This is a genomic window from Pseudomonas sp. RIT411, from assembly GCF_003057735.2.
Lineage (GTDB): Bacteria > Pseudomonadota > Gammaproteobacteria > Pseudomonadales > Pseudomonadaceae > Chryseomonas > Chryseomonas oryzihabitans.
The window spans coordinates 339,058-395,608 of sequence record NZ_QBIZ02000002.1 but is presented as its reverse complement, the minus strand read 5'-3'; the positions used below and the strand labels follow the sequence as shown (position 1 = coordinate 395,608).

Annotated in this window: 50 protein-coding genes and 1 pseudogene (2 of these 51 running past the window's edge); 18 read left to right on the top strand and 33 right to left on the bottom strand. The window is 64.7% G+C overall.

All coding sequences use genetic code 11. From position 1 onward, the window contains the following. Positions 1-1,454 carry the 5' portion of a molecular chaperone HtpG gene (htpG, locus tag DBY63_RS04510; protein WP_108581353.1) on the bottom strand. The gene continues 451 nt to the left of window position 1, outside the view, so only the first 1,454 of its 1,905 coding nucleotides appear in the window; it begins with the start codon at positions 1,452-1,454; its stop codon lies beyond the left edge, outside the window. A gap of 200 nt (positions 1,455-1,654) precedes the next feature. Here htpG and DBY63_RS04505 point away from each other — a divergent pair, with 200 nt between their 5' ends. Beyond that, the gene (locus tag DBY63_RS04505) at positions 1,655-1,936 is read left to right on the top strand and encodes a hypothetical protein (RefSeq protein WP_027596949.1); all 282 of its coding nucleotides are present in this window, start codon (positions 1,655-1,657) and stop codon (positions 1,934-1,936) included. Between the two features lie 55 nt (positions 1,937-1,991). On the opposite strand, the gene brnQ is transcribed toward DBY63_RS04505, so the two are convergent. The 10 genes from brnQ to sdhC all read right to left on the bottom strand — a co-directional run bounded on the left by brnQ (position 1,992) and on the right by sdhC (position 14,816). After that, positions 1,992-3,335 (bottom strand): branched-chain amino acid transport system II carrier protein, encoded by a 1,344-nt coding sequence (gene brnQ / locus DBY63_RS04500; RefSeq protein WP_108581352.1) that lies wholly within the window; start codon positions 3,333-3,335, stop codon positions 1,992-1,994. A 204-nt stretch (positions 3,336-3,539) separates the two neighbouring features. Next, positions 3,540-4,427, bottom strand: a complete 888-nt coding sequence (gene sucD / locus DBY63_RS04495; RefSeq protein WP_027596951.1) for a succinate--CoA ligase subunit alpha — start codon at positions 4,425-4,427, stop codon at positions 3,540-3,542. Beyond that, positions 4,427-5,593 (bottom strand): ADP-forming succinate--CoA ligase subunit beta, encoded by a 1,167-nt coding sequence (gene sucC / locus DBY63_RS04490; protein ID WP_007159249.1) that lies wholly within the window; start codon positions 5,591-5,593, stop codon positions 4,427-4,429. The genes sucD and sucC overlap by 1 nt, the downstream gene beginning before the upstream one ends. Before the next feature lie 185 nt (positions 5,594-5,778). Continuing rightward, a complete protein-coding gene (gene lpdA / locus DBY63_RS04485) occupies positions 5,779-7,215 on the bottom strand; it encodes a dihydrolipoyl dehydrogenase (protein WP_007159250.1) in 1,437 nt (478 codons plus the stop codon). 80 nt (positions 7,216-7,295) lie between these two features. After that, on the bottom strand, positions 7,296-8,516 hold the full coding sequence (gene odhB / locus DBY63_RS04480; protein WP_007159251.1) for a 2-oxoglutarate dehydrogenase complex dihydrolipoyllysine-residue succinyltransferase: 1,221 nt from the start codon (positions 8,514-8,516) through the stop codon (positions 7,296-7,298). 42 nt (positions 8,517-8,558) lie between these two features. Next, positions 8,559-11,390 carry a 2-oxoglutarate dehydrogenase E1 component gene (locus DBY63_RS04475; protein ID WP_027596953.1) on the bottom strand — a complete coding sequence of 944 codons (2,832 nt, stop codon included), beginning with the start codon at positions 11,388-11,390 and terminating at the stop codon, positions 8,559-8,561. A 185-nt stretch (positions 11,391-11,575) separates the two neighbouring features. After that, the gene (locus DBY63_RS04470) at positions 11,576-12,280 is read right to left on the bottom strand and encodes a succinate dehydrogenase iron-sulfur subunit (protein ID WP_007159253.1); all 705 of its coding nucleotides are present in this window, start codon (positions 12,278-12,280) and stop codon (positions 11,576-11,578) included. Positions 12,281-12,291: 11 nt separating this feature from the next. Next, positions 12,292-14,064: a succinate dehydrogenase flavoprotein subunit gene (sdhA, locus tag DBY63_RS04465; RefSeq protein WP_027596954.1), complete on the bottom strand. Its 1,773-nt coding sequence runs from the start codon at positions 14,062-14,064 to the stop codon at positions 12,292-12,294. Positions 14,065-14,067: 3 nt separating this feature from the next. Beyond that, a complete protein-coding gene (sdhD, locus tag DBY63_RS04460) occupies positions 14,068-14,436 on the bottom strand; it encodes a succinate dehydrogenase, hydrophobic membrane anchor protein (protein ID WP_027596955.1) in 369 nt (122 codons plus the stop codon). Next, entirely contained in the window at positions 14,430-14,816 is a 387-nt protein-coding gene (sdhC, locus tag DBY63_RS04455) for a succinate dehydrogenase, cytochrome b556 subunit (RefSeq protein WP_026083585.1), read from the bottom strand. The genes sdhD and sdhC overlap by 7 nt, the downstream gene beginning before the upstream one ends. Before the next feature lie 347 nt (positions 14,817-15,163). Here sdhC and gltA point away from each other — a divergent pair, with 347 nt between their 5' ends. Then, positions 15,164-16,444, top strand: coding sequence for a citrate synthase (gene gltA, locus DBY63_RS04450; RefSeq protein WP_027596956.1), 1,281 nt, complete (start codon positions 15,164-15,166; stop codon positions 16,442-16,444). Between the two features lie 136 nt (positions 16,445-16,580). Here the strand turns inward: gltA and DBY63_RS04445 are convergent, their stop codons facing one another. The 6 genes from DBY63_RS04445 to ppsA form a co-directional block, all read right to left on the bottom strand. Further along, positions 16,581-17,636 (bottom strand): OmpA family protein, encoded by a 1,056-nt coding sequence (locus tag DBY63_RS04445; protein WP_007159258.1) that lies wholly within the window; start codon positions 17,634-17,636, stop codon positions 16,581-16,583. Between the two features lie 100 nt (positions 17,637-17,736). Continuing rightward, the gene (gene sigX, locus DBY63_RS04440; protein WP_007159259.1) at positions 17,737-18,321 is read right to left on the bottom strand and encodes an RNA polymerase sigma factor SigX; all 585 of its coding nucleotides are present in this window, start codon (positions 18,319-18,321) and stop codon (positions 17,737-17,739) included. 55 nt (positions 18,322-18,376) lie between these two features. Further along, positions 18,377-19,201, bottom strand: a complete 825-nt coding sequence (locus DBY63_RS04435) for a mechanosensitive ion channel domain-containing protein (RefSeq protein WP_108581351.1) — start codon at positions 19,199-19,201, stop codon at positions 18,377-18,379. Further along, positions 19,202-19,465: a hypothetical protein gene (locus tag DBY63_RS04430; protein ID WP_007159261.1), complete on the bottom strand. Its 264-nt coding sequence runs from the start codon at positions 19,463-19,465 to the stop codon at positions 19,202-19,204. It lies immediately after the preceding gene. Positions 19,466-19,513: 48 nt separating this feature from the next. Next, on the bottom strand, positions 19,514-20,515 hold the full coding sequence (locus DBY63_RS04425; RefSeq protein ID WP_027602678.1) for a zinc transporter ZntB: 1,002 nt from the start codon (positions 20,513-20,515) through the stop codon (positions 19,514-19,516). A 153-nt stretch (positions 20,516-20,668) separates the two neighbouring features. Then, complete coding sequence (gene ppsA, locus DBY63_RS04420) at positions 20,669-23,038, bottom strand: phosphoenolpyruvate synthase (protein WP_108581350.1); 2,370 nt, start codon at positions 23,036-23,038, stop codon at positions 20,669-20,671. A 126-nt stretch (positions 23,039-23,164) separates the two neighbouring features. On the opposite strand from ppsA, the gene DBY63_RS04415 reads away from it, so the two are divergent. Continuing rightward, positions 23,165-23,983: a pyruvate, water dikinase regulatory protein gene (locus DBY63_RS04415; RefSeq protein WP_108581349.1), complete on the top strand. Its 819-nt coding sequence runs from the start codon at positions 23,165-23,167 to the stop codon at positions 23,981-23,983. 49 nt (positions 23,984-24,032) lie between these two features. Beyond that, complete coding sequence (locus DBY63_RS04410) at positions 24,033-24,662, top strand: LysE family transporter (protein WP_108581348.1); 630 nt, start codon at positions 24,033-24,035, stop codon at positions 24,660-24,662. A gap of 286 nt (positions 24,663-24,948) precedes the next feature. Here DBY63_RS04410 and DBY63_RS25370 read toward each other — a convergent pair. From DBY63_RS25370 to DBY63_RS04380, 6 genes and pseudogenes are all read right to left on the bottom strand, one after another. Further along, positions 24,949-25,443, bottom strand: a pseudogene (locus DBY63_RS25370) (5-methyltetrahydropteroyltriglutamate--homocysteine S-methyltransferase); the annotation flags it as partial. A gap of 387 nt (positions 25,444-25,830) precedes the next feature. Beyond that, positions 25,831-26,331, bottom strand: coding sequence for a GNAT family N-acetyltransferase (locus tag DBY63_RS04400; RefSeq protein ID WP_108581346.1), 501 nt, complete (start codon positions 26,329-26,331; stop codon positions 25,831-25,833). 92 nt (positions 26,332-26,423) lie between these two features. Then, complete coding sequence (locus DBY63_RS04395; RefSeq protein WP_027596962.1) at positions 26,424-28,829, bottom strand: TonB-dependent siderophore receptor; 2,406 nt, start codon at positions 28,827-28,829, stop codon at positions 26,424-26,426. Between the two features lie 389 nt (positions 28,830-29,218). Further along, positions 29,219-31,216, bottom strand: a complete 1,998-nt coding sequence (locus tag DBY63_RS04390) for a CHASE2 domain-containing protein (RefSeq protein ID WP_108581345.1) — start codon at positions 31,214-31,216, stop codon at positions 29,219-29,221. Between the two features lie 10 nt (positions 31,217-31,226). Beyond that, on the bottom strand, positions 31,227-31,859 hold the full coding sequence (locus tag DBY63_RS04385; protein ID WP_027602672.1) for an OmpA family protein: 633 nt from the start codon (positions 31,857-31,859) through the stop codon (positions 31,227-31,229). Beyond that, the gene (locus tag DBY63_RS04380) at positions 31,856-32,305 is read right to left on the bottom strand and encodes a FecR domain-containing protein (protein ID WP_007159271.1); all 450 of its coding nucleotides are present in this window, start codon (positions 32,303-32,305) and stop codon (positions 31,856-31,858) included. Before DBY63_RS04380 ends, DBY63_RS04385 begins: the two co-directional genes overlap by 4 nt. Before the next feature lie 267 nt (positions 32,306-32,572). On the opposite strand from DBY63_RS04380, the gene DBY63_RS04375 reads away from it, so the two are divergent. Next, a complete protein-coding gene (locus DBY63_RS04375; protein WP_042135890.1) occupies positions 32,573-33,139 on the top strand; it encodes a histidine phosphatase family protein in 567 nt (188 codons plus the stop codon). A gap of 6 nt (positions 33,140-33,145) precedes the next feature. Here the strand turns inward: DBY63_RS04375 and DBY63_RS04370 are convergent, their stop codons facing one another. Further along, positions 33,146-33,526 (bottom strand): DUF1090 domain-containing protein, encoded by a 381-nt coding sequence (locus DBY63_RS04370; protein WP_108581344.1) that lies wholly within the window; start codon positions 33,524-33,526, stop codon positions 33,146-33,148. A gap of 48 nt (positions 33,527-33,574) precedes the next feature. Continuing rightward, positions 33,575-34,384, bottom strand: a complete 810-nt coding sequence (locus DBY63_RS04365; RefSeq protein ID WP_027596967.1) for an inositol monophosphatase — start codon at positions 34,382-34,384, stop codon at positions 33,575-33,577. Between the two features lie 302 nt (positions 34,385-34,686). On the opposite strand from DBY63_RS04365, the gene DBY63_RS04360 reads away from it, so the two are divergent. The 9 genes from DBY63_RS04360 (at position 34,687) to xylB (ending at position 43,655) form a co-directional block, all read left to right on the top strand. Then, on the top strand, positions 34,687-35,127 hold the full coding sequence (locus DBY63_RS04360; RefSeq protein ID WP_044342387.1) for a hypothetical protein: 441 nt from the start codon (positions 34,687-34,689) through the stop codon (positions 35,125-35,127). A 152-nt stretch (positions 35,128-35,279) separates the two neighbouring features. Beyond that, complete coding sequence (locus DBY63_RS04355) at positions 35,280-35,525, top strand: hypothetical protein (RefSeq protein WP_027596969.1); 246 nt, start codon at positions 35,280-35,282, stop codon at positions 35,523-35,525. Positions 35,526-35,668: 143 nt separating this feature from the next. Beyond that, complete coding sequence (locus DBY63_RS04350; RefSeq protein WP_027602668.1) at positions 35,669-35,983, top strand: hypothetical protein; 315 nt, start codon at positions 35,669-35,671, stop codon at positions 35,981-35,983. 215 nt (positions 35,984-36,198) lie between these two features. Continuing rightward, positions 36,199-37,524, top strand: coding sequence for a sugar ABC transporter substrate-binding protein (locus DBY63_RS04345; protein ID WP_108581343.1), 1,326 nt, complete (start codon positions 36,199-36,201; stop codon positions 37,522-37,524). Between the two features lie 122 nt (positions 37,525-37,646). Beyond that, positions 37,647-38,579: a sugar ABC transporter permease gene (locus DBY63_RS04340; protein ID WP_007159280.1), complete on the top strand. Its 933-nt coding sequence runs from the start codon at positions 37,647-37,649 to the stop codon at positions 38,577-38,579. A 10-nt stretch (positions 38,580-38,589) separates the two neighbouring features. Further along, on the top strand, positions 38,590-39,423 hold the full coding sequence (locus tag DBY63_RS04335) for a carbohydrate ABC transporter permease (protein ID WP_007159281.1): 834 nt from the start codon (positions 38,590-38,592) through the stop codon (positions 39,421-39,423). A 19-nt stretch (positions 39,424-39,442) separates the two neighbouring features. Further along, positions 39,443-40,540 (top strand): sn-glycerol-3-phosphate ABC transporter ATP-binding protein UgpC, encoded by a 1,098-nt coding sequence (gene ugpC / locus DBY63_RS04330; RefSeq protein ID WP_007159282.1) that lies wholly within the window; start codon positions 39,443-39,445, stop codon positions 40,538-40,540. 70 nt (positions 40,541-40,610) lie between these two features. Beyond that, the gene (locus DBY63_RS04325; RefSeq protein ID WP_108581342.1) at positions 40,611-42,086 is read left to right on the top strand and encodes a mannitol dehydrogenase family protein; all 1,476 of its coding nucleotides are present in this window, start codon (positions 40,611-40,613) and stop codon (positions 42,084-42,086) included. A gap of 72 nt (positions 42,087-42,158) precedes the next feature. After that, the gene (xylB, locus tag DBY63_RS04320; protein ID WP_108581341.1) at positions 42,159-43,655 is read left to right on the top strand and encodes a xylulokinase; all 1,497 of its coding nucleotides are present in this window, start codon (positions 42,159-42,161) and stop codon (positions 43,653-43,655) included. 160 nt (positions 43,656-43,815) lie between these two features. On the opposite strand, the gene ybaK is transcribed toward xylB, so the two are convergent. Further along, positions 43,816-44,286: a Cys-tRNA(Pro) deacylase gene (ybaK, locus tag DBY63_RS04315; protein WP_077172156.1), complete on the bottom strand. Its 471-nt coding sequence runs from the start codon at positions 44,284-44,286 to the stop codon at positions 43,816-43,818. Further along, on the bottom strand, positions 44,283-45,347 hold the full coding sequence (locus tag DBY63_RS04310; RefSeq protein WP_108581340.1) for a diguanylate cyclase: 1,065 nt from the start codon (positions 45,345-45,347) through the stop codon (positions 44,283-44,285). Before DBY63_RS04310 ends, ybaK begins: the two co-directional genes overlap by 4 nt. A gap of 222 nt (positions 45,348-45,569) precedes the next feature. On the opposite strand from DBY63_RS04310, the gene DBY63_RS04305 reads away from it, so the two are divergent. Next, positions 45,570-46,007 (top strand): HPF/RaiA family ribosome-associated protein, encoded by a 438-nt coding sequence (locus tag DBY63_RS04305; protein WP_007159287.1) that lies wholly within the window; start codon positions 45,570-45,572, stop codon positions 46,005-46,007. Between the two features lie 81 nt (positions 46,008-46,088). Then, entirely contained in the window at positions 46,089-47,147 is a 1,059-nt protein-coding gene (locus tag DBY63_RS04300) for an oxidoreductase (RefSeq protein WP_108581339.1), read from the top strand. Here DBY63_RS04300 and DBY63_RS04295 read toward each other — a convergent pair. Together DBY63_RS04295 and rlmKL are read right to left on the bottom strand one after the other, a co-directional pair. Further along, positions 47,141-48,175 (bottom strand): acyltransferase, encoded by a 1,035-nt coding sequence (locus tag DBY63_RS04295; RefSeq protein ID WP_108581338.1) that lies wholly within the window; start codon positions 48,173-48,175, stop codon positions 47,141-47,143. The genes DBY63_RS04300 and DBY63_RS04295 overlap by 7 nt on opposite strands. Positions 48,176-48,342: 167 nt before the next feature. After that, the gene (rlmKL, locus tag DBY63_RS04290; RefSeq protein WP_027602661.1) at positions 48,343-50,514 is read right to left on the bottom strand and encodes a bifunctional 23S rRNA (guanine(2069)-N(7))-methyltransferase RlmK/23S rRNA (guanine(2445)-N(2))-methyltransferase RlmL; all 2,172 of its coding nucleotides are present in this window, start codon (positions 50,512-50,514) and stop codon (positions 48,343-48,345) included. A 317-nt stretch (positions 50,515-50,831) separates the two neighbouring features. On the opposite strand from rlmKL, the gene rmf reads away from it, so the two are divergent. Beyond that, positions 50,832-51,047, top strand: a complete 216-nt coding sequence (rmf, locus tag DBY63_RS04285; RefSeq protein ID WP_007159291.1) for a ribosome modulation factor — start codon at positions 50,832-50,834, stop codon at positions 51,045-51,047. A 119-nt stretch (positions 51,048-51,166) separates the two neighbouring features. Here rmf and DBY63_RS04280 read toward each other — a convergent pair whose 3' ends face one another. Beyond that, positions 51,167-52,186: a quinone-dependent dihydroorotate dehydrogenase gene (locus DBY63_RS04280; RefSeq protein ID WP_007159292.1), complete on the bottom strand. Its 1,020-nt coding sequence runs from the start codon at positions 52,184-52,186 to the stop codon at positions 51,167-51,169. Positions 52,187-52,371: 185 nt separating this feature from the next. Between DBY63_RS04280 and DBY63_RS04275 the strand changes: the two genes are divergently transcribed. After that, entirely contained in the window at positions 52,372-53,247 is an 876-nt protein-coding gene (locus DBY63_RS04275; RefSeq protein ID WP_108581337.1) for a hypothetical protein, read from the top strand. Between the two features lie 7 nt (positions 53,248-53,254). Here the strand turns inward: DBY63_RS04275 and DBY63_RS04270 are convergent, their stop codons facing one another. The 3 genes from DBY63_RS04270 to DBY63_RS04260 all read right to left on the bottom strand — a co-directional run. Further along, on the bottom strand, positions 53,255-53,824 hold the full coding sequence (locus DBY63_RS04270; RefSeq protein WP_169854106.1) for a biliverdin-producing heme oxygenase: 570 nt from the start codon (positions 53,822-53,824) through the stop codon (positions 53,255-53,257). Between the two features lie 27 nt (positions 53,825-53,851). Further along, the gene (locus tag DBY63_RS04265; protein ID WP_108581336.1) at positions 53,852-56,263 is read right to left on the bottom strand and encodes a response regulator; all 2,412 of its coding nucleotides are present in this window, start codon (positions 56,261-56,263) and stop codon (positions 53,852-53,854) included. Positions 56,264-56,362: 99 nt separating this feature from the next. Next, positions 56,363-56,551, bottom strand: the 3' end of a protein-coding gene (locus tag DBY63_RS04260) for a response regulator (protein WP_007159296.1). 273 nt of this gene lie beyond the right edge of the window; the window shows 189 of its 462 coding nt (coding positions 274-462); its start codon lies beyond the right edge, outside the window; the stop codon is at positions 56,363-56,365.

Below are 56,551 nucleotides of genomic sequence, written 5' to 3'. Positions count from 1 at the left end.
TGCTTGCCGTCGAATTCGGTGAGATAGCTCATCAGCCACTCGTCGATGCGATCGGTCAGCAGCAGCACCTCGACACCCTTCTTGCGGAAGACTTCCAGGTGCGGGCTGTTCTTGATCTGCGCGTGGCTCTCGCCGGTCAGGTAGTAGATCTTATCCTGACCGTCCTTCATCCGGCCGATGTAGTCGGCCAGGGACACGTTCTGGGCATCGTCGCCGTTGTGGGTCGAGGCGAAACGCAGCAGACCGGCGATCTTCTCGCGATTGGCGAAGTCTTCCGCCGGACCTTCCTTGAGCACCTGGCCGAAGTGGCCCCAGAACGACTGGTACTTCTCCGGCTCGCTCTTGGCCAGCTTCTCCAGCATGTCCAGCACGCGCTTGGTCAGCGCCGACTTCATGGAGTCGATCACCGGATCCTTCTGCAGGATCTCGCGGGAGACGTTGAGCGACAGGTCGTTGGAATCCACCACACCCTTGATGAATCTCAGGTACAGCGGCAGGAACTGGTCGGCCTGGTCCATGATGAAGACGCGCTGCACATAGAGCTTGAGGCCCTTGGGCGCTTCGCGCTGGTAGAGATCGAAGGGTGCGCGGGCCGGCACGTACAGCAGCGAGGTGTATTCGAGCTTGCCCTCGACCTTGTTGTGGCTCCAGGTCAGGGGATTCTCGAAGTCATGGCCGACGTGCTTGTAGAACTCCTGGTAGTCCTCGTCCTTGAGTTCGGTACGCGGACGAGTCCAGAGCGCGCTGGCGCGGTTGACGGTTTCCCACTCGGCTGCGGCCGGCTGCTCGTCCTCGCCACCCTGCTGCTCCTTGGGCAGCTCGATGGGCAGGCCGATGTGGTCGGAATACTTCTTGACCACGTTGCGCAGGCGCCAGCCATCGGCGAATTCGATTTCCTCGGGCTTGAGGTGCAGCACGATACGGGTACCGCGCTCGGGCTTGTCGATGGTCGCGACCTCGAACTCCCCTTCCCCCTTGGACGACCAATGCACGCCCTCGGCGGCCGGCTGGCCGGCGCGACGGGTGTAGACATCCACCTGGTCGGCGACGATGAAGGCCGAATAGAAGCCCACGCCGAATTGACCGATGAGGTTGGAATCCTTCTTCTGGTCACCGCTGAGATTCTTCAGGAAATCGGCGGTGCCGGACTTGGCGATGGTGCCGAGGTGAGCGATCACCTCTTCGCGGCTCATGCCGATGCCATTGTCTTCGAGGGTGACCGTGCCGGCCTCCTTGTCGAAGCTCAGGCGAATCTTCAGCGTATCCCCGCCTTCGAGCAGGTCGGGCTTGGACAGGGCCTCGAATCTGAGCTTGTCGGCCGCGTCGGAGGCGTTGGAAATCAATTCGCGCAGGAAGATTTCCTTGTTGGAATACAGCGAGTGAATCATCAGGTGAAGCAGCTGCTTCACTTCGGTCTGGAAGCCTAGGGTTTCCTTTTGAGTCTCCACACTCATGCTACGAACTCCGCTATCGATAGGTACGCACCAGATGCCTGGCGATGTCGCGGAGATGGGGGCGCGCGGTGACATTTCAACCTTGGCGCGCTCGGTTCGCGATGCAGGTAGGAATTTGCGCGATGCTGGAGCTAGACGCGGAACTTAACTTTTAACGGTGCGTTCGAACGGCTGTCGTGTAGTTCATAAGGAGAAAACACATGAAAAAGCCCTTTGCCATCGCCCTGCTCTTCACTGCCGCCTTCGGCCTCGCCGCCTGTGACAAGCCTTCCGAAAACAAGGCTCAGGATGCTGCCAAGACCGAACAGAAAGCCCAGGAAAACCTGAACAAAGCCGCTGAGCAGAGCAACAAGGCTGCCGAGCAGCGCAACGAAGCTGCCAACGAAGCTGCCAAGGAGCAATCCAAAGGCGAAGCCACCTCGGTGAGCCCGGCTACCGGGACCACCAACGGCACCGCGCCGGCTACCCAGCCCAAGCCGTAAGCCGATCGGATATGAAAAAAGCCCGCTGCTGCGGGCTTTTTTGTGGGCGACCGATTCAGGAGCGCGAAGGATCCGGCTCGGCTTCACTCTCGGGCGCGCGCCCGCCACGTCTCAGACTTTCCAGGACGAGGGCGGCAAGACCCACCACCACGGCCGGCAACAGCCAGCCCAGGCCTGAGTCGGCCAGCGGCAGCCACTGCACGGCACCACTCAGATAGGGCACCGTCAGGTGCGCGGCCTGCAGGCCATCGAGGATACCGAAGGCCAGGGCCACCAGTAGCACCGGGCCGAGGATGCGCCCGGGCGCCGCCCAGCGGGCGGTAAAGAAGCTCAGCACCACCAGGGCGATGCAGGGCGGATAGATGGCGGTGAGGATCGGCACCGAGATCTGGATCAGCTGCGTCAGCCCCAGGTTGGATACCAGCAGCGAGAAGGCCGCCAGCAGGACCACCAGACTGCGATAGCTGAATGGCAGGAATTCGCTGAAGAACTCCGCGCAGGCGCAGGTCAGGCCCACCGCCGTGACCAGACAGGCTAGGGTGATCAGCACCGCCAGGAAGTCGCTGCCGACGCTGCCGAAGGTATGCTGCACATAGGCATGCAGCACCTCGGCGCCATTGCTGGCATGGGGTACCAGCACCCCGCTGCCGGCGCCGAGCTGGAACAGACTCAGGTAGACCAGCACCAGCCCGACGCCGGCGATCAGACCGGCGATGATGGTGTAGCGCGTCAGCAGCTGCGGCGCGGTCACGCCCCGGGCACGAATGGCGTTGACGATGACGATGCCGAACACCAGGGCGCCCAGGGTATCCATGGTCAGGTAGCCGTTGACGAAGCCCTGGGACAGCGCCCGCGAGGCGTAGTCCGGCGCCGCCGTGACAGGTCCGCCCGCCGGCCAGAACAGCGCCGCACCGCCCAGTACCGCCAGCGCCAGGATCTTCAGCGGACCGAGAAAGCGCCCCACGGTGTCGAGCAGGCGTCCCGGATAGAGCGAGACCACCAGCACCACCAGGAAGTAGGCCAGGCTGTAGAGGAACAGCGGGATCGGACCATTGCCCAGCAGCGGCGCAACGCCGACCTCGAAGGACACCGTGGCGGTGCGCGGCGTGGCGAACAGCGGACCCACCGACAGGTAGCAGACGATTGCCAGGGTGCGGGCGGCGGTCTGGCCGAGCGGCTTGCTCAGGGCGTCCATGCCACCGCCGACTCGCGCCAGGGCGATCAGCGTCAGCACCGGCAGGCCGACCGCGGTCAGCAGAAAGCCCAGGGCGGCGCTCCAGACGTGCTCGCCCGCCTGCAGGCCGACGATCGGGGGAAAGATGATGTTGCCCGCGCCGACGAACAACGCGAACGTCATGAATCCAAGGGCCAGGATATCCCGGCTTTGCAAAGCTTTCATGGAAGGCAGTACCAGCAATGAGGAAAACGAGGCAGCCCGCCCTCATGGGAGCAGGTCTTGGTGGGGCCACGGTGTGGCCGTTGGAGCGGAAGGTTGCCATCCTAACGAATTACCGGCGAAAAGGCAGCCGGCAGCTGATGAGGCGTCATCGCAGCGCCCATGAAAAAGGCCGCCCGAAGGCGGCCTTTTTACAGTCAGTCAGGCTCAGGCCTTCTTGACTTCCCAACCGGTCAGCTCGGCCAGGGCCTTGCCGATGTCGGCCAGGGAACGCACGGTCTTCACACCGGCGTCCTGCAGGGCGGCGAACTTCTCGTCCGCAGTGCCCTTGCCGCCGGAGATGATGGCGCCGGCGTGGCCCATGCGCTTGCCGGGCGGTGCGGTGACACCGGCGATGTAGGACACCACCGGCTTGGTCACGTTGGCCTTGATGAAGGCCGCGGCCTCTTCTTCAGCGCTACCGCCGATCTCGCCGATCATCACGATGGCTTCGGTCTGCGGATCTTCCTGGAACAGCTTCAGGATATCGATGAAGTTCGAGCCCGGGATGGGGTCGCCGCCGATGCCCACGCAGGTGGACTGGCCGAAGCCGGCGTCGGTGGTCTGCTTCACGGCTTCATAGGTCAGGGTGCCGGAACGCGACACGATACCGACCTTGCCCGGCAGGTGGATGTGACCGGGCATGATGCCGATCTTGCACTCGCCGGGGGTGATGACGCCGGGGCAGTTCGGGCCGATCAGGCGTACGCCCAGCTCGTCGCACTTCACCTTGGCATCCAGCATGTCGAGGGTGGGGATACCCTCGGTGATGCAGACGATCAGCTTGATGCCGCCGAAGGCCGCTTCCAGGATGGAGTCCTTGCAGAAGGGAGCCGGAACGTAGATCACCGAAGCATCGGCGCCGGTGGCTTCCACGGCTTCCTTGACGGTGTTGAACACCGGCAGGCCGAGGTGGGTGGAGCCGCCCTTGCCGGGGGTCACGCCGCCGACCATCTGGGTGCCGTAGGCGATGGCCTGTTCGGAGTGGAAGGTACCCTGGCTACCGGTGAAGCCCTGGCAGATGACCTTGGTGTCTTTGTTGATCAGGACGCTCATTACTTACCCTCCGCGGCCTTGACGACCTGCTGGGCAGCGTCGGTCAGGCTGGTTGCCGCGATGATGTTCAGGCCGCTTTCGGCCAGGACCTTGGCACCGAGTTCGGCGTTGTTGCCTTCCAGGCGAACCACGACCGGCACCTTCACGCCGACTTCCTTCACGGCACCGATGATGCCTTCGGCGATCATGTCGCAGCGCACGATGCCGCCGAAGATGTTCACCAGAACGGCCTTCACGTTGCTGTCGGACAGGATGATCTTGAACGCTTCGGTCACGCGCTCTTTGGTCGCGCCGCCGCCAACGTCCAGGAAGTTGGCCGGCTTGCCGCCGTGCAGGTTGACGATGTCCATGGTACCCATGGCCAGACCGGCACCGTTGACCATGCAGCCGATGCTGCCTTCCAGGGCCACGTAGTTCAGTTCCCACTTCTGCGCATGGGCTTCACGGGCGTCGTCCTGCGACGGGTCGTGGAAGGCGCGCAGCTTGGGCTGACGGTAGATGGCGTTGCTGTCGATGTTGATCTTGGCATCCAGGCAGTGCAGGTTGCCGTCCTTCTTGATCACCAGCGGGTTCACTTCCAGCAGGGCCAGATCGTAGTCCTGGAACAGCTTGGCCAGACCGACGAAGATCTGGGTGAACTGCTTGATCTGGTCACCTTTCAGGCCCAGCTGGAAGGCCAGGTCGCGACCCTGGTAGGGCTGAGCGCCCACCAGCGGATCGATGGTGGCCTTGAGAATCTTTTCCGGAGTGTCGTGAGCGACCTTCTCGATGTCCACGCCACCTTCGGTGGACGCCATGAACACGATGCGGCGGCTGGAACGATCGACCACGGCGCCCAGATAGAGCTCCTTGTCGATGTCGGTGCAGGATTCGACCAGGATCTTGCTGACCGGCTGACCGTTGGCGTCGGTCTGGTAGGTCACCAGACGCTGGCCCAGCCACTTGGCGGCGAATTCCTTGGCTTCTTCCTTGCTCTTGACCAGCTTCACGCCACCGGCCTTGCCACGGCCACCGGCATGTACCTGGGCCTTGACGACCCACTCGTCGCCGCCGATACGGCCGCAAGCCTCGTAGGCCTCCTGGGGGGTGTCGACAGCGTAGCCTTTGGAAACGGGCAGGCCGTATTCAGCGAACAGCTGCTTACCCTGATACTCGTGGAGATTCATGCTTGTCTACCGTCTTCGTTGGGTATTGCGCATTAGACGCTGTGCGTTATCCGTGCCGTCCTCCGGACGGTCGCGGGCACCGCGCCACCTGTGACCCCTGCCCTCGCAAGGGTCCGAGGCGCCTTCCTGCGGTGGAGCCCTCAGGGCCCCACGGCGGTCGGCGACCCCGTGGTTCCGTAAATCTCTTACCGCTTCTTGCGATTCACTGCGTGGATCGCATGACCGTTCACCGCCAGGGCCGCTTCGTGCAGCGCCTCGGACAGCGTCGGGTGCGAGAACACCATCATGCCCAGGTCTTCGGCGCTGGTGCCGAACTCCATGGCGATGGCGCCTTGCTGCACCAGCTCTGCCGCGCTCGGGCCGACCACATGGACGCCCAGGACGCGATCGGTCTTGGCATCGGCCACGACCTTGACGAAGCCGGCGGTGTCGTTGGCCGCCAGGGCACGACCGCTGACCGCGAAGGGGAAGGTGCCGACGTTGACTTCGACGCCTTCGGCCTTCAGGGCCTGTTCGGTCTTGCCGACCCACGCGATTTCCGGGTGGGTGTAGATCACCGAGGGGACCAGATCGTAGTTCATCTGGGCCTTGTGACCGGCGATGCGCTCGGCGACCATCACGCCCTCTTCCGAGGCCTTGTGGGCCAGCATCAGACCGCGAACGCAGTCACCGATGGCGAACACGCCCGGCACGCTGGTGGCGCAATGGTCGTCGACGTAGATGTAGCCACGCTCGTCGCTTTCCACGCCGCTGTCGGAGGCCAGCAGGTCGGTGGTGACCGGACGACGGCCCACGGCGACGATCAGACGATCGAAGGTGATCTGCTTTTCTTCACCGGCTTCGGTGTAGTGCACGGTGACTTCTTCGCCGTTGACCTGGGAACCGGTCACGCGCGCACCCATGCGGATGTTCAGACCCTGCTTGGAGAGGATCTTGTAGGCTTCCTTGGACACCTGCTCATCGGCGGCGACCAGGAACTTGTCCAGGGCTTCCAGCACGGTGACTTCGGCGCCCAGGCGGGCCCAGACCGAACCCAGTTCCAGACCGATGACGCCGGCACCGATCACGCCCAGACGCTTGGGCACGCTCTGGAATTCCAAGGCGCCGGTGGAATCGACGATGACCTTCTGGTCCACCGGAGCCGGCGGGATGTCGATGGGACGCGAGCCGGACGCCAGGATGACGTTCTCGGCCTCGACCACCTGGACGTTGCCGTCCAGACCGGTGACTTCGACCTTCTTGCCGGACAGCAGCTTGCCGTTGCCTTCCAGCAGGGTCACGCCGTTCGCCTTGAACAGGGTGGCCACGCCGCCGGTGAGGTTCTTCACGATCTGGTCCTTGCGGCCGATCATGGTGGGCACGTCGATGGTGACGTTCGGCGCGTCGATGCCGTGGACCTTAAAGCCCTCGTGGGCCTCATGGTACTTGTAGGAGCTGTCCAGCAGCGCCTTGGAGGGAATGCAACCCACGTTCAGGCAGGTGCCGCCCAGGGCGACCTTGCCTTCCTTGCCCTTGTAGCGCTCGACACAGGCCGTCTTCAGACCGAGCTGCGCGGCGCGGATGGCGGCCACGTAGCCACCAGGGCCGGCGCCGATCACCACTACGTCGAATTTGTCGCTCATACACTAATCCCCTTGGAGCAGCTTCAGGCAGGAAAACTTGAAGCGGTGCGCGGCCCCTGCCCCGCACCGCGAGAGCCGGATCAGATGTCCAGCAGCAGACGAGCCGGGTCTTCCAGCAGGTCCTTCATGGTGACCAGGAAGGTCACGGCTTCCTTGCCATCGATCAGGCGATGGTCGTAGGACAGCGCAAGATACATCATCGGCAGGATCACTACCTGGCCGTTCACCGCCATGGGGCGTTCCTGGATCTTGTGCATGCCCAGGATCGCAGTCTGCGGCGGGTTGACGATGGGGGTGGACAGCAGCGAACCGAAGACACCACCGTTGGAGATGGTGAAGGTGCCACCCTGCATGTCTTCCATGGTCAGCTTGCCGGCCTTGGCCTTCTTGCCGAAGTCGGCGATGGTGCCTTCCACTTCCGCCAGGCTCATGAACTCGGCGTTGCGCAGCACCGGAACCACCAGGCCACGGTCGCTGGATACGGCCACGCCGATGTCCTGATAGCCGTGGTAGACGATGTCGTTGCCGTCGATGGAGGCGTTGACGCCCGGCTGACGCTTGAGCGCCTCGGTGGCGGCCTTGACGAAGAAGGACATGAAGCCCAGGCGCACGCCGTTGTGCTTCTTCTCGAACATGTCCTTGTACTTGGAGCGCAGGTCCATGATCGGCTTCATGTTGACCTCGTTGAAGGTCGTCAGCATGGCCATGCTGGACTGGGCTTCGACCAGGCGCTCGGCGACCTTGGCCCGCAGGCGGGTCATGGGCACGCGCTTCTCGGTGCGGTCGCCAGCGGCGGTCACCACCGGAGCGGCAGCGGCAGCGGGCTTGGCAGCCGGAGCGGCGGCGCCGGACTTCTTGGCCTCGACGGCAGCGACGGCGTCTTCCTTGGTGATGCGACCGCCCTTGCCGGTGCCGACCAGGGTAGCCGGGTCGATCCCGTTCTCTTCGGCGATCTTGCGCGCGGCGGGGGCCAGGATCGGATCCTCTTCACCACCGGCAGCCGGGGCGGCGGCCGGAGCGCTGGCAGCGGCCGGCTGGGCAGCCGGAGCAGCGGCGGCAGCGGCGCCCTCTTCCACGCGAGCGATGACTTCTTCGCTCAGCACGGTATCGCCTTCGTTCTTCAGGATTTCGGCCAGCACGCCATCGGCAGGTGCCACGACTTCCAGCACGACCTTGTCGGTCTCGATGTCGACCAGCAGTTCGTCACGCTTGACCGCTTCGCCGGGCTTCTTGTGCCAGGTGGCGACGGTGCCGTCAGCGACCGATTCCGGGAAGGTAGGGGCTTTGATCTCGATAGCCATTCTATGAATTTCCTTAGTGATCTCTAGTAGTCGCGTGGCGAATCAAACGGAGAAAGCATCTTGCAGCAGTTTTTCCTGCTGCTCGGCGTGCATGGAGGCATAGCCGCAGGCCGGCGCGGCGGACGCATCGCGACCGGCGTATTCCAGACCCAGGCCCTGCTTGTAACCGGACACGGCGCGGCGCATGTGATGCTGGCTGCAGTACCAGGCGCCCTGGTTCATCGGCTCTTCCTGGCACCAGACCACGCGCTCCAGGTTCGGATAGCCGGCCAGTACCTCGGCCAGGTCGTCCTCCGGGAACGGATAGAGCTGCTCCAGACGCACGATGGCGATGTCCTGGCGATTCTCGCTGCGGCGCTTTTCCAGCAGGTCGTAGTAGACCTTGCCGCTACACAGCACCAGGCGCTTCACCTGCTGGGCATCGAGCTGATCCAGTTCGTTGATCACGGTCTGGAAGGAGCCATGGGCCAGGTCTTCCAGAGTCGAAATGGCCAGCTTGTGGCGCAGCAGCGACTTGGGCGTGAGCACCACCAGCGGCTTGCGCAGCGGGCGGATCACCTGGCGACGCAGCAGGTGGTAGATCTGTGCCGGCGTGGTGGGTACGCAGACCTGGATGTTCTGCTCGGCGCACAGCTGCAGGTAACGCTCCAGACGAGCCGAGGAGTGCTCCGGACCCTGGCCTTCGTAGCCATGGGGCAGCAGCATGGTCAGGCCGCAGAGACGACCCCACTTGATCTCGCCGCTGGTGATGAACTGGTCGATGACGACCTGGGCACCGTTGGCGAAGTCACCGAACTGGGCTTCCCAGACCACCAGCGCATTGGGCGTGGTGGTGGCATAGCCGTATTCGAAGCCCAGCACCGCTTCCTCGGAAAGGAAGGAATCGTAGATCTCGAACGACGGCTGATCCTCGGCCAGGTGCTGCAGGGGCACGTAGGGAACGGCGTCCTTCTGGTTGTGCAGCACCGCGTGACGGTGCGAGAAGGTGCCACGACCGACGTCCTGACCGGTGATGCGGATCGGATGGCCTTCGTGCAGCAGGGTGGCGTAGGCCATGGTCTCGGCGAAGCCCCAGTTCAGCGGCAGGCCGCCGGCGGTCATCTTCTGCCGATCCTCGAGGATCTTGCCGACCTGACGCTGGACCACGACCCCTTCCGGAATCTGCAGCAGCTTGTTGGCCAGGTCCTGCAGGGTCTTGAGGTCGAAGCCGGTGTCGTGACGCGCGGTCCAGGCATGGCCCAGGTAGGGCTTCCAGTCGACGAACAGGTCGCGATTGGGTTCCTTGACCAGGCTGGCCACCACGTGGCGACCCTCGTCGAGGGCGCCGCGATAGGCTTCGAACTGCGCCTGGACCTGCTCGGCGGTAACGACGCCGGCCTGGGTCAGGGCATCCGCATAGAGATCGCGGGTGGTGCGCTGCTTGGCGATCTGCTGGTACATCAGCGGCTGGGTGCCGCTCGGCTCGTCGGCCTCGTTGTGGCCGCGACGGCGGTAGCAGACCAGGTCGATGACGATGTCACGCTTGAACTGCATGCGGTAGTCGACCGCCAGCTGGGTGACGAACAGCACCGCCTCGGGATCGTCGCCGTTCACGTGGAAGATCGGCGCCTGGATCATCTTGGCGACGTCGGTGGCGTACTCGGTGGAGCGCGCATCTTCCTGGCGGTTGGTGGTGAAGCCCACCTGGTTGTTGATGACGATGTGCAGGGTACCGCCGGTCTTGTAGGCCCGGGTCTGCGACATCTGGAAGGTTTCCATGACCACGCCCTGGCCGGCGAAGGCGGCGTCGCCGTGGATGGCCACGGGTACGACCTTGTCGCCGGTGCGATCGCCGCGGCGATCCTGGCGGGCACGGACCGAACCTTCCACCACCGGAGAGACGATCTCCAGGTGCGAGGGGTTGAACGCCAGCGCCAGGTGGACTTCGCCGCCCTGGGTCATGACGTTGGAGGAGAAGCCCTGGTGGTACTTGACGTCACCGGAGCCCAGCTCGACGAGCTTCTTGCCTTCGAACTCGTCGAACAGATCGCGCGGGTTCTTGCCCAGGGTGTTGACCAGCACGTTCAGGCGGCCACGGTGGGCCATGCCGATCACCAGCTCCTTGACGCCATAGGAACCGGAACGCTGGATGATCTCGTCGATCAGCGGAATCAGGCTCTCGCCCCCTTCCAGACCAAAACGCTTGGTGCCCGGGTACTTGGTGCCCAGGTACTTTTCCAGGCCCTCGGCGGCGGTCAGGCGCTCCAGCAGATGGGTGCGGACTTCAGGCGAATATTGCGGGCGGCCACGGACGCTTTCCAGGCGCTGCAGGAACCAGCGGCGCTCCTCGGAATCGACGATGTGCATGAACTCCGCACCAACCGTGCGGCAATATGTCTCTTGCAGCGCATCCCTGATTTCGCGGAGAGTTGCCTCCTCTTTGCCGATGAACAATTCACCGGTACGGAAGGTGGTATCCAGATCGGCGTCGGTCAACCCATAGTGGTTGAGCAGCAGATCGGCAGGTGGCTGACGCTTCCACAGACCCAGGGGGTCGAGCTGGGCAGCCTGATGGCCCTGCAGACGGAACGCCTGGATCAGACGCAGGACTTCGACCTGCTTCTTCTCGTGTTCGGAACTGACGGTACCGGCCGAGACCGGTTGAGCTCGCCGCTGGTTCTTGCCCAACAGCACGAAATGGTCGCGGATCGCGGAATGCGCGACGTCCGGCGAATTGCCAGTGACCGCAGGCAGCTTCTGGAAGTAGGTGCGCCACTCTTCCGGCACAGCGTTGGCATCGTGCAGAAACAGCTCATAGAGCTCTTCCACATAGGCAGCGTTACTGCCGGACAGGTGAGCGCTGTCCCACAGTTGCTGCATCTGACTTTCGTGCATCTAGTTCACCCCTTCGGCAGAGATAGCATCAGCCGATGACCCGTCTCGACGCGAGACCTGGCCTCACTACGGCTGCGCCAATGCCCGGATCGTGTTCCGGGTATCCCTGAATGGACATTGGTTGAATCAAGCTATCAAGGTCGCTAACGAACCCGCCCGGCACAACAGGCCGGGCGGGACGTGGATCAGGTACCGCTCTGCAGCAGCATCGCCCGCACATGGCCGATGGCCTTGGTCGGGTTCAGCCCCTTGGGACAGACCGCCACGCAGTTCATGATCGACCGGCAGCGGAACACGCTGAAAGGATCGTCCATGGCGGCGAGGCGCTCCTGGGTCTTGGTGTCACGGCTGTCGGCCAGGAAGCGATAGGCCTGCAGCAGCGCAGCGGGGCCGAGGAACTTGTCGGGGTTCCACCAGAAGGACGGGCAGGACGTCGAGCAGCAGGCGCAGAGAATGCACTCGTACAGACCGTCGATCTTCTCGCGGTCTTCCGGGCTCTGCAGGCGCTCGATGGCCGGGGCCGGGGTCTCGTTCTGCAGGAACGGCTTCACCTTCTCGTACTGCTTGTAGAAGATGCTCATGTCGACGACCAGGTCACGGATGACCGGCAGGCCGGGCAGCGGACGCACGACCAGCTTGTCGTTCTTGACCACGGCCGACAGCGGCGTGATGCACGCCAGGCCGTTCTTGCCGTTTATGTTCATGCCGTCGGAACCGCACACGCCTTCGCGGCAGGAACGACGGTAGGAGAAGCCTTCATCCTGCTCTTTGATCAGAGCCAGGACGTCCAGCACCATGAGGTCCTTCCCACCGGTATCGACCTGGAACTCCTGCATGGACGGCAGGCCGTCCTGATCCGGGTTGTAACGATAAACGCTGACTTTCAACATGGTGGTCACCTTTAGTAAGTCCGAACCTTGGGTTCGAACATCGGTACGGTCTTGGGCGCGAAGTTGACTCCACGCTTACTGACCCGCTTTTCACCGGGGAAATAGAGGGTGTGGCACAGCCAGTTCTCGTCGTCACGCTCTTCGAAGTCTTCACGGGCGTGAGCACCACGAGACTCCTTGCGGTTTTCGGCGGCGATGGCGGTCGCTTCGGCCACTTCCAGCAGGTTCTGCAACTCGAGCGCTTCGATACGGGCGGTGTTGAAGCCCTGGCTCTTGTCGTTGATCTTGACCTTGGCGATGCGCTCACGCAGGTCGGCGAGCTCGGCGATGCCCTTCTGCATGTACTCGCCGGTGCGGAACACCCCGAAGTAGTTCTGCATGCAGGTCTGCAGTTGCTTGCGCAGGCTGGCGACGTCTTCACCGGTGGTGCGCTCGTTGACGCCGGACAGGCGCTGCAGCGAGGCTTCCAGGTCGCTTTCCGAAGCACCGCGGTGCTCGATGCCTTCCTTGAGCGCCTTCTCCAAGTGCAGACCAGCCGCACGCCCGAAGACCACCAGGTCCAGCAGCGAGTTGCCACCCAGACGGTTGGCACCATGCACGGACACGCAGGCCACTTCGCCCACGGCGAACAGGCCTTCGATGATCTTGTCGTTGCCGTTGGCGTCCTGAGTGATGGCCTGGCCATGAATGTTGGTGGCGATGCCGCCCATCATATAGTGGCAGGTGGGGATCACGGGCACCGGTGCGACGACCGGATCGACGTGAGCGAAGGTCTTGGACAGTTCGCAGATGCCGGGCAGACGGCTGTGCAGCACGTCTTCACCCAGGTGGTCCAGCTTCAGCAGCACGTGGTCGCCGTCCGGACCGCAACCGTTGCCGGCCAGCACTTCCTTGACCATGGAACGGGCGACCACGTCGCGGCCGGCCAGGTCCTTGGCGTTGGGCGCATAGCGCTCCATGAAGCGTTCGCCGTGCTTGTTGATCAGATAGCCACCCTCACCACGGCAACCCTCGGTGACCAGTACCCCGGCGCCGGCGATGCCGGTGGGGTGGAACTGCCACATCTCGATGTCCTGCACCGGCACGCCGGCGCGCAGCGCCATGCCGACACCGTCACCGGTGTTGATCAGGGCGTTGGTGGTGGAGGCATAGATACGACCCGCACCGCCGGTGGCCAGCACGGTGGCCTTGGACTTGACGTAGACGGTCTCACCGGTCTCGATGCAGATGGCGATGACGCCGACCACGACGCCGTCCTGGTTCTTCACCAGATCCACGGCGTACCACTCGTTGAGGAATACCGTGTTGTTCTTCAGGTTGCCCTGATAAAGGGTGTGCAGCAGGGCGTGACCGGTCCGGTCGGCCGCGGCGCAGGTACGCGCGGCCTGACCGCCCTTGCCGTAGTCCTTGGACTGACCGCCGAAGGGACGCTGATAGATGCGGCCCTGCTCGGTGCGGGAGAACGGCAGACCCATGTGCTCGAGCTCGAAGACCGCTTCCGGGCCTACGGAGCACATGTATTCGATGGCGTCCTGGTCACCGATGTAGTCCGACCCCTTGACGGTGTCGTACATGTGCCAGCGCCAGTCGTCGTTCGGGTCGGCCGAGGCGATGGCGCAGGTGATGCCGCCCTGGGCGGACACGGTGTGGGAACGGGTCGGGAAGACCTTGGTGATCACTGCGGTCTTGTGACCGGACTGGGCCAGTTGCAGCGCAGCGCGCATACCGGCGCCGCCGCCACCTACGATGATGGCATCAAACGAAATATGACGAATTGTGGACATAGATCAAACACCCCAGAAGATCTGCACGCCCCAGACGAAGAACGCGAACATCGCGAACCCGCATACCGCCTGGAAGAGGAAACGCACGGCGGTAGCACCCTTGCCGATCGCCATGGTGGTCAGGTAGTCGGTGGAGATGGTCCACATACCAACCCAGGCATGAACGCAGATGGACACCAGCGCCAGCAGGCTGAAGATGCGCATCAGGGTGTGGGAGAACAGGCCGTGCCATTGCTCGAAGGTGAGCCCTGGGTGAAGGATCAGGTAGCCGATGATAAAGAGGAAGTAGACCGCGAGGACGACTGCCGAGACCCGTTGAGCCATCCAGTCATAGAGACCGGAACGCGAAAGATTGGTGACGTTGGTTACCATACCCAAACCCCTGCCAGAATGATCAGAACTGCGGAAATGACCAGCACGAGCTGCGCACCCAGCTTGCCGCCCTGCAGGGTTTCGCCGGCGCCACCATCCATGATCAGGTGCCGAATGCCGGCGACCAGGTGGTAGAGCAATGCAGACAGCAGACCCCAGATCACGAGCTTGACCAGCGGATAGGCCAGAAAAGCTTTCACTTGGCCGAAGCCTTCCGGGCTACCCAGCGACAGGTGCAGGCCATAGAGCATGACTGCGATGCCGAGGAACAGGATGACGCCGGAGATACGGTGAAGAATCGAGGTATAAGCTGTGATAGGTAGTTTGATGGTCCTGAGATCTAGGTTTACAGGTCGTTTGCTATTCACGGCTTCTTTCACACTGAGGGCCCAATTGCGGTCGGGCTAGTTATAGGAGATTCCACATCTGCTACACGCTTCCTGTCGGAGGCGTCTCGACCGCTCGGCATCAGCTCGCCGACCCGGTACGGTCGGGCGAGAATTATAGACAGTTAGCCTACTCATGACAAACGCGGATGCCCGATTCCGACGTCGCCAGCTGATATTCAGAAGCCTGCGTGTTAATGTCTTTTCGCCGCACAATCCGCCCAGAAAGAGCCTTTAGGGTGATATTTTCGTAAATTGACTTTCAAATTTATCCCTCTATAGTGGGCGAGGCCCTGAGTGGAGGGTTTATTGATGATTTCAAAGCAAAATAAGGAGGCCTAATGGCTGACAAGAAAGCGCAGTTGATCATCTCGGGAGCGGATCCGGTTGACCTGCCCGTTATGTCCGGCACCCTTGGCCCGGACGTGATCGATGTTCGCAACCTCACCTCCACTGGTGTGTTCACCTTCGACCCGGGCTTCATGTCCACCGCCTCGTGCGAGTCCAAGATCACCTATATCGATGGTGACAAGGGCATCCTCCTGCACCGCGGCTACCCGATCGAGCAATTGGCGGAGAAATCCGACTACCTCGAGACCTGTTACCTGCTGCTCAAGGGTGAATTGCCGAACGCGCAAGAGAAGGCGCAGTTCGTGGACACCATCAAGAACCACACCATGGTTCACGAGCAATTGAAGAACTTCTTCAACGGCTTCCGTCGCGATGCGCACCCCATGGCCATCATGTGCGGCGTGGTCGGCGCCCTGTCGGCCTTCTACCACGACTCCCTGGACATCACCGATCCGCAGCACCGCGAGATTTCGGCGATGCGCCTGATCGCCAAGATGCCGACCCTGGCAGCCATGGTGCACAAGTACTCCATGGGTCAGCCGATGATGTATCCCCGCAACAACCTGGGATACTCGGAAAACTTCCTGCACATGATGTTCAACACCCCGTGCGAGGAGAAACCCATCAGCCCGGTGCTGGCCCGCGCCATGGATCGCATCTTCATCCTGCATGCCGACCATGAGCAGAACGCCTCCACCTCCACCGTCCGCCTGGCCGGCTCTTCCGGTGCCAACCCCTTCGCCTGTATCGCCGCCGGCATCGCCGCCCTCTGGGGTCCGGCGCACGGGGGTGCCAACGAAGCCGTACTGAAGATGCTGGACGAGATCGGCGATGTCGCCAACATCGACAAGTTCGTGGCCAAGGCCAAGGACAAGAACGATCCGTTCAAGCTGATGGGCTTCGGCCATCGCGTCTACAAGAACTTCGATCCGCGCGCCACGGTGATGAAGCAGACCTGCGACGAAGTCCTGGCCGAGCTGGGCATCAACGATCCGCAACTGGAACTGGCCATGCGCCTGGAAGAACTGGCCCGCAAGGACCCCTACTTCGTCGAGCGCAACCTCTATCCGAACGTGGACTTCTATTCCGGCATCATCCTCAAGGCGATCGGCATTCCGACCAGCATGTTCACCGTGATCTTCGCCATGGCGCGGACCGTCGGCTGGATCTCGCACTGGCAGGAAATGCTGTCCGGTCCCTACAAGATCGGCCGGCCGCGTCAGCTGTACACCGGCGTCGCCCAGCGCGACATCCCGGACGATCGCGGCTGATCGATCCGCCAGGAAGAACCCCGCCTCGGCGGGGTTTTTTTATGCCTGCAGCACCCGGCTGGAGTCGGGCACAAGAAATGCCAAGCATGAAAAAGCCCGCACTAGGCGGGCTTTTTTGGAGTCTGGATCAGGCGGATTACTTGGCCTGAGCTTCGACTTCGGCTTCTACGCGACGGTTGACGGCGCGACCGGCTTCGGTGGCGTTGTCAGCAACCGGGCGGGACTCACCGTAACCGACAGCGTTCACGCGGCTGCCCTGCACGCCGTACTGGTTGACCAGGACGTTACGCACGGCATTGGCACGACGCTCGGACAGCTTCTGGTTGTAGGCGTCGGTGCCGACGGAGTCGGTGTGGCCTTCAACGGTGGTCGAGGTCTGCGGGTACTGCTGCATGAAGTCAGCCAGGTTCTTGATGTCGGCGTAGCTGTTGGGCTTGACCACGGCCTTGTCGAAATCGAACTTCACGTCCAGCTCGACGCGAACGGTTTCGGCGGCAGCCGGGCAGCCGGTAGCGTCAACGGTGACGTTGGCCGGGGTGTTCGGGCACTTGTCGACGTTGTCGCAAACGCCGTCGTTGTCGGAATCGGTGCAGACGTCAGCAACGGGGGCCGGAGCCGGAGCCGGAGCGACTTCTTTCTTGGTGGAACCACCGAAGTTCAGACCAACACCTACAGCAGCGCTCCACTCGGTGTCGCCGTAGTCGATGTTGTAGTTGGCTTGTACGCCGGTACGGGCATACAGGTTCTCGGTGAAGTAGTACTTCAGGCCGGCACCCAGGTTGGCGTAGGTGGAGTGATCACGACCACCTTCGTTGATGTCGCGGTTGCTGATGGACTGGTGAGCGAAGCCACCGGATACGTACGGACGCAGGCCGACGCCGGGCTGACCGAAGTGGTAGTAGGCGTCCAGAGCGGCCAGGCTGCCCTTGATGTTCTTGTGGCCCAGGTCGTGGTCGCCACGGGCGTTGTGGTACTCGCCGTAGGACAACGCCAGCTCAACGTCGTCGGTCAGGAAGTAGCCAACGGAACCGCCGTACAGGTCAGCGTTGGTCATGTTGCGCTGGCTGTCGGTGAACAGACGGCTGCCGAACAGCTCGGTCTCGACGGCGCCTTGACCTTGTGCCAGGGCGCTCAGCGAGGCGCTTGCCAGCAGGGAGCCGATCACGACGCCCAAGGTGCTCTTCAGTTTCATCCTTTGTATCCCCATTTTAGTGGTACTAATTCCGGCAATCTCCGGAGGCTTCGACAACAAGTTTTCGTGAAGTTCAAAAACTTACGGCTGACACATCCGGTCAGCCCTCAACTTCAGCTGCGAACTTGTCACGCAGTTTGTCGAGTGCCCGCTTGTACCGCATCTTGGTGGCGCTGAGGCCCATGTGCATGATGTCGGCGATCTCCTGAAACTCCAGCTCTGCGACGAAGCGCAGCACCAGGATCTCCCGATCGACCTGACCCACATGGACCAGCCAGCGATCCATCCCTCCCTTTTCTTCCAGCTTCGGCGCCCTTTCCTCGGAGGCTTCCTCCATCGGATCCAGACTTAATGCCTCCACCAGCCGCCGCTTGCGGCGTTCCTTGCGGTACTGAGTGATGCACTCGTTGTAGGTGATGCTGTACAGCCAGGTCTTGAATTTCGATTTCCCCTCGAAATTCTTCAAACCGTAAAGCACCTTCAGCATGATCTCCTGGCAGACATCGTCTGCGTCCCGGTCGTTCCCCAGGTAGCGGGCACAGACGTTGAACAGGGTGCGCTGGTAACGGCGCATCAGTTCTTCGTAGGCTCGCGTCACGTGGAAGAGTTCACCATGCGCGCGCTGGACCAGCTCTTCGTCACTGAGCGTGGTCGGGTCGTAGGCATGAGGGGCAGGCTTGTTCAAGACGGAGTTGGCTACCAAAAAGTGGCGGGCATGATAGCCATCTCCGCGTCGCCTGTCAGCGGCTGCGCACCTGGGCCTCCAGCAATAGACGGTTCGGAACCGAAACGATATCGCCCTCTTCGGTCATGATGAGAGTCTTGGCGGTACCGATTTCCTCGATCTCGCCTTCGACGTCCACCAGGGTCACCCACTGGCCGACTTCATAGAGTTCGCGCACATAGATGCCGGCCAGGATCTGCGACACCAGCCCACGGCTGCCGAGCCCCAGGGCCAGGGCCGCCGCCAGGGCGAAGGCGGTGAGCACGATGGCGATGACCAGGTTCAGCAGTTCGGTCTTGATCTCCAGCTGACCGACCGCGACCGAGATCGAAATGATGATGACCAGTCCCTGGGCCAGGCGCCCCAGGCCGGCCGCGTAATCCAGGCCGACGCCTTCGGCGGCGCCATGCACCAGACCGCTGACCAGTTGCGCCAGCAGCACGCCAACGATGAGCACCAGGGCGGCGCCAAAGATCTTGGGCACATAGAGCGCCATGACGTCCAGGGTCGAGGACACGCGCTGCAGCCCCAGGGACTCGGCGGCCGAGACCAGGAACACCAGCAGGACGAACCAATAGACGATCCGGCCGATCAGGGTGGTGACCGGCATGCGGATGCCGATCTTGGCCAGTTGCTTGGTCACCCCGGCTCCGGCGAGGACGCGATCCAGGCCGAGCTTGGCGAGGACCTTCGACAACACGGTGTCGAGAATCTTGGCGACGGCGAAGCCGGCGAGGATCACCACCAGGGCGCCGAAGACGTTGGGAATGAAGCCGGCCACCTTGCTCCACAGGGTGGTCATGGCGGACAGCAGACTCTGGGTCCAGATATCGAATTCCATCTACTTCAGTATCTCCGGGAGAGATTCGCGACGCGCGGTACGGCGCGTGCGCGGCTTCAGGTGAGGGGCACCGTTGCCCAGTGCCAGCAGCAGCGCCGAGGCCCAGTGCCGCCCGATCAGATCGAACAGTGCGCCCGCGCCAACCTGACGGTTGGCGGTCTTGAGCACGCGATGCAAGCGGGCCTGGTCGTCGCCCTCCTCGTCCTGAGCATTGGCCGGGGTATTGAGGAGCGCCTTGAGGGACGCTTCGAAGGGATCGTGCATAAGCACCTCGCTGGTCGTTTCCTCTTGACGCAGCGAGGTGGGGACGGGTCACAGCCAGCGCAGTCGACGGAACAGCCAGACCTGGAAGACCGCCACCGCGCCGATCACCAGGCAGGCGGCCACGAAGCCGAAGGCGGATGACGAACCCGGCATGCCGCCCATGTTCATCCCGAGCAGACCGGTGATGAAGCTGATGGGCAGGAAGAAGCCGGTGATGATGGCCAACAGATAGAGGGTGCGATTGGTCTTGTCGGTGGTCGCCCGCTGCTCGGCGTCCTGCAGCAGCGCGACCCGCTCGCGCATCACCTCGAGTTCTTCCAGGTTGCGCACCAGGCTGTTGTGCAATTCGCTCCAGTAGCCCTGGCTGGCCGCCTCGACGAACCAGGCGGGCTTGCCGCGGGCGAGATCGCCATAGATGTCGCGCTGCGGAGCCAGGTACCGGCGCAGCCCGGTCGCGCGGCGCCGGAGGGTCAGCACCTGGGCGTGATCGGGCAGGCTGCCCTCGTCCTGGTCGACCTGTTCCTCGAGGCCGTCGAGCTGATCGGAGAGACCACGTACCAGGTCGTCGACCCGACTGGTCATGTAGCTGGCGAGGTAGAGCACCAGGTCTTCGGCACTCTGGGCACCGATGCCCGCCTCCAGGTCCTCCTGGACCTCGGCGGCGGCCTTCATGGGTCGCATGCGCAGGGAGATCACCCGACGTTTGTCGACGAAGACCCGCAGCGACACCATGTCCTCGGGCACGGCGCCGGGATTCAGATTCACCCCGCGCAGGAACAGCAGCAGGCTGTCGTCGGGCTGATTGACCAGGCGCGGGCGGGTCGCCTCTTCCAGCAGCAGGTCACAGGCGAATTCGCTCAGGCCGCTGGATTGGCGGAGCCAGGCCTGAGCTTCGGGGACGCTACGGTCCCAGTGCAGCCAGAGCACCTCGCTCGGGCTCGGCTCCACCTCCGCCAGCTCCCGACGACTCAGGCGTCGTCCGCCACCGCGACCATCGAGGAGATAGCCATAGATGAGGCCTTGTTCCACATCGCTGTCGTACTGCTGCATCTGGGGTCTCTTGCAGGGATCGCGACCACGGTGGCCAGGCGATCCGGCGAAGGTGGCCCGAGACAGGGCGCAGGCGCTACCTTCGTGGGGAATGAGAGGGATTAATCCTGGAAAGGATCACCCCGCCGCTGGCCGGCGGGGCGATCCCTGGCCTCAGGCGTTGCCTTCGGCCAGGAAGAACCAGGTGTCGAGCACGGAGTCGGGGTTGAGCGAGACGCTCTCGATGCCCTGTTCCATCAGCCACTTGGCCAGATCCGGATGATCCGAAGGACCCTGGCCGCAGATGCCGATGTACTTGCCGGCCCGGTTGCAGGCGGCGATGGCATTGGCCAGCAGCTTCTTGACCGCCGGATTACGCTCGTCGAACAGGTGGGCGATGATGCCGGAGTCGCGATCCAGGCCCAGGGTGAGCTGGGTCAGGTCGTTGGAGCCGATGGAGAAGCCGTCGAAGTGCTCGAGGAATTCGTCCGCCAGCAGGGCGTTGGAGGGCAGTTCGCACATCATGATCACGCGCAGGTCATTCTCGCCGCGCTTGAGGCCGTTCTCGCCAAGCAGCTCGACCACCCGCGCCGCCTCGTCCAGGGTGCGCACGAAGGGCACCATGAGCTCGACGTTGGTCAGGCCCATTTCCTCGCGCACCTTTTTCATGGCGCGGCATTCCAGCTCGAAGCAATCGCGGAAGTTCTCGCTGATGTAGCGGGAAGCGCCGCGGAAGCCCAGCATGGGGTTCTCTTCCTCGGGTTCGTAAAGCTTGCCGCCGATGAGGTTGGCGTATTCGTTGGACTTGAAGTCCGACAGGCGCACGATGACCTTTTTCGGCCAGAAGGCGGCGGCCAGGGTGGAGACCCCCTCCACCAGCTTCTCGACATAGAAGCCGACCGGATCCGAGTAGCCGGCGATGCGCTTGTCGACGCTCTCCTTAACCTCGAAGGGCAGGCTGTCGTAGTTGAGCAGCGCCTTGGGGTGCACGCCGATCATGCGGTTGATGATGAATTCCAGGCGCGCCAGACCCACGCCGGCGTTGGGCAGCTGGGCGAAGTCGAAGGCACGGTCGGGGTTGCCGACGTTCATCATGATCTTGAACGGCAGCTCGGGCATGGCATCCACCGAGCTCTGGCGGATGTCGAAGTCCAGCTCGCCTTCGTAGATCAGGCCGGTGTCGCCCTCGGCGCAGGAAACGGTGACGGTCTGGCCATCCTTGAGCAGGCTGGTGGCGTTGCCGCAGCCGACCACCGCCGGAATGCCCAGCTCGCGGGCGATGATGGCGGCGTGGCAGGTACGACCGCCGCGGCTGGTGACGATGGCGCTGGCGCGCTTCATCACCGGCTCCCAGTCGGGATCGGTCATGTCGGAGACCAGGACGTCACCGGGCTGGACGCGATCCATCTCGCTGACGTCGCGGATGATCTTGACCTTGCCGGCGCCGATGCGCTGGCCGATGGCGCGGCCTTCCACCAGCACCTGGCCCTTGTCCTTGAGCAGGTAGCGCTCCATGACGGTGGCGCTGGCGCGGCTCTTCACGGTCTCGGGACGGGCCTGGACGATGTAGAGCTTGCCGTCGTCACCGTCCTTGGCCCACTCGATGTCCATCGGGCGACCATAGTGGCGCTCGATGATCAGCGCCTGCTTGGCCAGTTCGGTGACCTCGGCGTCGGTGATGGAGAAACGCGCGCGATCCGCCGGTTCGACATCGACGGTGCGCACGGAGCGACCGGCCTTGGCTTCTTCGCCATAGACCATCTTGATGGCCTTGCTGCCCAGGTTGCGTCTGAGGATGGCCGGACGACCGGCTTCCAGGGTGGGCTTGTGGACATAGAATTCGTCCGGGTTGACCGCGCCCTGCACCACGGTCTCGCCGAGGCCATAGGCAGCGGTGACGAAAACCGCGTCGCGGAAGCCCGATTCGGTGTCCAGGGTAAAGAGCACGCCGGCGGCGCCGGTCTCGGAACGCACCATGCGCTGCACGCCGGCGGACAGGGCGACCAGCTTGTGATCGAAGCCCTGGTGGACGCGGTAGGCGATGGCGCGGTCATTGAAGAGGGAGGCGAAGACTTCCTTGGCCGCGCGAATGACGTTGTCGACGCCGCGGATGTTGAGGAAGGTTTCCTGCTGGCCGGCAAAGGAGGCATCCGGCAGGTCTTCGGCGGTCGCCGAGGAGCGCACGGCCACGGCGAGATTGGGGTTGCCCGCCGAGATCTCGGCGAAGGCCCGGCGGATCTCGGCGTCCAGGCGCTCGGGGAAAGGCGCGTCCATGACCCACTGGCGGATCTGGGCGCCGGTCTTGGCCAGGGCGACGACGTCGTCGACATCCAGCGCGTCGAGGGCCGCGTGAATGCGATCGTTCAGGCCGCTCTGCTCGAGGAAGTCGCGATAGGCCTGGGCCGTTGTGGCGAACCCGCCGGGTACGGAGACGCCCGCGCCGGCCAGGTTGGCGATCATCTCGCCGAGGGATGCGTTCTTGCCGCCCACGCGCTCGACGTCGTGCACGCCAAGCTGTTCCAGTGAAATTACATACTCGTCCAAGGTCTTCTCTCCATCTTGTGTCTTTGTGGGAAAGCAGTACGCCTCGGCGCTCGCCCCATGGACAGTGGACGGCGGTAGGTTACAGTGCAGCGATCCCTGCCCCGTACGCCACCAGGACGTCCCTCCATGCAACGAACCGCCTTTTTCATTTCCGACGGTACCGGCATCACGGCCGAAACCCTCGGTCAGAGCCTCCTGGCCCAGTTCGGGGACATCACCTTCAGAAGGGTCACCCGCCCCTACGTGGATACGCTGGACAAGGCCAGGGCGATGGTACAGCAGATCAATGCCGCCGCCGTCCAGGACGGTGCGCGACCCATCATCTTCGATACCATCGTCAACCGTGACATCCGGGCCATTCTGGACCAGTCGAACGGGTTCATGATCGACATCTTCTCCACGTTTTTATCCCCGCTCGAAAGGGAACTTTCCGCCGAATCTTCGTATTCGGTAGGGAAGTCACATTCGATCATGCACAATAGTCACTACATGGAGCGGATCGAGGCCGTCAATTTCGCACTCGAAAACGACGACGGCGCCCGCACGACCCACTATGCGCAGGCCGATCTGATCCTGGTCGGGGTCTCGCGCTGCGGCAAGACGCCCACCTGCCTCTATATGGCGCTGCAATACGGCATCCGCGCAGCGAACTATCCGCTGACCGAAGAGGACATGGAGCGCCTGCAGCTGCCCGCCTCGCTGAAGACCTACAAGGACAAGCTGTTCGGCCTGACCATCGATGCCGAGCGGCTGGCGGCGATCCGTCACGAGCGTCGGCCCAACAGTCGCTATGCGAGCTTCGCCCAGTGCGAATTCGAACTGCGCGAGGTGGAGAGTCTGTTCCGTCGCGAGAACATCTCCTTCATCAACACCACGCATTTTTCCGTGGAGGAAATCTCGGCGAAGATTCTGGTGGAGAAAGGCGTGGAAAGACGGTTTAAATAGTCGACCACCCCTCCTCTTCGGCGCCCGTGCGGCGCACCAGGCGACCGTCATGAACCTCGTCGATGCCCTGCTGTTCTTTCCGGTCGCCCTGCTCATCGCCCTGACCCCCGGCCCCAACAACTTCTGCTCGCTCGGCAACGGCATCCGCCATGGCGCGGTGACGGCGGGACTGGCGGCCCTGGGGCGCGACGTGGCCTTCGTGATCTTCCTGGTGATTTCGGCGGTGGGCCTGGGCGCCATGCTGCTGGCTTCGGAGACGGCCTTTACCGTCATCAAGTGGATCGGCGCGCTCTATTTGCTCTACCTGGGCGTGAAGAGCTGGCGCAGCCGGGCCTTCGACGGCCTGGACCTGGCCGAGAGCGGCGCGGCGCAACCGCGGGCGCTGCACCGGCTGATGCTGCAGGAATTCCTCATCGGCATCAGCAATCCAAAGGCGATCCTGCTGTTCGCCGCGGTCTTTCCGCAGTTCATCGATCCCACTCAGCCGACGACCCAGCAGTTCGTCTACCTGGGTGGCACCCATCTGTTCGCGGAGCTGGTCGCGGCCGTGATCTATGGCCTGTTCGGCCGCCAGATCCGCCGCTTCATCCGCGGGCCCCGTGGGGTGCGCCGCCTCAATCAGGCCACCGGGGCCTTCTTTGCCGGCGCAGGCGGTCTGTTGCTGACCGCCCACCGCTGATTCAGGACGACACCAGACCGGACTGGGCGGCGCCCAGCTTGGCCAGGGCCGCCTCGATCGCCGACCAGGGCTGTTCCCTGGGCGCTAGCGGCGTGTCCACCCCGGCCTCGCGAGCGGTTCGCACCAGCGTGCTGAATTCGGCTGTCAGTGCCGCGGCCTGGGCCGTGTCGACAGCTCCGGAAAAGGCCGCGGGCGACAGCCAGAGGCGCTCCTGCAGGCGCTCGCCGACCTGACGGGCGAATTGCAGCCGCCGCTGCTGGCCGATCGGCCCGGCTTCGGTGTCTTCCACCAGGCCCAGCGACAGCGTCTTGTAGGCCGGCAGCCGATCGAGCAGCCCCTGCTGAGCCTGGACCGACCGCGGCCAGTCGACATGCAGCCCTTCCACCGGCAGACCGGCAGCCAGCCCCAGGTTGTCGAGCAATTCGCCATGACGCACGCCCAGCAGCTTCTTCAGCGGTTCGCGTTGCAGCAGGTTGTAGGCCCTTTCGAAGGCGGTACGCCAGGCCAGCGGCAGTTCCAGCGTCAGCAGAGGCTCGTCGAGCTGGATCCATTCCACGCCCTGGGCAGCCAACCGCGCGAAGATCTCGCCATAGACCGGCAGCAACGCTTCCAGCAGTTCGAGGCGATCGAAGGCCGGATCGAGCGAGCGACCGAGCCATAGATAGCTCAGGGGTCCGAGGATCACCGGCTTGGCCACCAGGCCGAGCGCCTGGGCCTCGGCGACCTCCTCGAACAACTGCTCCCAGCCGATGGCAAAGGACTGGTCCGCGGTGAATACCGGGGCCTGACAGGAGCCGGCGAATAGATGATCGTCTGCCGCCTCGGTCCGAGCGGCGGCGCCGACCAGATACGAATGCGCCAGAACCCGATCGCCCCAGCCGAAGTCGCCTACCGCGAGCCACTCACAACCCGCGGCCTGCTGGGCGCGCCAGGCCTGCCGACGCTGCTGGCGTCCCTGGGCGATCAGGGCGGCCCGGTCGCAATCGTCGAGAGGCGCCAGCGTCGCCAGGGACGCGTCACCCTGTGGCTCGCACCGCGCGGAACCCTGGGAATGAATCTTGACCATCGCACACCTCCACCTGACAGGGTGGAGATTGTCGTCGCGCATCACCCATGAAACAAACTCAGGTTTCTTGTGGTGAACTCAAGTTTCTCTCATACACCGCGATCAGGGTTTGAAGCGCGCCATGCTGTAGGCGTCGACGAACAGCCCATCGCGCAGGGCATAGCGACGCAGCAGCCCTTCTTCTTCGAAACCCAGCTTGCGATAGAGCGCCAGGGCCGGCTCGTTGTCGCTGAAGACGGTCAACTCGACCCGTTGCAGATTCATCCAGTTGTCGGCGAGGTCGAGCAGGGCCGTCAGCAGCTGGGTGCCTATGCCCTGCCCCTGGCAATCCCGGGCCACGCCCATGCCAAGGGCGCCACAGTGCTGGCGGCGAATGCGCGGCTGCTGTTCGAGACTGGCGCTGCCCACCACCCGCCCCTGCTGCAGGGCGACCAATCCTATCCGCCCTTCGCGTTCGCCGCTCAGACGCTGCTGCCATTGTTCGGCGCTCTGATAGGGCAGCTGCAGCACCTGCCGCGCCACGGCCGGATCGCCATAGAGGGCAGCGAGACCCTCGGCATGGCGGTCGGCATAGCGTTCCAGATGGATGGTGGAACTGGACATGGGCGGCACTCCTTGGCGGAAGTCCGCAGCTTCGCCCAGGTCCGGGGGATGGGACAAGGGCGACGCTAGGAGCGGCTAAGCCGATAGCTGGATCAGAGGGTCCACTTCAGGCTGAGCATGACGTTGCGGGGATCGCCGTAGGTGCCCATGCCTGTGCCGTTAGAGAGGCCTTGCCAGTATCTTTCGTCGAAGACATTGTTAAAGTTGACACGGCCATCCCAGTGGTCATTGAAGCGATAGCCCGCCATCAAGCCAACCACGGAGTAACTATCTTGCTTTGCTTCACCGTTACCCACCCGTTTGAAGGTCTCGCTCTGGGCTAGCAAATCGGCACCGATGCGCCATTTGCTCAGGTTACCGGTCAACTGGTAGCTAGTAGCAGCCTTGAACAGGTGCTTGGGCTGCTCAGGTGCGAAGCGGCGGTCTTCGTAGGTAACGTCTTTCGTGAATTCGCTCAGTACTAAAGTATAGGCTGCAGACGCCTGCCAATTAGGTGCCAGTTGGCCAGATATTTCCGCATCAATGCCGCGACTGCGGACTTCACCAGCGGAGTCATAACAAGTACGACTCTGCTCTTGACACTCTTGTGGCTGAGGGGTCAGTTGATAAGCTCGGCCTTCCTGGATAGTTTCGAACAGTGCAACAGAGGCATTCAATGCACCGTCGAGATAAGCACCTTTTACTCCTACCTCATAGCTTTTGCCTTTCGTCGGCGCCAGCACTGAGCCCCCGCTACCCTGTTCGCTCTGTGGCTTGAAGATCCCGGTGTAGCTAGCATAGACCGAATAGATGTCGTTCAGGTCGTAGACGATGCCGGCATAGGGCGTGACTTCGCGCGTCGCCTTGTAATCGGTATCAGTCCTGTAATTGCTACCTGCGATATACCCTGAGTAGTCAAACCAGCTTATCCGACCGCCAATAATGACGTGCAGTGGGTCGAGTGGATTGAAACGCGCCGCGGCGTATACCGCTTCCTCCGTGGTGGTGTTCTTGCTGGCATAAGGCGAAAGGCTGCCTTTGTCCGGCTTGACTATGCTGCCAGGCTGAAAGTTGTAAATGTCGACCGGAGTAACGCCGGAATAACCGCCACGTTGATAGAACTTGTCTTCACGCCGACTGAGACCAGTCATCAACTGGTGCTCCCGCCCCAGTAAAGTGATGGGACCACTTAGCGAGAGGTCTACGTTGGTCTGATCAACATCGGTCACATAGGCACCCGACGCGGTGCCGAGATCGCTGACAGATGTATACGGGAAAGCTGTCACATAATTGGAAAAGGTATCGGATTCGGCCCACGACTTTTGCGCCGCCAGCTTGGCCTTCCAGCCGTTGTCGAAGGTGTGGGTGATGTCGGAGAACAGGGTGTAGGTGTCCTGATCCCAGTAAGCCCAATCGCCGCTCAGGAAGGTGGAGCGCGACAGGTGCAGATCTTCCCCATTAGGGCCGCTGGGCAGGCTGCCCCAGTCGGAGGTCTTGTCTTCGCGCTGCTTGGACGCGCCGATGGTCCAGGTGGTGGTGTCGCTGAGATCGGCTTCGAGGACGCCATAGAAGGTCTGGCGCTTGCGCTCGCGTACGTCCTGGAAGCTGTTGCCGTCTTCGTAGGCGGCCACGGCGCGACCGCGCAGGGTGCCGGCTTCATTGAGCTTGTTGGAGGCGTCGACCTCGGTACGGTAGCGGTCCCAGCTGCCGGCGCTGGTGGTGACGCTGACCTGGGGAAAGGCGGTCGGGCGCTTGCGCACCAGATTGAGGGTGGCCGAAGGATCGCCGGCGCCGGTCATCAGGCCGGTGGCGCCACGCACCACCTCCACCCGGTCGTAGATGGACAGGTCGGCCGAGGACAGGGTGTCGAGGGTGAAGGTCCCGGCCGTGGTGGGCAGGCCGTCGTACATGATGTTGTCGATGCGGAAGCCGCGGGAGAGGAATTCCTGGCGGTCGCCGCCGAACTTGTTCAGCGTCACGCCCGGGGCGTAGCGGACCACATCGTTGAGATCGGTCATGCCCTGGTCTTCCATGCGCTGCCGGGTGATGACGCTCACCGACTGGGGCGTTTCGCGGATGGACAGCGGCAGGCCGGTGGAGGTGCTCATGGCGCCGGTGGTGTAGGAGCGGGTCCCTTCGGTGGTCGTCCGACCCGTCAGGGAGCCATCGTCCGCGCTGATGGTGGTGGTATCCAGGGCCACGCTGCCGGCAGCGGCCTGGGTGGCCACCGGGGCGACGGTCGCGACCGAGCCGCTGACCGAGGCCGCCAGGCCGCTGCCCGCCAGCAGGCGCTGCAAGGCGACATCCGGCTCCATCCGCCCCGCCAGTGCCGGTGCCCGCTTGCCCACCAGGGCGGCGGGATCGTAGTTCACCTGGAGGCCACTGGCGCGCGCGAAGCTCTGCAAGGCATCGGCCAGCGGCTGCGCCGGTTGCGACAACGCCACGGGAGCGGCCTGGGCGAGGGTCGCCACGCCCAGGGAGACGGAAAGCGCGATGAGGCGAAGGGAGAAGAGCTGCATGTCGTTGGTCGTCCTCTAGGGAAACACCGACCCGTCCGTACCCCACGTAAGGACTCGCTGGAGATTTTCCAGGGACCGGTATCCGATGCCGTCTTGCGCGGCGGAACGCAGGCTATGCAACCTGGATGCATCTGTAAATGCAAATTAATATCATAAGCGACCGCAAACTTATGCTTTGCCCGCGCGAAGCCGTCAAGGACGGGGATTTGCAGACGCCAGCCTTCCATCGCTCTGATTCGGCGATTTTCGAGGGAATGTTTCAAGAAATGAGCGGCTGCCCTCCCCGCCTTGTGCAGCAGTAGGCAAACCAGCCGGAGGACGAGTTGGATGCCGGCGAGAGGGAGAAGGCACCAGGAATCGAGGAGCCAGGCGGCAGGAAGAGGAAGGGGTCAAACCAGGCGCCGGGTCCCTCCCACCCCTTCATCGTGAAAGCGCTGGGCGATGGCGCAGATCTGCGGCTCGATGGCCAGGAAGGCGTCGAGCACTAGGGGATCGAAGGTGCTGCCGCGCATCTCGCGCATCATCTGCAACGAGTCTTCGTGGCTGAACGGCTCCTTGTAGCAGCGCCGGCTGATCAGGGCGTCGTAGATATCGGCCACCGCCATGATCCGCCCCGCCAGCGGGATGCCGGTACCGGACAGTCCGTTGGGATAGCCGCTGCCATCCCACTTCTCGTGGTGGGTGCTGGCGATCTCGGCGGCCAGGGCGAGGAAGTTGTCATCCTCCAGGTGGCTGGCGGTGCTGAGGATGATCTGCCGACCGAATTCGGCATGCCGCTGCATCACCTGCATCTCCTCCGGCGTCAGCCGCCCGGGCTTGAGCAGGATGGCATCCGGCACCCCGACCTTGCCGATGTCGTGCAGGGGCGCGGACAGGAACAGCAGCTTGATGTAGTCCGGCGTGAGCAATTCCGGCGCCTGGCCGGCACGGCGCAGCTCTTCGGCGATGGCGCGAACATAGTGCTGGGTGCGCTTGATATGGGCGCCGGTCTCGGGATCCCGGGTTTCGGCCACCGCCGCCATGGACTCGATGGTGACCTGGCGCGAGCGTTCCAGTTGCCGGCGCCAGCGCTCTTCGTGCTGGCGCGCCAGCACGATCCGCGTGACCAGCGCCAGGGCCGTGAGCAGCCCTACCAGCACCAGGGGTGCGGCCAGCGGCAGGAAGACGTCATGGCGAACGAACAGCCAGGCGCCCAGCAGCTGCGGCAGGACGATCGACGCCGCCGCCAGGAGGACGAAGCGCCGCTGGCTGCGGTTGAAGAAGAAGCCGGCGGACAGCAGCAGACCGCCAAGCAGACACAACGCCAGTTGCAGCACGCCGGCGAATTGCGGGATTCGGACCAGGGCGTCGTCCAGCAGGTCCTGGGTCAGGGCCGCCTGCAGCCTGACGCCGGAAAAGGTCTGCCCCAGCGCCGTGGCGTGCAGGTCGTTGAAGCCTGCAGCCGAGACGCCGACGAAGACCACCTTGTCCTTGAGCGTGGCCGGTGCCACCGCGCCGCTGAGCACCGCCAGGGCCGAGACCTCCGGATAGTGTTCGGCGGCGCCGTGCAGCCGCAGCAGCGCCTGGCCTTCGCGGTCGAGCGGCAGGCGGCGGTCGCCAAGCCGCAGCACCGGACCCGCCAGGCCGGTCTCCACCACGCCCTCGTTCAGCCCCAGGGCGCGCAGGGTGGCGGCCAGCGCCAGACTCGGATGGATGATGCCCTGATAGCTGAGCAGCAGGGGCACGCGCCGCAGGATGCCGTCGCTGTCGCGCTGGCTATTGATGAAGCCGCTGAAGCGCGTCTGGCTGGCGATGGGGGCCACACTGTCCAGCGCGCCGCTGGCCTTGGGCAGCCTGAGGGCGTCGAGGGCGCCGCTGAAGCCCACCCCTGGCCTTAGCCCGGCAGCGACGGGTTGCTGCAGATCGAGGAAAAAGAAATGGGCGCCGACGGCGCCCGTCTGCCCCATGACGTAACCGAGATAGCCGTCGTTGTCCTGCAACTCCGGCGGCACACCGGAAAAGCTCAGGTGCATGCCGAAGTCGTCCTGGAAACTTTGTTGCAGGGCCTTGAGCGAGGTACGGTCCGGCTCGCTGAACAGGACGTCCACGGCGATCGCCGCCGGCTCGGCCTCGGCGATCCGGGAAAGCAGCTGGGCAACCCGATAGCGCGGCCAGGGCCACTGCCCCAGCGCCGCCAGGCTGGCCTCGTCGATGCTGACCACCTGGACGTCGCGGGCGTCCTCGTTGCTGGCCGCCAGGCGGCTGAGCTGGTCGTAGGCCAGGCGATCGAGGTACTGCAGTGGCGTCCATTGCAACAGCGCGGCGAGGCCGAAGGCCAGCGACAGGCCAAGGCTGACCAGGAACATCCAGGGCGCGCGCCGGCGCAGCAGGGTCGCAACGGAGTTCATGCCCGCGACCCTAGAGAATCAGGATTTCGACACGCCGATTGCGCGGCTCGGATTTGCCGGGACGGGTCGGAACCAGGGGCACGGTATCGCCGAAGAATTCGACGTTGATGCGCAACTTGGGATCGAGTCGCTGCAGCAGACCGGCCACCTTGCGGGCACGCTGCCCCGAGAGGTCGAGGTTGTAGGAAGGCGCACCCGAGCCGTCCGCATGGCCGAATACCGAAATCTCGGTGGGGATGCGCTGCCGTGCCGTTTCCAGCACCTCGGGCAGCAGCGCCTTGGACTGCGGCGTGAGCTCCATGCTGTCGGAGAGGAAATTGAGGATGAAGGTCTTGGGCGGCGACGGCTGCGCCGCCAGCACCTGACGATGCTGCTGTTCGAAGAGGGGTTGGGCCACCGCCTGGGCCGCGGTCGGCGCCTGACCCGGGCCGGCCACCGTGACCTCGGCGAACCCCTGGTCGATGGCCTGGCGGCCCGCCGGGCTGGTCACCGAGACGGCGCCGACATGCCCATCGGCGTCGGGCATCAGGATCACCCGCGTCTGCGGTGGTGGAGGGCTGGCACAGCCGCCCAGCAGCAGCGTGGACAGCAGCACGCTCAGCAGCAGACGACCAGGGGACGCGACAGCGATCAGGGCAGTCATTGGGCCTGGACCAGGAAGCGGGTGCCGCGCACGCCTATGGTGGCGGTCGGCGTCTCGATCTTGACCGTGTCGGGCGCGACCTTGCCGATCTTGCCGGACGAATAGATGGCGGAGCCCTTGGTCAGGTACAGCGAGAAGCCGTACCGACTGCTCTTGGGTTCGAAGAGATAGTCACGCAATTGCACGTCGGCGCCGTTGCCCAGGGTGAGCAGGGTACCGTCGAGAAAGACGATGGCCGCGGTAGCATCCGGGCCGGCCTGCAGGCGATCGGCCACCTGCAGGGTGGTACCGGCCTGGGCGTCCAGGCTGGCGGTCTGGCGCAGCACCTTGACGCTGCCGGAGACGCTCTTGATCAGGGCCACGTGCTCCTCCTCCGCGGCCGTGACCTGCGGGGATCCCAGCAGCTGCAGCCCGAGCAGCGCCAATGCGAACAGTGTTGTCTTCATGCTTTCCTGGTCCCTGGATGGAAAGGCGTGGCCGTCGCTGGGGCGACGGATTGCCGGCAGGACCTCGGATGGCATCTTGAAGCGGCCTGCTGCGCAGCGGTCAGGGCTCCAGACTCGTGAACCCAATCACCTTCTACCAGATAAACAAGCCAAGCGGCACGCAAAGTAGTACGAATGGCACCTGGCCACTACCCATGCCATCACGACCCAGCGAGACGAACGGCACGGGCAGTGGTCTAGTGAGCATCTTTCCCAGGTAACCTTTTCATGCAGATCATTCTGGTGCGTCACGGCAAACCCGATCTTTCCAGCAAGGCTCGCTGCACCCCGCGGGAGATGAAGGACTGGGTCGCGCGCTACCAGAAAGCCCCGGTGCCCGCCGGCCTGGAGCCCGCGGAGACGCGGCGACTGGCCCAGGAAGCGGGCTATGTGGTGAGCAGCCCCCTGGGCCGCTGCGTGCGCTCGCTCGAGTACCTGCTGGGACGCTCCGGCAGCCCGGTCGATGACCGCTATGCCGAAGCCCATCTGCCCTATCTGGAACTGGATGCGCCGCGGCTGCCGGTCAAGGCCTGGCGCCTGTTGTTCAGATCCGCCTGGTTCCTGGGTTTCGCCGCCCACACCGAATCCATCGGCAGCTCCTCGGTGCGTGCCGGCCAGGCGGCCGATCGCCTCATCGAACTGGCCGAACGCCATGGTTCGGTGCTGCTGCTGGGGCACGGCATCATGAACGTGCTGATCGCCTGGCAGTTGCGCAAGCGTGGCTGGCGCGGGCCGCTGCATCTGCTGCTCAAGGACTACTGGAAGCCGAGTATCTATCGCAAGGAGAGGCGCTGAGTTCGATCAGCGGCTCGCCCTGGCGCGGGCCTCTTCCAGCTCACGGCGGGCCTCGGCCAGCTTTCTGCTCCGCACCCGGATCTTGTCGGCGTCGCCCTTGGCCTGGGCGTCGCGCAGATCCCGTTCCCGTTCGGCCACCTCGCGACTGCGGGCCTGGATGACTTCCAGCCGCTGCTGGCGCAGGCCGGTATCGGTGCAGTGCGCCTGCACCGCGTCGAGTGCTCGCCGCAATCCTGCCAGCCGTCCGGCATCGCCTTGCGCCTGAGCCTGGGCGATCTGCCGTTCCAGCGTGAGACGTTTCGCCGCGCAGCCCCCGTCGGCTGCAACTGCCACGCCAGGTAGCAGCAGGCTTGCCGCCACGAGCACTGCCTTGGCTCGGTTTGTCATAGGTCTTCCTCCGGGTGTTGAAATCCGCGAGCGCCTGACTCTTCCCGTTCAACCGTCCAGCGACGGTCCGACCAGGGCGGCGAGCTGGTCGTAGACCCCGGGCGCCGCCACCAGCAGCGGATTGCCATTGACCAGGCCATCGTTGCGCAGGAAGGCGTTGTGACGACCGCCCGCCTCCCGGATCAGGACCAGGCCCGCCAGGCAGTCCCAGCCATGGATCAGGGTCTCGTAGTAGCCGATCAGCCGGCCGGCGGCGACGTAGGCGGTCATCAGCGCGCCCGAGCCATTGCGGAAGAACTGCCCCCCCTCGGCCAGCAGGCCGGTCACGAACGGCAGGAAGTGTTCCTTGCCGCGTCTGTGGGTGGTGCCCAGTCCGGTCAGGCCCTGGCGGATCTCGGTGGCCGCATGGACGCGCAGCGGCTGGTCGTTGACGAAGGCGCCGTGCCCGCGCAGGCCATGGAAGAGTTCGTCGTGATTCGGATCCATGATGGCGCCGAGCAAGGGCTCGCCCTCGTGCATCAGGCCGATGGACACGCACCAGTTGTGCAGGCCGTTGAGAAAGGGCGCGGTGCCGTCGATGGGATCTATGACCCAGAGGTAGGGCGCGGAGAGGTCGGTGGCACCGCCCTCCTCGCCCAGCAGGCCATCTTCCGGAAAGCGTTCGCTCAGGCGTTGGCGGATGAGGTCCTCCAGCGTCTTGTCGGCGATGCTCACCACGTCCTGCAGGTCGCTGCCCTTGTGGTCCACCTGCAGCGCCGCGCGCCGACGATAGAAGTCGAGGCCGAGCTGCGCCGCCTCCCGGGCGATGTCCTGGACAGCGCGGTAGCGTTCAGCGATGGCGGGGGCGATGGCGGTCATGGACACTCCTGGAATGAGGAAAAGGCGCCAGGGTGCCAGTTCCGCCTGAGGAAAAGAATAGTCGCGAGCCTGGCGCACACCAGGGTTGCAGCGGACCGTTGTCAGGCCGCGGCGGCACCCCGGCCACTTTTGGCCGATGTCGGCAAAGGTCCGACTAGAGGCCCCTGGTAATGGCCGTGTCATCTCGGGAGCGCAGGCTGTCGGGTATTGGCAGTCAGGACGGCGAAATGCAGCGGCGGACCGCACCAAATCCGCGCGCGGCCGTCAGAACTAGTGAGAGCTCGTTGTACCGGGAGGACGCCATGACCGCACAAACTTCGCTATTCCACGGCAATGGTCAGCTGCAGCAATTGCGGCGACTGATACCCAGACAGCATTTCGAATGTCTGGAACGCCACCTCGAGTTGCTGTCGCGCGAATTTCCGCTGTTCGATCATCCGCCGCTGAGCATCGACTGCGCCGTCGCCGAAACCCTGGAAAACCTTGGTATCCGCGCCTTTCAGTGGCAGGGTGTCTGCGAGCTGCCGCAGCGGATGGCCCTGGGCAGTGCGCTGATGGGCGAGGGATTCATCGCCCAATCCAGCACCCCCGAATACACCCTCTATCTTAATGCCCGGGGTGAAAAGGTGCTGTTACGGCAAGAGCCCGCCGCCGGCCAGACCCTGGTCAGCCTGGTGTCGGATTGCCCGCCGCTGTTCGCCTATCTGGCGGCCAAGCACCGCGACGCGGTACCCGTCGCCTAAGTGACGCGCCATCGCCTTGTCAGTCGTGTGATCCGCTCGAAAACAGAATGACGAACAGGATCACAACTGCGCTTTAACGTCGGATTAACCGGGAACCAAATAGGCAGTGGAATGGTAGATTCGCGCTTCGGATCTACCAGGAGACCCAAGGAATGGGAATTCGTATTCTGGCCAGTGTCGTCGTGACCTTTGCCGCCCTCAATGGCGAAGCAGCCTCCCTCCCTGCGATACCCCCGCTCAAGCTGGCGGACCTCACCCTTCAGGTCCCCCTCTTGAGTACCGATGCCATCCCTACCAAAGTTGACGCCCAGCTGCGTGACAGTCGGCAGCCAGTCAATAGCGCCCGCTGGCTTAACGACCATCAGACCTTTGCTCAAGAGCAACGCTGGGTATTCTAGTCCGTTGGATTGATGTCGACGGATGGCTTCCCTTTCGTATGCTTTTTGATACCGCGCGGGGAATGAATCGCGTTTTTGCAGGTCCGTCTGGTTCTACGGGCAGCTCAACTCCTCTGCCCTTTCAACCTGCATGCGGAGCCGTCATGAAACGCCTGTCCTTTCTCCTGTTCGCCGCCCTATCGGCCTGCAGCTCGGCTCCCACCCCGCCCCCGGCCGATCCGTCGCAATTCGGCGGCCGTACCCAGGAACAGCTCCGGCAGAGTTTCGGCGCACCCCAGCGGGTCGCGCAGCTCGATCGTCTGATGGTCTACGAATACCGCAACCTGCGCGCGCCGGGCAGCGCGACGCCGGTCTATTCCTTTCTCATCGAAAACGAGCGGGTGATCGAATCCACGCCCGGAACCTTGCAGCTTTATCGCGAAGACGGCATCACCAAGGTCAAGGCGGAAAGCCTCTAGGCAGAGCCCCTGGCCGTGGCGGCGGTCCCGCGCAGCCCTGCAGGGATGTGCAAAAAAATACCGATTTTGGTGTCTTCCAGCATTTGTTTCCCGGGCGGCAACGGGCTGTAATCGGTCCGTGGCTTCCGCTGCAAAGGCCGTCACAGCCGGCCGCGTGGTGGGTTACAACAACAAGAAAAGCGTCTGCTGCAGTTGCACAGGACGCGGAGTGCAAGATGAAAACAACACCAAAAGCGCTTTTATTGTCCGCTGTTACCCTCTCTGCAGGCCTGACCTTCTCGCTGGCCCTCCAGGCCGCCGAAACGGTCACCATCGCCACCGTCAACAACAGCGACATGATCCGCATGCAGCGGCTGTCCAAAACCTTCGAAGACCAGCATCCCGACATCAAGCTCAACTGGGTGGTGCTCGAAGAAAACGTGCTGCGTCAGCGTCTGACGACCGACATCGCCACCCAGGGTGGCCAGTTCGACGTCCTTACCATCGGCATGTACGAAACCGGCCTCTGGGGCGCCCAGAACTGGCTGGAGCCCATGAAGGACCTGCCCGCCAACTACGACCTGGACGACCTCTTCCCGTCGGTTCGCGAAGGCCTATCGGTCAAGGGCACCCTCTATGCGCTGCCCTTCTATGCCGAAAGCTCCATCACCTACTACCGCAAGGATCTGTTCCAGCAGGCCGGCATGACCATGCCCGCCCAGCCCACCTGGACCCAGATCGCCGAATTCGCCGGCAAGCTGCACCAGCCGGACAAGGACCAGTACGGTCTGTGCCTGAGAGGCAAGGCCGGCTGGGGCGAGAACATGGCCCTGGTCACCACCATGGCCAACGCCTTCGGCGCGCGCTGGTTCGACGAGAAGTGGCAACCGGAATTCACCGGTCCGGAATGGACAGCGGCGGCCAACTACTATGTCACCAACATGAAGAAGTACGGCCCGCCCGGCGCCTCCAGCAACGGCTTCAACGAAAACCTGGCGCTGTTCAACACCGGCAAGTGCGCCATCTGGGTCGATGCCAGCGTCGCCGGCTCCTTCACCATGGACAAGAGCCAGAGCAAGGTCGCCGACAGCGTCGGCTTCGCCGGCTCGCCGCGCGAGGTCACCGACAAGGGCTCGTCCTGGCTGTATGCCTGGTCGCTGGGTATCCCCACCTCCTCCAAGCACAAGGACGCCGCCAAGACCTTCGTGACCTGGGCCACCTCCAAGGACTACGCCAAGCTGGTCGCGGACACCGACGGTATCGCCAACGTGCCGCCGGGCACCCGCAAGTCCACCTACAGCCAGGCCTACATGGACGCGGCGCCCTTCGCCAAGGTCTCGCTGGACATGCTGCAGCACGCCGACCCGGCCCATCCCTCGGCCAAGCCGGTGCCCTACGTGGGCATCCAGTACGTGACCATTCCCGAGTTCCAGGCCATCGGCACCTCGGTGGGCAAGCTGTTCGCCGCGGCCCTCACCGGGCAGATGTCGGTCGAGCAGGCCCTGCAGGCGGCGCAGCAGTCCACCGCCCGGGAAATGAAGCGCGCCGGCTATCCCAAGTAGCGCTGGAGCCCGGGGTCCGCACCACGCGGCCTCCGGCCTAGCGGCTTTCCCTGCCTGATCCGTCGCTGGCGTCGCGAGACGCCAGCGCCTCGTCACGGCCCACTGCCTTGCGGAGCATCGCCATGCAGACCTCCACCCTCAAGACGCCCGTCGTCGAATCCCCTGCCGCTCCCGCCCGTCGTCAACGCCGTCGCGCCGGTCCCGGCTGGTTCCTGATCAGTCCTTCGGTGGCCCTGCTGCTGGTGTGGATGCTGGTGCCCCTGGGCATGACCATCTGGTTCTCGCTGATCCGCTACAACCTGCTCTACCCCGGCGAGCACGCCTTCGTCGGCCTGGAAAACTTCGAATACTTCGTCACCGATGCCGGCTTCTGGCCCGGCATGACCAACACCCTGCTGCTGGTGGGCAGCGTGCTGCTGATCAGCGTGGTCTTCGGCGTGCTGATCTCGGCGCTGCTGGAGGCCAGCGAATTCTTCGGTCGCGGCATCGTCCGCGTCCTGCTGATCTCGCCCTTCTTCATCATGCCCACGGTCAGCGCCCTGATCTGGAAGAACCTGATCTTCCATCCGGTCTCCGGCATCCTCGCCGCGATCTGGAAACTGTTCGGCGCCACCCCGGTGGACTGGCTGGCCACCCACCCGCTCCTGTCGATCATCCTGATCGTGTCCTGGCAGTGGCTGCCCTTCGCCATCCTCATCCTGATGACCGCCATGCAGTCGCTGGATCAGGAGCAGAAGGAAGCGGCCCGCCTGGACGGCGCCGGTCCGGTCGCCATCTTCTGGCACCTAACCCTGCCGCACCTGGCGCGGCCCATCGCCGTGGTGGTGATGATCGAGACGATCTTCCTGCTGTCGGTGTTCGCCGAGATCTACACCACCACCAGTGGCGGTCCGGGCTTCGCCTCCACCAACCTCGCCTACCTGATCTACAACCAGGCCCTGCTGCAGTTCGACGTCGGCCTGGCCTCCGCCGGCGGCCTGATCGCCGTGCTCATCGCCAACATCGCCGCCATCATCCTGGTGCGGATGCTTGGCAAGAACCTGACCCAACAGTGAGGACCCTGACATGCTGACGCTCAAGCAATCCCGGCGCCTGCAGAGCCTGCTGCTGGGCCTGCTCGCCTGGCTGGTGGCCCTGGTGCTGTTCTTCCCGATCTTCTGGATGGTGCTGACCAGCTTCAAGACCGAGATCGACGCCTTCGCCACCCCGCCGCAATTCTTCTTCATGCCCACGCTGGAGAACTACCTGACCATCCAGGCGCGCAGCGACTACTTCCACTTCGCGCTGAATTCGGTGGTGATCTCCTTTGGCGCCACCCTGCTCAGTCTGTTGCTGGCGCTGCCGGCGGCCTACTCGATGGCCTTCCACGAGACCCGCAACACCCAGCGCCTACTGCTGTGGATGCTGTCCACCAAGATGCTGCCGGCGGTCGGGGTGCTGGTGCCCATCTACCTGCTGGCCAAGCAGTTCGAACTGCTCGACAGCCGGTTGCTGCTGATCGCCGTCTACACCCTGATCAACCTGCCGATCGTGGTCTGGATGGTCTACACCTACTTCAAGGACATACCCAAGGACATCCTCGAGGCGGCGCGCCTGGATGGCGCCACCACCTACCAGGAAATCGTCCGGGTGCTCTTGCCGATCAGCAAGGGCGGCATCGCCTCGACCATGCTGCTGTCGCTGATCCTCTGCTGGAACGAGGCCTTCTGGTCGCTGAACCTGACCTCGTCCAACGCCGCCCCGCTGACCGCGCTGATCGCCTCCTACTCCAGTCCCCAGGGACTGTTCTGGGCCAAGCTGTCGGCCGTCTCGACGCTGGCCTGCGCACCCATCCTGATCTTTGGCTGGATCAGCCAGAAACAACTCGTCCGCGGCCTGTCGTTCGGCGCGGTGAAATAAGAACAAGAGGACTCCTGTCATGGCCAATCTGAAAATCCGCAGCCTGCGCAAGGGCTTCGACTCGCTGGAAATCATCAAGGGCGTCGACCTCGACATCAACGACCGCGAATTCGTGGTCTTCGTCGGCCCGTCCGGGTGCGGCAAATCCACCCTGCTGCGGCTCATCGCCGGCCTGGAAGAGGTCACCAGCGGTACCCTGGAACTGGACGGTCGCGACATCACCGAGGTCTCGCCGGCCAAGCGCGACCTGGCCATGGTGTTCCAGACCTATGCCCTCTATCCGCACATGAGCGTGCGCAAGAATCTCTCCTTCGCCCTGGACCTGGCCAAGATCGACAAGCAGGAAGTGGAGCGCAAGGTCACCGACGCCGCCCGCATCCTCGAGCTGACGCCGCTGCTGGAGCGCAAGCCGCGCCAGCTCTCCGGTGGCCAGCGCCAGCGGGTGGCCATCGGCCGCGCCATCGTCCGCCAGCCGAAGATCTTCCTGTTCGACGAACCCCTGTCCAACCTGGACGCCGCCCTGCGCGTGCAGATGCGCCTGGAACTGGCGCGCCTGCACCAGGAATTGCAGGCCACCATGATCTACGTGACCCACGACCAGGTGGAAGCCATGACCCTGGCGACCAAGGTGGTGGTGCTCAACGGCGGCCGCGTCGAGCAGGTCGGCTCGCCCCTGGAGCTCTATCACCATCCGGCCAACCTCTTCGTCGCCGGCTTCCTGGGTACGCCGAAGATGGCCTTCCTCAAGGGCAAGGTGGCGGCCACCGACGCCCAGGGCGTCGAGGTGGAGCTGGCGGCCGGTCCGCGCCTGCACCTGCCGCGCCGCGGCGACGACCTGGCGGTCGGCAGCCCGGTGACCCTGGGCATTCGTCCGGAACACCTGCGCCTGGCCGCCGACGGCCAGTTGCCGGTGATCAGCGATGTGGCCGAGCGCCTGGGCAGTGACACCTATTGCCACATGGTCACCGAGGCCGAAGAGCCGCTGACCGTGCGCGTCCCCGGCGATTGCGCCGTGGCCTACGGTGAACGCCAGCGCCTGGCCCTGGACGTCGACTTCTGCCACCTGTTCGACGAGCAGGGCCGCGCCGTGGCGCCGCTGCTGCGCAAAGCCGCCTGACCCCTCTCCCCTTTCCTGCCCCGTCGGCGCCCTACGCGCGCCCGGGGCACCGCCTTGCAGGATCGCCATCGTGAAACTCAATCGCCAGCACCTCGAACAACTGCCCGACTACATCGCCAAGCCCGGCTACGCCGCCTGCCAGCTGCGCCAGGGCATCGTCCACATCGGCGTCGGCGGCTTCCACCGCGCGCACCAGGCCATCTACACCGAGGCCCTGCTGAACCAGGGGCGCGACCTGGACTGGAGCATCTGCGGCGTCGGCCTGCGCGCCGAAGACCGCGCCATGCGTGATGCCCTGGCCGGCCAGGACTATCTCTATACCCAGGTGGTGCTGGCCGACGAGCCGGACACCGAGGTGCGCGTCGTCGGCGCCATCAGCGGCATGCTGCTGGCCGAGGACGGCACCCAGACGCTGATCGACAAGCTGGCCCATCCCAGCACCCGCATCGTCTCCCTCACCATCACCGAGGGCGGCTACTGCATGGACGACAGCACCGGCGAATTCAACTTCAAGCTGCCGCTGATCCAGCACGACCTGCAGCATCCGGGCGATCCGCGCAGCGTCTTCGGCTTCCTGCTAGCGGCCCTGGCCAAGCGCCGCGCCGAGGGCACCGGGCCCTTCACCGTGATGTCCTGCGACAACCTCCCGCACAACGGGCAGGTCACCCGCAAGGCCCTGCTGGCCTACGCCGCCCTGGTGGATGAAGAGCTGCACGGCTGGATCGCCGAGCACGTCAGCTTTCCCAACGCCATGGTCGATCGCATCACCCCCATGACCAGCACCGCCCATCGCGAGGCGCTGCTGGCCGAACACGGCGTCGAGGACGCCTGGCCGGTGGTCTGCGAGCCCTTCCTGCAGTGGGTGCTGGAAGACAAGTTCGTCGCCGGCCGTCCGGCCTGGGAAGACGTCGGCGTCCAGTTCACCGATGACGTCACCCCCTACGAGGAAATGAAGATCAAGCTGCTCAACGGCAGCCACCTGGCGCTGACCTACCTGGGCTTCCTCAAGGGCTACCGCTTCGTCCACGAGACCATGGCCGACCCGCTGTTCGTGCGCTACATCCGCACCTACATGGACAAGGACGTGACGCCGCAGCTGGCCCCGGTGCCCGGCATCGATCTCGACCAGTACAAGGACACCCTGATCGAGCGCTTCTCCAATCGCGCCATCGCCGACCAGCTGGAGCGGGTCTGCTCGGACGGTTCGTCGAAGTTTCCCAAATTCACCGTGCCGACCATCAACCGGCTGATCGAGGACGGCAAGGACCTGGATCGCGCCGCCCTGGTGGTGGCCGCCTGGGCGGTCTATCTGCGGGGCGTGGACGAGACCGGAGCGACCTATCGCATCCCCGATCCGCGCGCCAACTACTGCGAAGAACTGGTGCGGGATCAGAAGAATCTCACCGAGCGCCTGCTGGGCGCCGAGGAAATCTTCGGTAAGCACATCCCGAAATCCGCGGCCTTCGTTGCCGCCTTCGAGCGGCAGCTGTACAACTTGCGTACCCATGGGGTCAGCGCCACCTTGCAGACCCTGCTCGGCGACTAGCCTTGGCAAAAAGCTGCCTGGGCAGCGTCGATGATCAATACGAGCCCAAACAACAACAAGGAGCGGCCAGGCATGAAGTTTCTCGGGATAGACTGCGGCACCCAGGGCACCAAGGCGGTGATCCTGGATGTCGAGCGCGGGGTGGTACTGGGCGAAGGCAGTGCGCCTCACCCCTTGACCGAGGCCGCCAACGGCCGCCGTGAGCAGAATCCGGCGGACTGGATTAGGGCCCTGGTGGCGGCCACCCGCGCCGCCCTGGCGCAGGCCGGCAGCGATGGCCAGGACATCCTCGGCGTCGGCGTCTCCGGCCAGCAGCATGGTCTTGTATTGCTCGACGACAGCGGCAAGGTTCTGCGGCCGGCCAAGCTCTGGTGCGACACCGAGTCCACCCCGGAAAACCAGCGCCTGCTGGAGCATCTGGGCGGCGTCGATGGCTCCATCGAGCGCCTGGGCCTGGCCATCGCGCCGGGCTACACCGTATCCAAGCTGCTCTGGACCAAGGAGCAGCACCCGGAGGTGTTCGACCAGATCGCCCAGGTGCTGCTGCCCCACGATTACCTGAATTTCTGGCTGACCGGACGCGCCGTGGCCGAGTACGGCGACGCCTCAGGCACCGGCTATTTCAATGTGAGGACGCGCCAGTACGACCTGGAGTTGCTGCGCCACATTGATCCAAGTGGGCGTCTGGAGCGCGCCCTGCCGGTGCTGATCGAAGCCGACCAGCCGGTCGGACGGCTGCGGCCGGAGGTCGCCAGCCAACTGAGCATCAATCCCCAGGCGCTGGTCTCCAGCGGCGGCGGCGACAACATGATGGGCGCCCTGGGCACCGGCAACAGCCGCGCCGGCCAGATCACCCTGAGCCTGGGCACCTCGGGCACCCTCTATGGGTATTCCGACGAACCTCGCATCAGCGACCATCCCGCCGTGGCGGGCTTCTGCTCGTCCAACGGCGGCTGGCTGCCGCTGATCTGCACCATGAACCTGACCAATGCCAGCGGCCAGATCCGCGAGTTGCTCGGCCTGGACCTGGCGGAATTCACCCGTCTGGTGGCGGAGTCGCCCATCGGCGCGGAAGGGGTACTGATGCTGCCCTTCCTCAATGGCGAACGGGTCCCGGCGCTGCCGACCGCCACCGCCAGCCTGCATGGCCTTACCGCCACCAACCTGACCCGCGCCAATCTGTGCCGGGCGGTGGTCGAGGGGGTGAGCTTCGCCCTGAGATATGGCTTCGATCTGCTGCGCGACCTGGGCATGCCCGGCGACACCCTCAGACTCATCGGCGGCGGCGCCAGGAGCCCGGTGTGGCGGCAGCTGATCGCCGATCTGATGAACACCCCGGTGGTCTGCCCGGTCCACGGCGAAGCCGCGGCCCTGGGGGGCGCCTTGCAGGCCGCCTGGTGCTGGAGTCGCGAACAGGGCCGCCCGGAGTCGCTCGACAGCCTCACTGAACGCTGCGTGCACCTGGATCCGGCCAGCCGCGCCGAACCGGACCCGGCGCGGGTCGCCGAGTACGAGGCGGCCTACCAGCGCTATCGGCAGCAACTGCGCGAGAGCTACGGGATCGCCTAGCGGGCGGATGGGGTGGAAAACGCCAGGCGGTTTTCCACCCTGCTGAATTTCGGCAACCCACCCGTCGTAGGGTGGACGCCGGCGCAGCCTTGTCCACCACCAGCCTGATGGCGCGTGGAAAACGCTACGCGGTTTTCCACCCTACCCGACAGGCAGGCGCTCAGGCCTTGCCGATAGGCACGAAGGGCGCGTCCAGCAAGCGGGCGAGGTCCGCCGGGGCCAGGGCCACTTCCAGCCCCCGGCGCCCGGCACTGACATGGATGCTCGGCAACGCCGCCGCGGAGTCGTCGATGAAGGTGCGCAGCCGCTTCTTCTGCCCCAGGGGGCTGATGCCGCCCACCAGGTAGCCGGTGCTGCGCTGGGCCTGGTCGGGTTTGGCCATCTCCAGTTTCTTCACCCCGGCCGCCTGGGCCAGGGCCTTGAGATCCAGGGTGCCGGCGACGGGCACGATGGCCACCAGCAATTCCTGTTTCTCGCTTGCCGCCAGCAGGGTCTTGAACACCGTCTCCGCTGCCAGACCGAGTTTCTCGGCGGCCTCCAGGCCGTAGGAGGCGGCCTTGGGGTCATGGTGGTAGCTCAGCACCTCGTGGGGCACCTGGCTCTTCTTGAGCAGTTCTATCGCCGGGGTCATGCCAGCACTCCTTGGGGATCGGCCACCTCCGCCCGCCCGCGGCCCTGCGCCTTGGCGCGGTAGAGAGCGAAGTCGGCCGCCTGCAGCCAGTGGGCGACGTCATCGTAGGCGCGGTCGAAACCGGCGATGCCGCAGCTCAGGCCGACGCGCACATTCTGGCGATCGCCGGGGCCGCCTGCCTGCATGTCGTGCAGACGCTCCTGCAGCCGCCGGATCAGGTCCAGGGCCCGCTCGGGCGAGGTGTCGGGCAAGAGGATACCGAATTCATCGCCGCCAAAACGACCGGCGAGATCGCTGGTGCGGATGGTGCGCGCCAGCAGACCGGAAAACTGGCGCAGCATCTCGTCGCCGGCCTGATGGCCGAAGCGGTCGTTGATGAGCTTGAAGTTGTCCAGATCGATCATCACCAGGCTGGCCGCGGCGCCGCTGCGTTTGCAGCGGGCGAATTCTCGCTGCACCAACTGATCCCAGTGGGTTCTGTTGTGCAGCCCGGTCATGCCGTCCTGCTTGCTGATCAGCTCCAGCTCCTGCTGGCGCCGCGACAACTGCTGCGCCAGGCGAAAGCTCACCAGGCCCAGGGCCCAGGGATAGGCGATGATCATCGGCAGACAGGCATAGATCTGCGCGGTGGAGGTCTCGATGGCGACCGGATGGCGCAGCACCACGAGACCGACCAGGATGCCCGCCAGTTGCGCGAGCAGTCCCCGGCGCCAGAACGCCAGGCCGCCGGCGCCGAGCATGTTCAGACCGGTCATGGCGAGCAGGGTCACGCTAGGCAGGAGATTGAAGCCCATGCTCGCCGCCCAGAAGCCGGCCGAGCCGCAATCCAGCAGCAGATTGCCCAGCTCGGCGCGATAGGGATCGCGCGCGCGAACGGCGCGCCAGTAGGCCAGCGGCGACCAGCACAGGGCATTGGCCAAGAGCAGGATCCACAGCCAGAGAGACACCGGCTGGGTGATCTGCACCGAGACGATGCAACTCAGGCTGAGCAACAGACCAATCGCACGGGGTAGCCAGAGCCGCCGGGCAAAATTGCGGCCACGGGTGAGCACATCTGGCATTGACGATCCCCACTGCGACGGACGATGAAAGGTCGCGCATTATCAGTGGACAAGGGCAAAACGCCAGCGACCGCGACCTGAACGTCGTGTTCCGAACCTTACGACGCCCCTAGACACTGCCAGAAGGAAACATCGGGTGACACGCACACCGGACGAACAGCCTTGAACCTCGGCCTGACCGGCCTCATCCAATGGTCAGGCCCGTCAAAAAGAGGAAGCCGCATGCAAGTCCAAGTCAACAGTGACCACAACATCGAAGGCAGCGCCGGTTTGCAGAATTGGGTGGCGTCCGTGGTGGAAGACCGCCTGGATCGCTTCGACGAACTCCTGACCCGCGTCGAGGTGCACCTCAACGACGAGAACGCCGGCAAATCGGGCGCCCAGGACAAGCGGTGCCAGATGGAGGCCCGCATCAAGGGCCATCAGCCGCTTTCGGTGACGCACAAGGCCGAATCCCTGGAACAGGCGGTGGATGGCGCAGCCGACAAGCTGCACCGGGCCATCAGCAACCTCTCCGGCAAGCTGGAAAAGAAGCGGCTGTCGGGCGGTGAACTCAATGACCCCCTGGCCCTGGAAGATTCCGAAGAATTCCAGGACTCGCTGCGGCAGGACGAATTCCTCGAACGGGAGCAACTGGCTCACGATCACCAGTTGAAGTGATGCGCCGTTAGACGCTAGCTTTCAACCGAGGCCGCTCCCTGAGCGGCCTCGCTGTTTTCCACCCCGGCACAAGGAAGCCCCATGCCCTCCCCCTTTCGCGTCGCCCTGATCGGTTACGGCTTCGTCGGTCAGACCTTTCATGGCCCCCTGCTGAGCTCCATCCCTGGGCTCTCCCTGGAGCTGGTGGCGTCGCGGGATGCCGCGCGTGTGCAGGCCGATCTGCCCAAGGTGCGCGTCACCGCGGATTACCTGGCGGCCGTGAGGGATCCGGCCATCGACCTGGTGGTGATCGCCTCACCCAACCAGACCCATGCGCCTCTCGCCAGCGCCGCCCTGGCCGCCGGCAAGCACGTGGTGGTCGACAAGCCCTTTACCGTGACCCTGGCCGAAGCCCGGCAACTGGTCGAGGAAGCCGAACAGGCCGGCCGGTTGCTGTCGGTGTTCCAGAATCGTCGCTGGGACAGCGATTTCCTCGGCTTGCAGGCAGTCCTGGCCAGCGGCGCCCTGGGTGAGTTGACCAGCCTGGAATCCCGTATCGAGCGCTTTCGTCCCGAGGTGCGGACGCGCTGGCGCGAAGCCGCGCTGCCCGGCAGTGGCCTCTGGTTCGATCTCGGTCCCCATCTGCTGGATCAGGCGCTCTGCCTGTTCGGCCTGCCCGAGCGCCTGCATGCGCAGCTGGTGCGGCAACGACCCGGCGCCCTCACCGACGACTGGTTCCAGGTGCAGCTGGACTACGGCGCTCGCCAGGTGACCCTGAGAGCCGGGATGCTGGCCGCCGGTGGCGTGCCGCGCTTTCTGGCGCAGGGCACCGCGGCCAGCTGGATCAAGCAAGGCGCGGATCGTCAGGAGGACGCGCTCAAGGCCGGCGTGCGCCCCGGTGGTCCCGACTGGGGCCAGGATCCGGATCCGGGCTGGCTGATCGACGCCAGCGGCGAGCGCCAAGCGCTGCCGACGCCGGCGGGCGATCACCGTCGCTACTACCTCGCCCTGGTCGAAGCCCTCACCGGTCGCGCCGGCAATCCCGTCAGCCCGGCCCAGGCTTGCGCCCTCATGGCCCTGCTGGAAGCGGCGCAGCGTTCCTCGGCGGAAGGTCGAGCGCTGATGCCCGAACTCAGCGCGGCGGAACGCGCGGCCTACTGACCGGCCACCCACTGCGGACGCCGCCCGGCCAGGCGCTCGCCCAACTGGCGCAGGGTGCGCGACAGGCGGCGCTCGATCCACTCGTAGCTGGCCCAGGCCAGCAGCAGGATCACCGGCAGGCAGACCGCCAGGGTCTGATAGGGACTGAATCCCCACTGCTGGTGCAGCCAGTAGTCGCCCAGCCAGAGCACGATCACGTGCACCAGATAGACCGAATAGGACCAGTCCCCCAGCGCCTTGCACAGCCGCGAGCCGGCGAACCAGGGTTCGAGGATCACGCAGGCGCCGACCAGTACCGCACTGGGCACGCCCCAGGTCAGCAGGCGCCAGGGATGATCGGCGGGAAAGGCCACCAGGCAGGTCAGTGCCGCCAGGGCCGCCACCAGGGCCAGGGGTTTGGGGCCGCGCAGGGCGCCACGGCGATAGAGCGCCGCCAGGCTCACGCCCAGCAGGAATTCGAAGATGATCGGATTGCGATAGAAGCTGCTGACAAAGGACTCGCGGGCCAGCACCAGGCTGACCAGGATCACCAGCAGGCTGACCATCCCGATGCGCCAGCGCTCGGCCACGCCGAAGGACAGGGCGAACAGCAGGTAGAACAGCATCTCGAAGTTGAGCGTCCAGCCCACCGGCAGGATCGGATAGTGGCCGAAGCCCGCCGGATTCTCGCTGGGAATGAAGAACAGCGAAAGCAGCAGTTCGCGCGTGGCGACGCCATAGATGGGCATCACGTCGCTGGCGAGATAGAGGATCAGCGCCGTCACCGCGGTGTACAGCCAATAGGCCGGGACGATGCGGGCGATGCGATGCCAGAGGAAGGTACTGCGCCTGAGCGGTCGGCCCGCGGTGGACAGGTGGATCACGAAGCCGCTGAGCACGAAGAAGATGTCGACCCCGACCTGTCCCCGGGTGGAGAGCAGATGGCCACCGAGGCTGTCGGCGTGGAAATCGAAGAACACCTGCATGAAGTGATGAAAGACCACCAGCCAGGCGGCCAGGGCCCTGAGAGCCTGCAGTGAAACCAGCATCGTAGAACCTTTCCCTCCTCGTCCCGCCAGGCACGACCCAGCGCTGCGCCGTCATTGTGGACGGCACGGGCTGCTGGGGCGTTCGTGGGAAAAGGCTGGATTGCGCCGGTTCACAGGCTGAACGGCTCGATGCCCGACCCGTTCAGCGGCAGTTCAGGCGGCTGACCTCATTGCAGGCTGAACCGCCAGGCGCGATGGATCTTGGGATTGCGCGCGAAATCCGGATCCAGGGTGCTGGCGCTGATCTCTTCGACGCGATAGCGCTCGGCGAGACTCGCATCCAGTTCGAACTTGCGGAAGTTGTTGGAGAAATACAGCACGCCGTTGCGGCTCAGATGGGCCATGGCCGAGTCGAGCAGGGCGACATGATCGCGCTGGACGTCGAACACCCCTTCCAGGCGCTTGGAGTTGGAGAAGGTCGGCGGGTCGACGAAGATCAGATCGTATTCGCCGCGATCGTTTTCCAGCCAGTGCAGGACGTCGCCCTGTTCCAGGCGGTGCCGCTCGGAAAAGCCGTTGAGCGCCAGGTTGCGCCGGGCCCAGTCCAGGTAGGTGCGCGAGAGGTCGACGCTGGTGGTGCTGCGTGCACCGCCCACTGCCGCCTGCACCGTGGCGGCGCCGGTGTAGCAGAACAGATTGAGGAAGCGCTTGCCCTGGGCTTCCTGGCGCAGCCGCAGACGCAGCGGACGGTGATCGAGGAACAGTCCGGTATCCAGGTAGTCGGTGAGGTTGACCAGCAGCTTGGCGCCCGCTTCTTCCACCTGCAGGAATTCACCCTGGGCGGCCTGGCGTTCGTACTGCTTGGTGCCGCTCTGCCGTTCGCGGCGCTTGACCACCACCAGTGACGGATCGATGTTCAACGCCTGGGGAATGGCGGCCAGGGCGTCGAGCAGGCGCGCCTGGGCCTTGTCCGGGTCGATGGAGCGTGGCGGTGCGTATTCCTGCACGTGCACGCGATCGCCATAGAGATCCACCGCCACCGCGTACTCGGGCATGTCGGCGTCATACAGGCGATAGCACTGCACGCCCTGGCTGCGGGCCCACTTGCCGAGCTGCTTGAGATTCTTCTGCAGCCGATTGGCGAACATCTGCCCGCCTTCGCTGAGCTTGGCCGGCTCCGCGGCCTGGGCATTGGCCGGGCGTTCGCCACTGCGACTGCCGGTGACGAACTGGCGGGTCTCCACCTCGAACATCAGCAGCTTGCAGGGCAAGGCGCCATTCCAGAAGGCGTATTGCTTGTGACTGCGGATGCCCATGCGCTTGCCCAGCTCGGGCGCGCCGGTAAAGACCCCTGCACGCCAGCCCAGGCAGGCCTGGCGCAGGCGCTCGCCGAGATTCTGGTAGAGGTACAGCAGGCTGGCTTCGTCACCCAGGCGCTCGCCATAGGGCGGGTTGCAGATCACCAGGCCGGTCTGGCCCTTGTCCGGACGCGGCTCGAAGCTGGCGACCTCGCCCTGGTAGACCTTGATCCACTCGGACAGCCCGGCCCGCTCGATGTTGTTGCGCGCCGGCTGGATCAGCCGCGGATCGGCTTCGTAGCCGCGAATCCAGGCCGGCGTCCTGGCCAGGCCCGCAGTGGCTCGCGCTTCAGCCTCCTGGTGCAGTTGCTGCCAGAGGGCGGGCACATGGCCCAGCCAGCCGGAAAAGCCCCAGCGCTCGCGGCGCAGGTTGGGGGCGATGTCCGCCGCCATCAAGCCGGCCTCGACCAGGAAGGTGCCCACCCCGCACATGGGGTCGGCCAGGGCGCCACCGGTCGCGGCCAGGGCCGGCCAGCCGGCACGGATCAGCACCGCGGCCGCCAGGTTTTCCTTGAGCGGCGCCGCGCCCTGCTGCAGGCGATAGCCGCGCTGGTGCAGGCTCTGACCGGAGAGATCCAGCGAGAGGATGGCCTGGCCGCGCTCCAGGTGCAGGTGGACGCGCAGATCCGGAGCAACCTTGTCCACCGTGGGCCGCTGCCCGGTGCGCTCGCGCAGGCGGTCGACGATGGCGTCCTTGACCTTGAGGGCACCGAAATGGGTGTTGTCGATGCCCGCGCCCTGGCCGCTGAAGCCCACCGCCAGGGTGCCGGTGGGCGCCAGGTGTTCTTCCCATTCCACCCCGTGCACGCCCAGGTACAGCCCCTGGGGGTCTTCCACCGGGAAGCGCGCCAGCACCAGCAGCACCCGGTTGGCCAGGCGCGACCAGAGGCACAGGCGGTAGGCATCCGCGAGACTGGCCTCGCCGCGCACCGCCGCGGTCTGGCTGCGGGCTTCCTGCAGACCGAGGCCCTGGGCCTCTTCCAACAGCAGGGTCTCGAGTCCCTTGGGACAGGTGAGGATGAGTTGTTGCATCGCGGACATCGTTGAATCCATAGGTTAGCGCAAGGAACTTTCTGCCTTTGGTCGGATTGACCGATGAGGACAGCCCCTTCCGTGAAAGTTTGACTGCGTCTCAACAAGCCGCAGTGACGGCATTCCAGCGGCGGTTTATCGCCATTTCATTTCGATTTGATTACGGCTTATAGCTAAAAGGTCGTTCCCAGCCAGAGCGCCATTGGTTAGTAATTGACCACCCGCAGCGCGAAGGTGCGGGGCGGATGTCAGGACGCCGGCTCTGGCATCCAGGCCTGCAACGGGCCATGGACAATCTGCAAGTCAACCTACGAGGGCACTACCCTATGAGAAGACTCAAGCGTGATCCAATGGAACGAGCTTTCCAGCGTGGTTATCAGCACGGCATCGTGGGCAAATCGCGGGACCTCTGCCCCTTCACCCAGGACGCCGTCCGGCAGGCCTGGCTCAATGGCTGGCGTGAGGGCCGTAGCGACCAATGGGACGGCTACGTAGGCACCGCCGGTCTTCAACGCATGAATCAACTTCAAGCCGTAGGCTAATTCGATTTCACTAGCGGAAGCCCAGGGCTTCCCATAGCGTTCTGGTTGTTTTCCAGTCAGATCCTCTCCCAGGATCAGGGACCCGGTCCCACGGGGGCTCCCAGCGAGCCCCCTCCCCCTCAGGGGCGCGCTGCTGCAATGGCATCCACGGCTTCGCGGATCAAGGCCGGTCCGCGATAGATGAAGCCGCTGTAGAGCTGCACCAGACTGGCACCCGCCGCGATCTTCTCCGCCGCATCCTCGCCCGACAGGATCCCGCCCGCCGCGATGATCGGCAGCCGACCACCCAGCTCACCAGCCAGCACCCGCACCACATGGGTGCTCTTCTCGCGTACCGGGGCGCCCGACAGGCCGCCGGCCTCGGCGGCATAGGGCAGATTCTCCACCCCTTCCCGGCCCAGGGTGGTGTTGGTGGCGATGATGGCGTCCATCCCGGCATCGCGAATCGCCTGGGCGGTCAGCACGATCTCTTCATCGGTCAGGTCCGGGGCGATCTTGATGGCGATGGGCACGCGGCGGCCGTGCTGGACCGCCAGGTCTTCCTGGCGCTGGCGCAGGGCTTCCAGCAGGCTCTTGAGCGCGTCGCCGAATTGCAGGCTGCGCAGGCCGGGCGTATTGGGCGAGCTGACGTTCACCGTGATGTAGCTGGCATGGGCATAGACCCGGTCCAGACCGATCAGGTAGTCGTCCACCGCCCGCTCCACCGGAGTAGTGGCATTCTTGCCGATGTTGATCCCCAGTACGCCCCGGAAGCGTGCGGCCTTGACCCGCTCGATCAGCGCATCCACGCCCGCATTGTTGAAACCCATGCGGTTGATGATGGCGTCGGCCTGCTCCAGGCGGAACAGCCGCGGCTTGGGATTGCCCGGCTGCGGCCGCGGCGTCACGGTACCGATCTCGATGAAGCCGAAACCCAGGCCGGCGAAGCCGTCGATAGCGGCGCCGTTCTTGTCGAGTCCGGCGGCCAGGCCCACCGGATTGGGAAACTCCAGGCCCATGACCTGGACCGGTAGCCGACCCGGCCGCCGGCCGAGCCCGGTCAGGCCCAGACGACCCGCGGCACCGATCAGGTCCAGCGCCAGATCGTGCGATCCTTCGGGAGACATTTTGAAGAGCAGAGGACGGAGCGCGTCGTACATGGCGGACTCACAGGCGATTCGGAAAGCGCGCATTATACAGGCTTGCCACCGGCCATACGTCGCTCGCTCCGGAGGCGAACGGTCACTCGCACAAAAGATCCTACCTTTCGGGAATCATTTGACGATAGCGCGGTCTTTGCCACGCTAGACTCGGTCGTGCAGTTCCTATCCGCCCCGGAGACCTCATGAGCAACAGTGCCAACCTCCTGGGCAGCCCCTGGTCTTCGCTGGCCTTGCATCTGCATCCCTCCCTGGCCAGCCGCCGGATCCAGCGTTGCCTGGAACGCCTGGCCGACGCCTTCGTCCCCTTGCCCGCGCCTACCGACAGCCTTTGGTGGGATGAAGGCCATCCGCTGCACCTGTTGCTCGGCCTGCCCCGCGCCGCCCTGTCCGGACCGACCCAGGAGATCAAGGGCCACGCCCATGCCCTGCTCAGTCAGTTGGTGGTCGCCGATACGCTGCAGGCCGCCGCCCTCGACCTGCGTGCCATCGATGGCCTCTGCCAGCGCCTCGGCGACAGCACGCTCGATACGGCGATACAGCTGGAGGAACTGGCCGCCCTGCCCGCAGCGCGCGAGCAGGTGCGGATCATCGGCTATCGGGATTTCCAGGCGGCGCTCTATCGCACCTTGCCGAATGTGTCTGCGGAACAGCCCCTGCGTCTGCGCCAGGCCAGCTGGCGAGGTACCCGACTGTTCCTGGAAAACGATACGGCCACCACCCTCGCCTTCGCCAGCATCATCGCCTACGCCCGCATCCGCGGGATCGCCGTGGAGGTGCCGGCGCAGATCCAGTGCCTGCGCCTAGATCCGGCGGCCATCGACCGCCTGCAGGAGGCTTTCGCAGTCTATGCCCTGCCCAATGCGGTCTGGAACCACCCCGACTTCATCCAGGTGCTGCTGGGCCTGAAGCTCGACTATGCGCGCCTGCCACTGCCCGCCCCGGGCCAGGATCTGGAGTGGTTGCTGCTGCCCAGCGAGGTGGCGAGCACCCGGGTCCTCAGCGAGATTCTCGAACGCCTGGGCGCTGCCGAGGTGATCGGCTACCTGCAGGCGCTCTAGAAACCGCTCAGGGGGCGGCTACCGCCGGCGCATGTCGCTGCCCCGCCGCCAGAAAGACCTCGAAGGCCAGCCGCTGGCCGGCCAGCATCGCCGGATGCAGGCGCGCATCGCTGCCCGCCTCATCCAGACGCTGCAGAAAGCCTGGCCAGGCGCCCTTGGGCGGCACGTGACCCAGATAGGCCCGGGCGTCGCGCACCGCCTCGTCGGGACTCTCGCCGGCATGGCGATCCAGCATTCGCGACCCCAGCCGAGACCCTTCGAGGACATAGGCCACCCCCCAGCACTCGCCTTCGTCGAGCAGGCGCTCGAGGACTACGGGTTCGGGCTGCTCGGCGGCCAGGCGCTGCAGATCCTCTGCCAGCACCCCGGTGCGGCGACGCTCAGCCCAGTCGGGCAGCAGGCGCTGGATGCCGGAGCGCTCCAGCAGGTCTTCCAGACCGATCAGAGCCTGGGCATGGGCCTGCAGAAAGGCGGTGTAATGCAGCCGGGTCTGCAGCGCATAGCGGCCAAAGGTCGCATCGACCTGCTCGTGCAGGGCACCGCCCTCGGCGCGCAACATTTCACGGATGGAGGACACGCAAATACCTCAAGTTGGCGCCGGCCTTCAGAGCGGCGAAGGCTGGGGCTTCTCGCCGCGCAGGGCGGCCTGCAGCCGGGCTGCCAGGTCGGCCTCGCGAAAGGGCTTGGGAACGATGAAGGATTGTTCGGGATCGAGTTCGCCCAGTTCGGCATAGCCGGTGATGAAGACCACCGGCAACTGCGGCAGCCGCTTGCGCACCTGGCGGGCCAGCTCGGCACCGTTCATGCCGGGCATGGCGAAATCCGCCAGCAGCAGATCGATCTGCGGATCGCGCTCCAGCGCACTCAGGGCGGCGAAGCCATTGCTGGCCTCCACCACCTGATAGCCGAGATCGGCCAGCAGGGCAGCGGTCACGTTGCGTACCGCGTGGTCGTCGTCGACCAGCAGGATGCGGCGCTCGGCGGCCTGCTCGTCGCGACCCAGGGCCGGTAGCCCGATCGGATCCTGGGCATCCTCCGCCTCGGTACGCGGCAGATAGACCAGCACCGTGGTGCCACTGCCCACCTGCGTCTCGATGCGGACCCCGCCACCGGACTGCTTGGCGAAGCCGAACACCTGGGCCAGGCCCAGACCGGAGCCCTTGCCCACCTCCTTGGTGGTGAAGAAGGGTTCGAAGGCCTTGGCCAGCACCTCTTCGCTCATCCCGGTACCGGAATCCTGCACCGCCAGCAGCACGTATTCGCCCGGTTCGGGTTCCTCGGGACGCTGCGGCGGCTCGCTGATGGTCTGATTGGAGGTGCTCAGGCGCAGGGTGCCGCCGACCGCCATGGCATCCCGGGCATTGATCGCCAGGTTGAGGATGATGAGTTCGATCTGGGTCGGATCGACCAGGGCGTGCCAGCAATCGGCGCGCAGGTGGGTCTCGATCCAGACACTGCCGCCCATGGTACTGCGCAGCAGCTCCAGCATGCCCTCGACGGTTTCGTTGAGCTTGACCGGCTTGGGCGCCAGCCGCTGGCGACGGGAAAAGGCCAGCAGCTGGGCGGTGAGCTTAGCGCCCCGCTCGCCCGCTTCGCGGATGTTCTGCACCCGCCCCTGGGTCTTGTCGCTGGCCGCCAGGCGCGTCAGGTCGCGCTCGAGGAAGCTGGCGCTGCTGAGCACCACGGTGAGCAGGTTGTTGAAGTCATGGGCCACGCCCGCCGTGAGCTGCCCCACGGCTTCCAGTCGCTGCATCTGCTGCAGGGTCGCCTCGACCCGCTCGCGCTCGTCGATCTGCTCGCGCAGCTGGCGGTTCGCTGCCGCCAGCTCTTCCATCGCCAGGACTTCCGAGGAGATGTCGCGCCCGGAGCAATAGGTCATGCCGGCATCCGGTACCGCCGTCCAGGAAATCCAGCGATAGCTGCCGTCACGATGGCGGATGCGGTTGACGAAACGCTGGCTGGTCGCGCCGGTGGCCAGCTGCTTGAGTTCGTTGTCGGTGATGAAGCGCTCGTCGGGATGCACCAGCGCCAGCAGCGAGGAGTCCAGCAACTCCACCCGCGACCAGCCCAGATTTTCTTCCCAGGCCGGGTTGAGCGCCACCAGGGTGCCATCGGGCTTGCACACCAGCAGCAGATCGCGAGTGAGGTCCCAGGTCCGATCGCGCTCCCGGGTACGCTCTTCGACACGCTCGCCAAGACTGACATTGAGCCGCTCGAGCTTTTCCGCGGCATCGCGCTGCTGGGTGATGTCGAGCATCACGCCCAGAAAGCGGGTGCAGACGCCGGCGTCGAAGAAGGGCTGGCCGCGGGTCTCGACCCAGCGCTGGGCGCCATTGTCCAGACGAATGCGGTATTCGCTGCGGTAGTCGTCGTCGCGCTCATCGGCGCTCGCCTGGCGGACCGTATGCAGAAAGCGCTCGAGGCCATCGCTGCCGCACAGCCGTTCGAAGACCTCGAGATCGACCACCGCATCGGCCGGCAGCCCGAACATGGCCTTGCAGCGCTCGTCCCAGACCAGGGTACGACTGGCCGGCAGATACTCCCACATGCCCAGCCGGGAGGCGTCCATCGCCAGGCGGGACCTGACCTCCAGGCTGTGCAGGGCTTCTTCGGCGCGGCGCCGCTCGCGGCGCTCGTGCACCACCAGCAATGCCCGCTCGACGGCCTTGGCCAGGAGCTCCATGCTCTGCTTGAGCACATAGTCGTTGGCACCCAGGCGCATCATCTCCACGGCGTGCACCTCACCAAAGATGCCCGAGACGAAGATGAAGGGCGTTTCCGGTGCCAGCGCCCGCGCCACGCGCAGCGCCTCGGCGCCGGAGAAGCCCGGCAGGATGATGTCGGAAAGGATGATGTCGTAGGTCTGCTGGCTCAGGGCCAGGGTGAGACCGGTACGCTCGTAGACGATCTTGGATTGCAGCTCGAAGCCGTGCCTTTCCAGCTCGATCAGGATCAGCTCGGCGTCGAGCTTGCTGTCCTCTACCAGGAGGATCTTGATCTGTTTCGAGAGGGGCATAAACGGACGTCGGCCTTGGATCTGTTCGCTCAGGGGAGCCGGGTCGCGCATATCTGCCGGTCGCGGATGACTGGATACGGATGCACTTATCTTCACTCGCTAACGGCCAATGCGCCTGGCGACACGGCGCGATCCTGGCGGCGGCTCGTTGAGTACGGCCCAGAACACGCCGAGGTCACTGATCGCGGCAACGAAATCACGGAATTCGACCGGCTTGACCACGTAGGCGTTCACGCCCAGTTCGTAGGCCTTTTCCAGATCGGGCTCCTCCCGCGACGACGTCAGCAT

What these genes read in the sequence shown, in the direction of transcription:
- DBY63_RS04505 (WP_027596949.1), top strand. Translation starts at nt 1,655, where the DNA reads ATGAAAAAGCCCTTTGCCATCGCCCTGCTCTTCACTGCCGCCTTCGGC.
- brnQ (WP_108581352.1), bottom strand. Translation starts at nt 3,335, where the DNA reads ATGAAAGCTTTGCAAAGCCGGGATATCCTGGCCCTTGGATTCATGACG.
- sucD (WP_027596951.1), bottom strand. Translation starts at nt 4,427, where the DNA reads ATGAGCGTCCTGATCAACAAAGACACCAAGGTCATCTGCCAGGGCTTC.
- sucC (WP_007159249.1), bottom strand. Translation starts at nt 5,593, where the DNA reads ATGAATCTCCACGAGTATCAGGGTAAGCAGCTGTTCGCTGAATACGGC.
- lpdA (WP_007159250.1), bottom strand. Translation starts at nt 7,215, where the DNA reads ATGAGCGACAAATTCGACGTAGTGGTGATCGGCGCCGGCCCTGGTGGC.
- odhB (WP_007159251.1), bottom strand. Translation starts at nt 8,516, where the DNA reads ATGGCTATCGAGATCAAAGCCCCTACCTTCCCGGAATCGGTCGCTGAC.
- DBY63_RS04475 (WP_027596953.1), bottom strand. Translation starts at nt 11,390, where the DNA reads ATGCACGAAAGTCAGATGCAGCAACTGTGGGACAGCGCTCACCTGTCC.
- DBY63_RS04470 (WP_007159253.1), bottom strand. Translation starts at nt 12,280, where the DNA reads ATGTTGAAAGTCAGCGTTTATCGTTACAACCCGGATCAGGACGGCCTG.
- sdhA (WP_027596954.1), bottom strand. Translation starts at nt 14,064, where the DNA reads ATGTCCACAATTCGTCATATTTCGTTTGATGCCATCATCGTAGGTGGC.
- sdhD (WP_027596955.1), bottom strand. Translation starts at nt 14,436, where the DNA reads ATGGTAACCAACGTCACCAATCTTTCGCGTTCCGGTCTCTATGACTGG.
- gltA (WP_027596956.1), top strand. Translation starts at nt 15,164, where the DNA reads ATGGCTGACAAGAAAGCGCAGTTGATCATCTCGGGAGCGGATCCGGTT.
- DBY63_RS04445 (WP_007159258.1), bottom strand. Translation starts at nt 17,636, where the DNA reads ATGAAACTGAAGAGCACCTTGGGCGTCGTGATCGGCTCCCTGCTGGCA.
- DBY63_RS04435 (WP_108581351.1), bottom strand. Translation starts at nt 19,201, where the DNA reads ATGGAATTCGATATCTGGACCCAGAGTCTGCTGTCCGCCATGACCACC.
- DBY63_RS04430 (WP_007159261.1), bottom strand. Translation starts at nt 19,465, where the DNA reads ATGCACGATCCCTTCGAAGCGTCCCTCAAGGCGCTCCTCAATACCCCG.
- DBY63_RS04425 (WP_027602678.1), bottom strand. Translation starts at nt 20,515, where the DNA reads ATGCAGCAGTACGACAGCGATGTGGAACAAGGCCTCATCTATGGCTAT.
- DBY63_RS04415 (WP_108581349.1), top strand. Translation starts at nt 23,165, where the DNA reads ATGCAACGAACCGCCTTTTTCATTTCCGACGGTACCGGCATCACGGCC.
- DBY63_RS04410 (WP_108581348.1), top strand. Translation starts at nt 24,033, where the DNA reads ATGAACCTCGTCGATGCCCTGCTGTTCTTTCCGGTCGCCCTGCTCATC.
- DBY63_RS04400 (WP_108581346.1), bottom strand. Translation starts at nt 26,331, where the DNA reads ATGTCCAGTTCCACCATCCATCTGGAACGCTATGCCGACCGCCATGCC.
- DBY63_RS04395 (WP_027596962.1), bottom strand. Translation starts at nt 28,829, where the DNA reads ATGCAGCTCTTCTCCCTTCGCCTCATCGCGCTTTCCGTCTCCCTGGGC.
- DBY63_RS04390 (WP_108581345.1), bottom strand. Translation starts at nt 31,216, where the DNA reads ATGAACTCCGTTGCGACCCTGCTGCGCCGGCGCGCGCCCTGGATGTTC.
- DBY63_RS04385 (WP_027602672.1), bottom strand. Translation starts at nt 31,859, where the DNA reads ATGACTGCCCTGATCGCTGTCGCGTCCCCTGGTCGTCTGCTGCTGAGC.
- DBY63_RS04380 (WP_007159271.1), bottom strand. Translation starts at nt 32,305, where the DNA reads ATGAAGACAACACTGTTCGCATTGGCGCTGCTCGGGCTGCAGCTGCTG.
- DBY63_RS04375 (WP_042135890.1), top strand. Translation starts at nt 32,573, where the DNA reads ATGCAGATCATTCTGGTGCGTCACGGCAAACCCGATCTTTCCAGCAAG.
- DBY63_RS04370 (WP_108581344.1), bottom strand. Translation starts at nt 33,526, where the DNA reads ATGACAAACCGAGCCAAGGCAGTGCTCGTGGCGGCAAGCCTGCTGCTA.
- DBY63_RS04365 (WP_027596967.1), bottom strand. Translation starts at nt 34,384, where the DNA reads ATGACCGCCATCGCCCCCGCCATCGCTGAACGCTACCGCGCTGTCCAG.
- DBY63_RS04360 (WP_044342387.1), top strand. Translation starts at nt 34,687, where the DNA reads ATGACCGCACAAACTTCGCTATTCCACGGCAATGGTCAGCTGCAGCAA.
- DBY63_RS04355 (WP_027596969.1), top strand. Translation starts at nt 35,280, where the DNA reads ATGGGAATTCGTATTCTGGCCAGTGTCGTCGTGACCTTTGCCGCCCTC.
- DBY63_RS04350 (WP_027602668.1), top strand. Translation starts at nt 35,669, where the DNA reads ATGAAACGCCTGTCCTTTCTCCTGTTCGCCGCCCTATCGGCCTGCAGC.
- DBY63_RS04345 (WP_108581343.1), top strand. Translation starts at nt 36,199, where the DNA reads ATGAAAACAACACCAAAAGCGCTTTTATTGTCCGCTGTTACCCTCTCT.
- DBY63_RS04340 (WP_007159280.1), top strand. Translation starts at nt 37,647, where the DNA reads ATGCAGACCTCCACCCTCAAGACGCCCGTCGTCGAATCCCCTGCCGCT.
- DBY63_RS04335 (WP_007159281.1), top strand. Translation starts at nt 38,590, where the DNA reads ATGCTGACGCTCAAGCAATCCCGGCGCCTGCAGAGCCTGCTGCTGGGC.
- ugpC (WP_007159282.1), top strand. Translation starts at nt 39,443, where the DNA reads ATGGCCAATCTGAAAATCCGCAGCCTGCGCAAGGGCTTCGACTCGCTG.
- xylB (WP_108581341.1), top strand. Translation starts at nt 42,159, where the DNA reads ATGAAGTTTCTCGGGATAGACTGCGGCACCCAGGGCACCAAGGCGGTG.
- ybaK (WP_077172156.1), bottom strand. Translation starts at nt 44,286, where the DNA reads ATGACCCCGGCGATAGAACTGCTCAAGAAGAGCCAGGTGCCCCACGAG.
- DBY63_RS04310 (WP_108581340.1), bottom strand. Translation starts at nt 45,347, where the DNA reads ATGCCAGATGTGCTCACCCGTGGCCGCAATTTTGCCCGGCGGCTCTGG.
- DBY63_RS04305 (WP_007159287.1), top strand. Translation starts at nt 45,570, where the DNA reads ATGCAAGTCCAAGTCAACAGTGACCACAACATCGAAGGCAGCGCCGGT.
- DBY63_RS04300 (WP_108581339.1), top strand. Translation starts at nt 46,089, where the DNA reads ATGCCCTCCCCCTTTCGCGTCGCCCTGATCGGTTACGGCTTCGTCGGT.
- DBY63_RS04295 (WP_108581338.1), bottom strand. Translation starts at nt 48,175, where the DNA reads ATGCTGGTTTCACTGCAGGCTCTCAGGGCCCTGGCCGCCTGGCTGGTG.
- rlmKL (WP_027602661.1), bottom strand. Translation starts at nt 50,514, where the DNA reads ATGTCCGCGATGCAACAACTCATCCTCACCTGTCCCAAGGGACTCGAG.
- rmf (WP_007159291.1), top strand. Translation starts at nt 50,832, where the DNA reads ATGAGAAGACTCAAGCGTGATCCAATGGAACGAGCTTTCCAGCGTGGT.
- DBY63_RS04280 (WP_007159292.1), bottom strand. Translation starts at nt 52,186, where the DNA reads ATGTACGACGCGCTCCGTCCTCTGCTCTTCAAAATGTCTCCCGAAGGA.
- DBY63_RS04275 (WP_108581337.1), top strand. Translation starts at nt 52,372, where the DNA reads ATGAGCAACAGTGCCAACCTCCTGGGCAGCCCCTGGTCTTCGCTGGCC.
- DBY63_RS04265 (WP_108581336.1), bottom strand. Translation starts at nt 56,263, where the DNA reads ATGCCCCTCTCGAAACAGATCAAGATCCTCCTGGTAGAGGACAGCAAG.